Source organism: Caulobacter sp. CCNWLW153 (genome assembly GCF_036889365.1).
GTDB classification, from domain to species: domain Bacteria; phylum Pseudomonadota; class Alphaproteobacteria; order Caulobacterales; family Caulobacteraceae; genus Caulobacter; species Caulobacter radicis.
Genome location: NZ_JBAKFV010000011.1, coordinates 166,442 through 223,487 on the forward strand (window position 1 = coordinate 166,442; position 57,046 = coordinate 223,487).

The 57,046-nt window shown below is 69.1% G+C and carries 45 protein-coding genes and 1 pseudogene (1 of these 46 only partly in view); 26 read left to right on the forward strand and 20 right to left on the reverse strand.

Annotated elements, in window-relative coordinates; all coding sequences use genetic code 11:
* The 3 genes from V6S85_RS17605 to V6S85_RS17615 all read right to left on the reverse strand — a co-directional run.
* Positions 1-288, reverse strand: partial view of a PadR family transcriptional regulator gene (locus tag V6S85_RS17605; RefSeq protein ID WP_334349741.1) — the 5' portion only. The gene continues 42 nt to the left of window position 1, outside the view; 288 of the gene's 330 nt are visible here — the first part of the coding sequence; it begins with the start codon at positions 286-288; the stop codon falls past the left edge of the window.
* A gap of 177 nt (positions 289-465) precedes the next feature.
* Positions 466-1,368 carry an SDR family NAD(P)-dependent oxidoreductase gene (locus V6S85_RS17610; protein WP_334349742.1) on the reverse strand — a complete coding sequence of 301 codons (903 nt, stop codon included), beginning with the start codon at positions 1,366-1,368 and terminating at the stop codon, positions 466-468.
* A gap of 51 nt (positions 1,369-1,419) precedes the next feature.
* The gene (locus V6S85_RS17615) at positions 1,420-2,175 is read right to left on the reverse strand and encodes an SDR family oxidoreductase (protein WP_334349743.1); all 756 of its coding nucleotides are present in this window, start codon (positions 2,173-2,175) and stop codon (positions 1,420-1,422) included.
* A 116-nt stretch (positions 2,176-2,291) separates the two neighbouring features.
* Here V6S85_RS17615 and V6S85_RS17620 point away from each other — a divergent pair, with 116 nt between their 5' ends.
* Positions 2,292-3,194: a LysR family transcriptional regulator gene (locus V6S85_RS17620; RefSeq protein WP_334349744.1), complete on the forward strand. Its 903-nt coding sequence runs from the start codon at positions 2,292-2,294 to the stop codon at positions 3,192-3,194.
* Positions 3,195-3,209: 15 nt separating this feature from the next.
* Here V6S85_RS17620 and rpsM read toward each other — a convergent pair whose 3' ends face one another.
* On the reverse strand, positions 3,210-3,578 hold the full coding sequence (rpsM, locus tag V6S85_RS17625) for a 30S ribosomal protein S13 (RefSeq protein WP_334349779.1): 369 nt from the start codon (positions 3,576-3,578) through the stop codon (positions 3,210-3,212).
* A gap of 713 nt (positions 3,579-4,291) precedes the next feature.
* Entirely contained in the window at positions 4,292-5,851 is a 1,560-nt protein-coding gene (locus V6S85_RS17630) for an FAD-dependent oxidoreductase (RefSeq protein WP_334349745.1), read from the reverse strand.
* Between the two features lie 421 nt (positions 5,852-6,272).
* On the opposite strand from V6S85_RS17630, the gene V6S85_RS17635 reads away from it, so the two are divergent.
* From V6S85_RS17635 to uvrB, 4 genes are all read left to right on the forward strand, one after another.
* Positions 6,273-6,395 carry a DUF1810 family protein gene (locus V6S85_RS17635; protein WP_334349746.1) on the forward strand — a complete coding sequence of 41 codons (123 nt, stop codon included), beginning with the start codon at positions 6,273-6,275 and terminating at the stop codon, positions 6,393-6,395.
* A gap of 54 nt (positions 6,396-6,449) precedes the next feature.
* Positions 6,450-7,391: a hypothetical protein gene (locus V6S85_RS17640; protein ID WP_334349747.1), complete on the forward strand. Its 942-nt coding sequence runs from the start codon at positions 6,450-6,452 to the stop codon at positions 7,389-7,391.
* A gap of 61 nt (positions 7,392-7,452) precedes the next feature.
* Positions 7,453-8,991 (forward strand): hypothetical protein, encoded by a 1,539-nt coding sequence (locus V6S85_RS17645; protein WP_334349748.1) that lies wholly within the window; start codon positions 7,453-7,455, stop codon positions 8,989-8,991.
* 81 nt (positions 8,992-9,072) lie between these two features.
* The gene (gene uvrB, locus V6S85_RS17650; RefSeq protein ID WP_334349749.1) at positions 9,073-11,349 is read left to right on the forward strand and encodes an excinuclease ABC subunit UvrB; all 2,277 of its coding nucleotides are present in this window, start codon (positions 9,073-9,075) and stop codon (positions 11,347-11,349) included.
* Positions 11,350-11,365: 16 nt separating this feature from the next.
* Here the strand turns inward: uvrB and V6S85_RS17655 are convergent, their stop codons facing one another.
* On the reverse strand, positions 11,366-11,983 hold the full coding sequence (locus tag V6S85_RS17655) for a hypothetical protein (RefSeq protein WP_334349750.1): 618 nt from the start codon (positions 11,981-11,983) through the stop codon (positions 11,366-11,368).
* Between the two features lie 18 nt (positions 11,984-12,001).
* Positions 12,002-13,063 carry a DUF262 domain-containing protein gene (locus V6S85_RS17660; RefSeq protein WP_334349751.1) on the reverse strand — a complete coding sequence of 354 codons (1,062 nt, stop codon included), beginning with the start codon at positions 13,061-13,063 and terminating at the stop codon, positions 12,002-12,004.
* 831 nt (positions 13,064-13,894) lie between these two features.
* On the opposite strand from V6S85_RS17660, the gene V6S85_RS17665 reads away from it, so the two are divergent.
* Positions 13,895-14,191 carry a hypothetical protein gene (locus V6S85_RS17665; RefSeq protein WP_334349752.1) on the forward strand — a complete coding sequence of 99 codons (297 nt, stop codon included), beginning with the start codon at positions 13,895-13,897 and terminating at the stop codon, positions 14,189-14,191.
* A 91-nt stretch (positions 14,192-14,282) separates the two neighbouring features.
* Entirely contained in the window at positions 14,283-15,176 is an 894-nt protein-coding gene (locus tag V6S85_RS17670) for a pirin family protein (RefSeq protein WP_334349753.1), read from the forward strand.
* Between the two features lie 182 nt (positions 15,177-15,358).
* Here the strand turns inward: V6S85_RS17670 and V6S85_RS17675 are convergent, their stop codons facing one another.
* Complete coding sequence (locus V6S85_RS17675) at positions 15,359-16,582, reverse strand: serine hydrolase domain-containing protein (RefSeq protein ID WP_334349754.1); 1,224 nt, start codon at positions 16,580-16,582, stop codon at positions 15,359-15,361.
* A 129-nt stretch (positions 16,583-16,711) separates the two neighbouring features.
* On the opposite strand from V6S85_RS17675, the gene V6S85_RS17680 reads away from it, so the two are divergent.
* Both V6S85_RS17680 and V6S85_RS17685 read left to right on the forward strand, forming a co-directional pair.
* Positions 16,712-18,616, forward strand: coding sequence for an ATP-binding protein (locus V6S85_RS17680; RefSeq protein WP_116564013.1), 1,905 nt, complete (start codon positions 16,712-16,714; stop codon positions 18,614-18,616).
* A 101-nt stretch (positions 18,617-18,717) separates the two neighbouring features.
* Positions 18,718-19,947 (forward strand): TetR/AcrR family transcriptional regulator, encoded by a 1,230-nt coding sequence (locus V6S85_RS17685; RefSeq protein WP_334349755.1) that lies wholly within the window; start codon positions 18,718-18,720, stop codon positions 19,945-19,947.
* Between the two features lie 187 nt (positions 19,948-20,134).
* On the opposite strand, the gene V6S85_RS17690 is transcribed toward V6S85_RS17685, so the two are convergent.
* Positions 20,135-21,163, reverse strand: a complete 1,029-nt coding sequence (locus tag V6S85_RS17690) for an adenosine deaminase (RefSeq protein ID WP_334349756.1) — start codon at positions 21,161-21,163, stop codon at positions 20,135-20,137.
* Positions 21,164-21,641: 478 nt separating this feature from the next.
* Between V6S85_RS17690 and V6S85_RS17695 the strand changes: the two genes are divergently transcribed.
* The 4 genes and pseudogenes from V6S85_RS17695 to V6S85_RS17710 all read left to right on the forward strand — a co-directional run bounded on the left by V6S85_RS17695 (position 21,642) and on the right by V6S85_RS17710 (position 26,727).
* A complete protein-coding gene (locus tag V6S85_RS17695; protein ID WP_334349757.1) occupies positions 21,642-23,720 on the forward strand; it encodes a 3-hydroxyacyl-CoA dehydrogenase NAD-binding domain-containing protein in 2,079 nt (692 codons plus the stop codon).
* A gap of 166 nt (positions 23,721-23,886) precedes the next feature.
* Complete coding sequence (locus V6S85_RS17700; RefSeq protein WP_334349758.1) at positions 23,887-25,437, forward strand: class I adenylate-forming enzyme family protein; 1,551 nt, start codon at positions 23,887-23,889, stop codon at positions 25,435-25,437.
* Between the two features lie 5 nt (positions 25,438-25,442).
* Positions 25,443-25,586: pseudogene (locus V6S85_RS17705) on the forward strand (hypothetical protein); the annotation flags it as partial.
* Between the two features lie 160 nt (positions 25,587-25,746).
* Positions 25,747-26,727, forward strand: a complete 981-nt coding sequence (locus V6S85_RS17710) for a DegT/DnrJ/EryC1/StrS family aminotransferase (protein WP_334349759.1) — start codon at positions 25,747-25,749, stop codon at positions 26,725-26,727.
* Between the two features lie 159 nt (positions 26,728-26,886).
* Here V6S85_RS17710 and V6S85_RS17715 read toward each other — a convergent pair whose 3' ends face one another.
* Both V6S85_RS17715 and V6S85_RS26660 read right to left on the reverse strand, forming a co-directional pair.
* Positions 26,887-29,877, reverse strand: coding sequence for a TonB-dependent receptor domain-containing protein (locus V6S85_RS17715; protein ID WP_442885682.1), 2,991 nt, complete (start codon positions 29,875-29,877; stop codon positions 26,887-26,889).
* 58 nt (positions 29,878-29,935) lie between these two features.
* Entirely contained in the window at positions 29,936-30,193 is a 258-nt protein-coding gene (locus V6S85_RS26660; protein ID WP_442885683.1) for a hypothetical protein, read from the reverse strand.
* Between the two features lie 243 nt (positions 30,194-30,436).
* Here V6S85_RS26660 and V6S85_RS17720 point away from each other — a divergent pair, with 243 nt between their 5' ends.
* From V6S85_RS17720 to V6S85_RS17730, 3 genes are read left to right on the forward strand one after another with little or no spacing between them, the layout of a single operon-like run.
* Positions 30,437-31,993 carry a TolC family protein gene (locus tag V6S85_RS17720; protein WP_334349760.1) on the forward strand — a complete coding sequence of 519 codons (1,557 nt, stop codon included), beginning with the start codon at positions 30,437-30,439 and terminating at the stop codon, positions 31,991-31,993.
* A gap of 11 nt (positions 31,994-32,004) precedes the next feature.
* Positions 32,005-33,069: an efflux RND transporter periplasmic adaptor subunit gene (locus V6S85_RS17725; protein ID WP_334349761.1), complete on the forward strand. Its 1,065-nt coding sequence runs from the start codon at positions 32,005-32,007 to the stop codon at positions 33,067-33,069.
* Positions 33,069-36,188, forward strand: a complete 3,120-nt coding sequence (locus V6S85_RS17730) for an efflux RND transporter permease subunit (protein ID WP_116564031.1) — start codon at positions 33,069-33,071, stop codon at positions 36,186-36,188. The genes V6S85_RS17725 and V6S85_RS17730 overlap by 1 nt, the downstream gene beginning before the upstream one ends.
* Positions 36,189-36,317: 129 nt before the next feature.
* On the opposite strand, the gene V6S85_RS17735 is transcribed toward V6S85_RS17730, so the two are convergent.
* Positions 36,318-37,262 carry a winged helix-turn-helix transcriptional regulator gene (locus tag V6S85_RS17735; RefSeq protein ID WP_334349762.1) on the reverse strand — a complete coding sequence of 315 codons (945 nt, stop codon included), beginning with the start codon at positions 37,260-37,262 and terminating at the stop codon, positions 36,318-36,320.
* Positions 37,263-37,387: 125 nt separating this feature from the next.
* On the opposite strand from V6S85_RS17735, the gene V6S85_RS17740 reads away from it, so the two are divergent.
* Together V6S85_RS17740 and V6S85_RS17745 are read left to right on the forward strand one after the other, a co-directional pair.
* Entirely contained in the window at positions 37,388-38,608 is a 1,221-nt protein-coding gene (locus V6S85_RS17740) for an acetyl-CoA acetyltransferase (RefSeq protein ID WP_334349763.1), read from the forward strand.
* A gap of 1 nt (position 38,609) precedes the next feature.
* Complete coding sequence (locus V6S85_RS17745) at positions 38,610-39,389, forward strand: DUF1295 domain-containing protein (protein WP_334349764.1); 780 nt, start codon at positions 38,610-38,612, stop codon at positions 39,387-39,389.
* Positions 39,390-39,763: 374 nt separating this feature from the next.
* On the opposite strand, the gene V6S85_RS17750 is transcribed toward V6S85_RS17745, so the two are convergent.
* Both V6S85_RS17750 and V6S85_RS17755 read right to left on the reverse strand, forming a co-directional pair.
* Positions 39,764-41,215, reverse strand: coding sequence for a carotenoid oxygenase family protein (locus V6S85_RS17750; RefSeq protein WP_116564039.1), 1,452 nt, complete (start codon positions 41,213-41,215; stop codon positions 39,764-39,766).
* 472 nt (positions 41,216-41,687) lie between these two features.
* Positions 41,688-42,767 carry a L,D-transpeptidase family protein gene (locus V6S85_RS17755; protein WP_334349765.1) on the reverse strand — a complete coding sequence of 360 codons (1,080 nt, stop codon included), beginning with the start codon at positions 42,765-42,767 and terminating at the stop codon, positions 41,688-41,690.
* Positions 42,768-42,844: 77 nt separating this feature from the next.
* Here V6S85_RS17755 and V6S85_RS17760 point away from each other — a divergent pair, with 77 nt between their 5' ends.
* Both V6S85_RS17760 and V6S85_RS17765 read left to right on the forward strand, forming a co-directional pair.
* Positions 42,845-43,963 (forward strand): M15 family metallopeptidase, encoded by a 1,119-nt coding sequence (locus tag V6S85_RS17760; RefSeq protein WP_334349766.1) that lies wholly within the window; start codon positions 42,845-42,847, stop codon positions 43,961-43,963.
* On the forward strand, positions 43,950-44,645 hold the full coding sequence (locus tag V6S85_RS17765) for an arylesterase (RefSeq protein WP_334349767.1): 696 nt from the start codon (positions 43,950-43,952) through the stop codon (positions 44,643-44,645). The genes V6S85_RS17760 and V6S85_RS17765 overlap by 14 nt, the downstream gene beginning before the upstream one ends.
* Positions 44,646-44,766: 121 nt before the next feature.
* Here V6S85_RS17765 and V6S85_RS17770 read toward each other — a convergent pair whose 3' ends face one another.
* Positions 44,767-45,876 (reverse strand): YeiH family protein, encoded by a 1,110-nt coding sequence (locus V6S85_RS17770; protein WP_334349768.1) that lies wholly within the window; start codon positions 45,874-45,876, stop codon positions 44,767-44,769.
* 203 nt (positions 45,877-46,079) lie between these two features.
* Positions 46,080-46,685 carry a TetR/AcrR family transcriptional regulator gene (locus tag V6S85_RS17775; RefSeq protein ID WP_334349769.1) on the reverse strand — a complete coding sequence of 202 codons (606 nt, stop codon included), beginning with the start codon at positions 46,683-46,685 and terminating at the stop codon, positions 46,080-46,082.
* 130 nt (positions 46,686-46,815) lie between these two features.
* Between V6S85_RS17775 and V6S85_RS17780 the strand changes: the two genes are divergently transcribed.
* On the forward strand, positions 46,816-48,135 hold the full coding sequence (locus tag V6S85_RS17780; RefSeq protein ID WP_334349770.1) for an oxygenase MpaB family protein: 1,320 nt from the start codon (positions 46,816-46,818) through the stop codon (positions 48,133-48,135).
* 143 nt (positions 48,136-48,278) lie between these two features.
* On the opposite strand, the gene V6S85_RS17785 is transcribed toward V6S85_RS17780, so the two are convergent.
* Both V6S85_RS17785 and V6S85_RS17790 read right to left on the reverse strand, forming a co-directional pair.
* Positions 48,279-48,482 (reverse strand): hypothetical protein, encoded by a 204-nt coding sequence (locus V6S85_RS17785; protein WP_101718719.1) that lies wholly within the window; start codon positions 48,480-48,482, stop codon positions 48,279-48,281.
* A gap of 74 nt (positions 48,483-48,556) precedes the next feature.
* A complete protein-coding gene (locus V6S85_RS17790) occupies positions 48,557-49,198 on the reverse strand; it encodes a TetR/AcrR family transcriptional regulator (protein ID WP_334349771.1) in 642 nt (213 codons plus the stop codon).
* Positions 49,199-49,358: 160 nt separating this feature from the next.
* Here V6S85_RS17790 and V6S85_RS17795 point away from each other — a divergent pair, with 160 nt between their 5' ends.
* The gene (locus V6S85_RS17795) at positions 49,359-50,402 is read left to right on the forward strand and encodes an efflux RND transporter periplasmic adaptor subunit (RefSeq protein ID WP_442885685.1); all 1,044 of its coding nucleotides are present in this window, start codon (positions 49,359-49,361) and stop codon (positions 50,400-50,402) included.
* Positions 50,399-53,473: an efflux RND transporter permease subunit gene (locus V6S85_RS17800; protein WP_334349773.1), complete on the forward strand. Its 3,075-nt coding sequence runs from the start codon at positions 50,399-50,401 to the stop codon at positions 53,471-53,473. The genes V6S85_RS17795 and V6S85_RS17800 overlap by 4 nt, the downstream gene beginning before the upstream one ends.
* A gap of 210 nt (positions 53,474-53,683) precedes the next feature.
* On the opposite strand, the gene dksA is transcribed toward V6S85_RS17800, so the two are convergent.
* Together dksA and fliX are read right to left on the reverse strand one after the other, a co-directional pair.
* Positions 53,684-54,112 (reverse strand): RNA polymerase-binding protein DksA, encoded by a 429-nt coding sequence (gene dksA, locus V6S85_RS17805; RefSeq protein ID WP_058346549.1) that lies wholly within the window; start codon positions 54,110-54,112, stop codon positions 53,684-53,686.
* Between the two features lie 223 nt (positions 54,113-54,335).
* Positions 54,336-54,764: a flagellar assembly regulator FliX gene (fliX, locus tag V6S85_RS17810; protein ID WP_334349774.1), complete on the reverse strand. Its 429-nt coding sequence runs from the start codon at positions 54,762-54,764 to the stop codon at positions 54,336-54,338.
* Between the two features lie 235 nt (positions 54,765-54,999).
* Here fliX and V6S85_RS17815 point away from each other — a divergent pair, with 235 nt between their 5' ends.
* The 3 genes from V6S85_RS17815 to V6S85_RS17825 are packed head-to-tail and all read left to right on the forward strand — an operon-like array spanning position 55,000 to position 56,899.
* Positions 55,000-56,115: a flagellar basal body P-ring protein FlgI gene (locus V6S85_RS17815; protein ID WP_334349775.1), complete on the forward strand. Its 1,116-nt coding sequence runs from the start codon at positions 55,000-55,002 to the stop codon at positions 56,113-56,115.
* Positions 56,115-56,450: a rod-binding protein gene (locus V6S85_RS17820; protein ID WP_116564059.1), complete on the forward strand. Its 336-nt coding sequence runs from the start codon at positions 56,115-56,117 to the stop codon at positions 56,448-56,450. The genes V6S85_RS17815 and V6S85_RS17820 overlap by 1 nt, the downstream gene beginning before the upstream one ends.
* Entirely contained in the window at positions 56,447-56,899 is a 453-nt protein-coding gene (locus V6S85_RS17825) for a flagellar basal body protein (protein ID WP_116564061.1), read from the forward strand. Before V6S85_RS17820 ends, V6S85_RS17825 begins: the two co-directional genes overlap by 4 nt.
* The last annotated feature ends 147 nt before the right edge of the window (positions 56,900-57,046 follow it).

Genomic DNA, 57,046 nt, shown 5'->3' on the forward strand with positions numbered 1-57,046 from the left:
GGCGGCCAGGCGTTCGAGGACGGCCTCGCCCTCGGCGGAGAGGCGGTAGAAGCGCTTCTTGCGCTTCTCCTCCTCGCGCCATTCGGAAGTCAGCAGGCCTTGGCCCTCGAGCCGGCGCAGCATCGGGTAGAGCGCGCCTTCGTCGATCTCCAGACCCACCTCCGCCAGGGCCTGGCGCAGGCTGTAGCCGTAGCGCTCGACCCTCAGCTGGGCGAGCACGGCCAGGATCAGCGTCCCGCGACGCAGCTCCTGGCGGAGGGATTCGAAGATGTCCGTGTCTGTCGGCATTGGCGTGACCGGTTTGGTGTGCGGCGCATGGTGTGCAGCACATAGTGTGCGATACACACTGTGTGCTGCACAGTAGGCGCGCGAGTCAACCGCCGTTCTCTGAATTGTTCGTAATGCGCGAAGGGGACGCGGTCGCCGGCCACGCCCCTCCACGCCCGCTCCGCCCCGGTCCCAGCCTCAGTCGCGGGCGACCGGCGCCAACAGCGCCTCCAGCCCGATGCGGCGGAACATCTCGGCGCGCACCCGGTCGGCGACGCCGTTGACCACCTCGGCTCCGTCCTGCGACGGGTCGACATGCACCCGGAACGGACGCTTGCCGAACGGCGCATCGACCACCGCCACGACGGCCCGGGCCACCTCGGCGACGTCGGCGTCGGCCGGCTCCAGCGCCGCCAGCCCGCCCAGGGCCTTCTCGGCCACCCCGGCATAGGGGCCGTCCAGATAGGCGGCCGCCGTCGCCGCGTCGGCCGGCTTGCCCGAATGGACGAAATGGTTGGTGCCCCTGGTGAAGGCGCCCGGCACGATGATCGAGGTCTCGATCCCCCACAGGGCCAGCTCCGAGGCGTAGGAGACCGCCAGGCTGTCCATCGCCGCCTTGGCCGCGAAATAGGGCGCCAGGAACGGCGGCGTCCCGCCCCGGGTCGAGCTCGACGAGATCCAGACCACCAGCCCCCTGCCCCGCCCGCGCAGGATCGGCAGCGCCGCGCGGTTCACACGCTGGGCAGACAGCACGTTGACGTCGAACAGCTGGACGAACTGCTCGGGCGTGAAGGCCTCGGCCGGACCGAAGCTCATGTGGCCGGCGTTGTGCACCAGCACGTCCAATCGCCCGGCCTCGCCGGCCACCGCGGCGATCGCGGCCTCGACCGAAGCGTCGGAGACGACGTCCAGCTCGACCGTGCGCAGGTCCGCGCCATGCTTGGCGGCGAAGGCGCGGGCGGCGGCGGCCTGCGGAGCGTTGCGGCCCTCGATGTCGCGCATCGAGGCGTAGACCGTATGGCCGGCGCGGGCCAGGGCGCGGGCGGTCAGCGCGCCGAAGCCCGACGAGGCGCCGGTGACGAGGATGACTTGCTTTTCCATTTCAGGAGTTCCTTGCGTTCGGTGAGGAGAAGGTCGGTGACGGGCGCGCGCTCAGATGATCCCGCCGTTGGCGCGCAGGGTCTGGCCGTTGATCCAGGCCCCGTCGGGACCGGCCAGGAACGAGACGACGGCGGCGATGTCCTCCGGCGTTCCCAGTCGTTCCAGCGGCGCGGCCCTGGCCAGGCGCTCGACCAGCTCGGCCGGTTTGCCCTCGAGGAACAGCGGCGTGGCCGTCGGCCCCGGCGCCACGGCGTTGACGGTGACGTCGCGGCCGCGCAGCTCCTTGGCCAGCACGCTGGTCAGGGCCTCGACGCCCGCCTTGGCCGCCGCGTAGGGGCCGTAGGACGGTTGCAGCAGGCCCACCACGCTGGACGAGACGTTGACGATCCGGCCGCCCGCCGCCATCCGCCGCGCGGCCTCGCGCAGGGTGTTGAAGGTCCCCGTCAGGTTCACCGCGACCATCCGCGAGAACAGCCCGTCGTCGGCCTGGGCGATGGTCGCCAGCTCCATGACGCCGGCGTTGTTGACCAGAACGTCGACCCCGCCGAAGGCCGCCTCGGCGGCGTCGAACATCGCCGCCACGGCCGCCGGGTCGGCGATGTCGGCCTGGTGCGCCACGGCGCGACCGCCGGCCGCCTCGATCTCGGCCACCACCGCCTGCGCCGCCGCAGCCCGGCCCGCATAGTTGACGATGACGACGAAGCCGTCCGCCGCCAGCCGCCGCGCCGTCGCCGCGCCGATGCCGCCCGAAGCGCCGGTCACCAGCGCCGCCTTGCCGTTGTTCCGAGCGCCGTTGTCGTGGGTCATGTCTTGGTCCTCCAGTCGACACCGCGTCGACGGACGGACCATGCGCCTTCGCGCCGATTGAATAATTCAGGCGATCAGGTCATCACTGTTCGACTATCCGAATAATGGAGCCAACCGTGGATCGCTTCGAGGCCATGCGGCTCTTCGCCCGCGTCGTCGAGCGCCGCAGCTTCACCAAGGCGGCCGCCGACCTCGCCCTGCCCCGCTCCACCGCCACCGAGGCCGTGCAGCAGCTCGAGGCCAGGCTGGGCGTGCGCCTCCTGCAGCGCACCACCCGCAGCGTCGCCCCCACCCTCGACGGCGAGGCCTATTACCGCCGCTGCCTGAAGCTGCTCGATGAACTGGACGAGACCGAGAACGCCTTCCGCCGGGCCAGCCCGCGCGGCGAGCTGCGGGTCGACGTCCAGGGCGCCCTGGCCCGCCGCTTCCTGCTGCCCGGCCTGCCCGCGTTCCTGGCGACCTATCCCGAGCTTCGCCTGCGCATGACCGAGGGCGACCGGCTGGTCGACCTGGTGGCCGAGGGCGTCGACTGCGTGCTGCGCCTGGGAACGCCCGCCGACGGCGCGCCCTCGAGCAGCGGCATGGCCGCCCGCCGCGTCGCCCTGCTGCCCGAGGTCACCTGCGCCGCCCCCGCCTATGTCGACCGCCACGGCGCGCCCCAGAGCCCCGCCGACCTTGCCCGCCACCACATGGTCGGCTTTTCCCGCCCCGACGGCGGCTGGCACCCGCTGGAAGTCACCGAAGGCGCCGCCGTCCGCCAGGTCGCCGTCCCCGCCGCCGTCGTGGTCTCCAGCGCCGAAAGCTCCCTGGCCATGGGCCTCCTGGGCCTTGGCCTCATCCAGGTCCCCCGCTATCGCGCCGAGGAGCACCTGGCCTCCGGCGCCCTCGTCGAGGTCCTGACCGCCCACCCGCCGACCCCGACCCCGGTGAACCTCCTCTGGCCCCGCGACCGCCAGCTCTCGGCCCGCACCCGGGTGTTCATCGACTGGGCGGCGGAGCGGCTGGCGGGGGCGGGGTGAGGGATCCCAATGTCTTCACTTCCTGACTTGGATCGGCTTTGCAGGCCCCTTGCGGGTGCGGGCGTTGGTGTGAGTCCGCTGCCCTCGCACGGGTAAGCCCTTGCGATGGCGCGACCCACGATAACAGTTCAGATCCATAAGACGCTTGATGTTCATCGAGGTTTCTCGACGTAAATCGCCTTCGACCGTGTAGTTGTTTGAGATTACCTCGCGTATCTCGTAGAATTGCTCATCCGTGAGCTGGTTAACGCGCACGTGGTCGGCGACCCCGACCTTGGCGCAGATCGCCTTGGCTGACGTCGCTCCTATGCCATGAATATACTGAAGCGCAATCACCACACGCTTGTTCGCCGGAATGTTGACGCCAGCCAGGCGACCGCCCACTCTGTTGGCATTGGCCTTGAGGGTCTGGGGCGAGACCGCTGCTGGCGACTTCTTATGCTTCTCACGAATAAATAGCTCGACAGCGGCGTCCCTGACGACGGTATCGAGCGGCGCGACGACAGAGGTTTCGTCTCCAACGGCCACCACCACGCCGACCAGACGACCTGACGTGGTTACGACAGGCGCGCCGCCGTCTCCGGCCGTGGCATGAGGATGCCCCTCTTCCCGGCCGGAGATTTCAACACCGCCGCGAAAGGTGGTCATCGAGCCGTCGTCGTCCTGCAGATCGAAGGTCAGGCCAACGCTGACGATCTCGACGGGCACGGTCGCGCCGTTGGCTCGAAGCAACAGAAGCTCCTCTTCGATCGCCTGTTGGATCGGAGCTGTCGCAACTATGCTTTTGGCGAACTGCGGATTGGCGTCTTCGATCGAAAGGTTGCGGCTGATCTCGATGAACCCAAGCAGTTCGCTAACTGGCAGAGGTCCACCGAGGGCCTCGATTTCGTCGTCGAACTTGCCCGTCAGCTTGCCGACCGGCTTTTTCGCCGCTCCTCCCAGGAGCACCATTTGATCAGGGCGGACGAGTTGGCGCACGGTAACGCCATAGAAGTCGCCATCGACCGTGTCGCGCACCACAACGCCTAGGGCGCCTCGGGAGACTGTCGGCCCCGAAGCAGTTTGGAGCGGAGCGCCCGGAAAGAGATCAGCGGCCATTAGAGCGCCCTCTCGACCGCAGGCCGGAACGTCTTTGCCTTGGGGCTCGGCTTCACATCGATACCGAAAAGAGAGCTGGGCAACTTGTTCAGATCCAGCGGCCGCATGCGGTCTGGATGGGCAACAAAGCATCGCTCCCTTTTGACGTCCGCACGCAACGCGCCGCCAGCGACCTCCTCGACATACTCCCGGGCCAAGTCGAACCGCGAGTAGATAAATGCCTTATTCTTGACGTCGTGAGGCGGGTAGAGGCCCGGGTCGGTATTGTAATAGCCCATGGGCACGACGTCGCTTCTGAGCCAGTCGGCCGTCTGCTCTTGGCGTGCCTTTAGATCGAGCCGCTCTTCGTCGTCCTGGATGAACCGCTCGACCGGCAACTCCGACCCGTGACGGGCAATCGAGTATTGCGGCGCTTCTTCCAGCAAACCGGCTTGGCCCTTGATCACTAATTTGGGACCATGGGGCTCAAGCTGTCCGCGGTGATAGACTAGAACGCCCCTTTGGAAGGCGTGAGCTATCAACAGCTTGTGTATGGGCGCGGCGTTCAGCGAGTAAGGACGAGGCAAACGTCCGACCAGTTTCACTTGGCGCTTGTGTTTCTGGATAAGCGAGCTGTCTAGAAGGGCCTCGACCCCGGCCGGAAGCTCACCCGCAATGTACTGGGCGAGGCCTTCTTCAAACTTGAGCGCTGCGGCAACGGAGCCGGCCGTCTCGGCGTCTCCTACTTTGCCAGCGGCCAGCTCGGCATCCCGCGCGTCGACGAACGCCCTTTGGGCGCTACGCTCGACTGCGATCAGAGCTTTAGACGCGTCAGCCTGATTGAGGGCATGGGCGATATTCAGACAGAACTTTCCAGTGTCGAAATCGCGATGCAACAGCCGCAGGGTGTCGATTAGACCGCCATCGCCGGTGCCGCTAACCAGAAAATCGGTGAATTCGCTGTCGCGGATTTGGTCTTCGACCTGATCCACTTCCCAATAGGACACGGTGTTGGTGTTCTGGACGATCTGTTCACGTCCAAAGCCGGTTGTCACCAAAACAGACTTGAAAACCCCGCCGCGGTCCGGATGCCTTTCAGGAACGACCTTTAGTTCGGATCCGTCTCGCTCGATCGCTAGAACGGGCGTGTTCGTATGAAACTTATGCAGCGAAAGATTATCAATCAGCTTTGCGCGAAGCCCCTTCCACTCCAGGTCGATGCCCTTGACGATGTCGTCGCAGATTCCGGCCGTCCAATCGAAAAACGGAAAGCGGGTAGAAGGCTCCAAAGTCTCCTCGGGCCAGAAATTGATGCTCGGATGCACCCAGCGGTGATTGGTTAGGCTCTGTCGTCGTAGAGCGCTGGGCTTTTCCTCGTAGAGCCAGACGCGCGCCCCCCTCGCCGCCAAAGCCACTGTCGCCATGACACCGGCTAGCCCGGCCCCGATGACGGCAACGCGATCTCCGCGCGCAATGCAGCCAGCCTGCTCCATCGCCCACACCGTGTTCAACACACGCCGCTGCTGCGAGGCGAAGCTCACCCGACGTCCATACGGGCCGATGAAGAAGACGTTCGGCAAGCTCTTGGTCCGCGCTGGGTGTAGGAAGCGCTCAGGATCAAAGTCGTCTGGCATATGTTGGCTCGCCCCCCAGCGCAGCTCTCGACACTTGGGACACCATAGTTCGCCGAAATGTCGACACACAAGTAGCGCGAGCGATGCGCGACATAAATATCTTAGGTTGATACGCCTTCTGAAGGTGAAGCCATCACAACGCTCAGGTAACCAACCACCTCGACGCGAACCGTCCGGCTCGAGACCACCTTATTCTTTGGGGCGACAGACCGTCGCTAAGGATTGCCGACACGATCTCGCAGATCTTACGGTTGTGGAGATCCCTCCCCATGCCCCACGCCCTCACCCGCGCCCTCGCAGCCCAGGCGCCCCACCTACCCCGCCGCTCTCGCCGAGCTGCGCGCGGGGCCGTAAGCGGACGCACTGGATGTGGTTCATCTTCCCGCAGGTCGAGGACATGAGCCGCAGCCCGACCACCCGGTTCTACGCCTTCGCCGGGCAGGACGATCCCCCCTCTCCCGCCTGTGACATTCGGCACACCGGCGCTTAAGGGAATCCCTGAAAATGTGACCGCCGGTTGTCGCGCTTCAGGGGTTTTCGCGTCATGTCCACGTCCGTCCGCTCGCGCCTGATCGCCGCCGGCCTCGTCGCCGCCACGCTCGCCGCCCCCCTGGCGGCCGCCCTGGCGCCGCAGGCCGCCCAGGCCTTCGGCACCGTGCGCAAGCTGGGCCAGAACGCCGAGCACGAGCGGATCACCCGCCGGGCCCTGGAGCCGGCCGGTTTCGAGCGGCTGACCCTCAACCAGCTGGCCGGCACGAGCCTGATGGTCGGGGCCGGCAGCTTCGGCGCGGTCGGCGCGCCCGACCGGCCGTTCCGCGGCCTGATCAGCGTCACCGAGGCCCATTGCGACGACGGCGACTGGTTCGACGCGCGTGACTACGCCCAGGGCCGCGACAAGGCCAGCGACGCCCTGCGCGCCTGCCGCGCCCTGATGCACCGCAATCTCGACGAGGCCCTGCGCCGCGCCGGCGACCTGGTGGCCCCGGACCTGTCGCTGGGCGAGACCGCCATGGGCTCCAGCTGCGCGTTCGACGAGGACGCCAGCGACACCCCCAAGTGCCGGGTGCTGGAATATTTCGGCCTGGCCCTGCACGCCGCCCAGGACTTCTACTCGCACACCAACTGGGTCGACGCGCCGCGCGCCAGCCCGACCATCAAGAACCCGCCGGGCCTGAACCACGACGCCCCCGCCGAATGGCTGGGCCCGGCCCGGCCGGCCGAGTTTCCCGCCGGCCTGATCAGCGGCTGCTACGGCTTTCCCGAATGGGCCAGCTGCGGCGGCCGCATCAAGCACGACTACCTCAACAAGGACACCGTCCACACCGGCCGCGGCGGCTACGAGAAGGCCATGGCCGTCGCCGCCGCCGACACCCGCCAGAAGTGGGACGAGTTCTCCGACCGCGTCCGCCGCCAGTACGGCGAGGCGCGGGGGAGCAAGATCCTCTGCGTGATCAAGGCCGACGAGCCGCGCAAGGCCTGCGCTTGATCGCGGCGTTGCGGCGCGGCCGGCCGCGTGGTCTTAAGTGACGGGTGACCGGGGGCCGCGCATGATCGTGAAACTGCAACTCGCCGCCGTGGCCGCGGCGCTGTCGCTGGCGGCCGCCCCCGCCCTGGCCGCGCCGACCAGGGGCGCGCCCGACCTCGCCCGCGACGCCGACGCGGTGATCGCCCGCATGCTCGACCTGTCGAAGGCCCAGGCGTCCGAAGCGGGCCAGCCGTGCCCCGCCGACCTGGCCGACCGGGTCGACGCCCTGGTCGCCCGGCGCGGCTTCGAGGCCCTGGACGCCTTCCGCCGCGACGCGGTGCTGTACGCCGTCGTCGTCTGCCGGCCGTTCGACGACGCCCGCGCCGTGGCCGCCGCCCGCCGCCTCGACCGCGACGACACGCCCCCGCCGATCCTGGCCTCGGCCAACATGGTGCTGCTGGCCGACGCGGCCATGCGCAACGACGGCAAGGGCGAACTGGCCGCGCTGCAGCGCGCCGCCACCGCCGACGCCGCGCAGGTCACCGCCCTGCCGCCCGAGATGTACGGCCAGACGGTCGAGGACCTGAAGGGCGACCCCGTCGCCCGCGCCCGGGCGCTGGACCTGCTGCGCGGCCTCGACTGGCCCACCGAGGACGGTCACGACCAGGTCGACAACGACTGGGCCCTGGTCCGCGCCCAGCTGGCCGCCGACGACGGCGACATGACCCGCGCCGACGCCGTGCTCGATCGCGCCAGCAGCCCGCACGTGCTGCTGGCCGTCGCCCAGGACCGCCGCTTTTCGCCCCTGTGGCCGCGGATGGAGGCCGCCGGCCGCTTCGACTGGACCAAGGTGCTGGAAACCGCCCTCGCCCGCGCCGACGAGCAGTCGGCCCGCGAGCCGGCCAACCTCAAGCGCATCGCCCATCGCGTCGACCACCTGCGGGCGCTGGGCCGGCGCGAGGAGGCCATCGCCCTGGGCGCCGGCCATGTCGCGCGCCTGCAGGCCGGCGAGGCCTTCGACGACGTCGAGCTGTCGGGCCCGATGCTGGTCGCCATCCAGGCCGCCGCGCTCAGCGAGCTGGGCCGCTTCGACGAGGCCGACGCCCTGCTGGCCAGGCCCGTCGCCCAGGACAGGCTCACCCAGAACACCGCCCGCGCCGCCCTCCTCCTGGGCCTCGACCGCTCGGCCGAGGTGCTGAAGGCGGTCGACGCCGCCGACGCCTCGATCGCCTCGCCGTTCGGCCTGATGTGGCTGGAGGAGCTGCGCGCCTGCGCCCGCCACCGCCTGGGCGACGAGGCCGCCGCCCGCAAGGCGCTCGACAAGCTGCGCAAGGGCTGGCGCGACAACCCCTACGCCCTGTCCGGCGCCCTGCTGTGCCTGGGCCGCGACGACGAGGCCGCCCAGCTGATGATCCGCCGCCTGCGCGACCCGGCCCTGCGCGGCGACGCGCTGAAGGCCTTCCGCGACGGCCCGGCCCCGCCGGTGGTCACCCCGCGCGACGCCGAGCTCGACGCCCGCCGCCGCGCGATGGTCGCCCGGCCCGAGGTCGTGTCGGTGATGCAGGAATACGGCCGCGCGATCACCGTGCCGCTGTCGGGGGACTACGCCGGAGGCTACTAGCCGCCACATGCCGCCACCTGCTGACACCGGCTGTCAGCAGGCCCTCTGGCCTTCGCGCGCCCGCATGCCTAGATTTGGCCCATGCCCAGCAGCCAGAACCCCGGCGTCTCCGACGCCTCGACGCCCTTCGTCCTCGACGCCCAGCTCGACGCCGCGCTGGAGGGCCAAGGGGGGACAATGCCGATGCTGTGGACGCCCCACCGCCCGGCGCGTCCCGAGAAGTCGGAAGGCGGCAAGACCTTCAAGCTGGTGTCGTCCTACGAGCCGGCCGGCGACCAGCCGACCGCCATCAAGGAGCTGGTCGAGGGCGTCGAGAACGGCGACCAGGACCAGGTGCTGCTCGGCGTCACCGGCTCGGGCAAGACCTTCACCATGGCCAAGGTCATCGAGGCCACCCAGCGCCCGGCGCTGATCCTGGCCCCCAACAAGACCCTGGCCGCCCAGCTCTACAGCGAGATGAAGGCCTTCTTCCCCGAGAACGCGGTCGAGTACTTCGTCAGCTACTACGACTACTACCAGCCGGAAGCCTACGTCCCGCGCACCGACACCTTCATCGAGAAGGACAGCTCCATCAACGAGCAGATCGACCGCATGCGCCACTCGGCCACGCGGGCGATCCTCGAGCGCGACGACGTCATCGTCGTGGCCTCGGTGTCGTGCATCTACGGCATCGGCTCGGTCGAGACCTACACCGCCATGACCTTCACCCTGACGGTGGGCGACCGGGTCGACGAGAAGCAGCTGATGGCCGACCTGGTGGCCCAGCAGTACAAGCGCAACGACGCCGCCTTCGAGCGCGGCACGTTCCGCCGCCGCGGCGACACCATCGAGATCTTCCCCGCCCACTACGAGGACCGCGCCTGGCGCGTCTCGATGTTCGGCGACGAGGTCGAGGCGATCAGCGAATTCGACCCGCTGACCGGCAAGAAGACCGCCGACCTCGACACGGTCAAGGTCTACGCCAACAGCCACCACGTCACCCCGCGCCCCACCCTGCGCCAGGCGATCATCGAAATCCGCAAGGAGCTGAAGGACCGCCTGGAGTGGCTGAACGCCAACGGCAAGCTGCTGGAGGCCCAGCGCCTGGAGCAGCGCACCACCTTCGACCTGGAGATGATCGAGACCACCGGCTCCTGCGCCGGCATCGAGAACTACAGCCGCTACCTGTCGGGCCGCCGGACCGGCGAGCCGCCGCCGACCTTCTTCGAATACATCCCCGACAACGCCCTCCTCTTCACCGACGAGAGCCACCAGACGGTTCCGCAGATCGGCGCCATGTACAAGGGCGACCGCAACCGCAAATGGACCCTGGCCGAATACGGCTTCCGCCTGCCCTCGGCCCTCGATAACCGGCCCCTCAAGTTCGAGGAGTGGGACGCCATGCGGCCCCAGTCGGTGCACGTCTCGGCCACCCCCGCCAACTGGGAGCTGGAGCGCGCCGGCGGCGTCTTCGCCGAGCAGGTCATCCGCCCCACCGGCCTGATCGATCCCCCCGTGGAGGTGCGCCCCGTGGCCAAGGACGGCGCCTCCCAGGTCGACGACGTCGTCGACGAGATCCGCCAGACCATCAGCAAGGGCTATCGCACCCTGGTCACCGTCCTGACCAAGAAGATGGCCGAGGACCTGACCGAATATCTCAACGAACAGGGCATCCGCGTCCGCTACATGCACTCGGACGTTGATACTCTTGAGCGCATCGAGATCATCCGCGACCTGCGCCTGGGCCATTTCGACGTGCTGGTCGGCATCAACCTGCTGCGCGAGGGCCTCGACATCCCCGAGTGCGGCCTGGTCGCCATCCTCGACGCCGACAAGGAAGGCTTCCTGCGCTCGGAGACCTCGCTCGTGCAGACCATCGGCCGCGCCGCGCGCAACGTCGACGGCAAGGTCATCCTCTATGCCGACCGGATCACCGGCAGCATGGAGCGGGCCATGGCCGAGACCACCCGCCGCCGCGACAAGCAGAACGCCTACAACATCGAGCACGGCATCACGCCCGAGAGCGTCAAGCGCGACATCAAGGACATCCTGGCCAGCCCCTACGAGCGCGGCGACCGCGTCCTGGTGCCCATGGGCGTCGCCGACGCCTCCGGCGCCGAAAAGCCCTTCAGCGGCGACAACTTCAAGGCCGCCCTGCGCGACCTCGAAGCCAAGATGCGCGAAGCCGCCGCCAACCTCGAATTCGAAACCGCCGCCCGCCTCCGCGACGAGATCAAGCGCATGAAGCTGCTCGACCTGGAGTTCGCCAACGAGGCCCTGACGGGGGCTGGCGAGGCGGTGGATGCGTCGGCCCCGAAGCGGGTGCGGGCCGAGCACCGGGCGGAGAAGGCGGAGGCGTTCAGGAAGGGGAGGAGGTAGGGAGAGTCAATAACCTCTAAGGTTTTTCACAGATGGCAGCCAAAACATCAGTCATTGCCCCCATATAATGAGATTGCATTGAAATTATCGGAGATTTTTTCCTCCTGCTCCTCAGAATTTGACCCGGCGACATTTCAAATATTGGCTTTGTATGAAATATATCCACCAATACAACATCATATAAAACTTTTGATTCTACAGAGTCGTGCGATATTCTGTTTCTGATTTTCTGAAGATGTGACAAATCAGAGCTTTTTCCCATAAGGGGGTCTATAAACGGCTTTCCATCGACAAAAAATGTAGACGCCCTTTCGCGAACGATCTCCATATTAGCCCAATCGACAAAATTATTACCCTGCTTCAGTATTTTTCTAACGGTGGAAGGGTCGCAATTTATCAATCGGCAGTTAGCCATCGCACCCGATAGAGACTGACCGCCACAAGCGAAATGAACAAATATCTCCTCCAAGCACCGCTCAAAAGAGATAAATGACCTCATAAAGTACCCCTCATAAAGGGTATTTTTCTCTATATCCAAATCTGCCTTATCGACAGCAGCATATCCATGGCCATTGATGGCGAGGTTTATTTGATCAACGAGATCTATATGCCTTTGTAATATCTGATCCAGCACCCCAGAGCCCCCACTCCGTCACGCCGCGATTTGCTTGAGAACAAACCTTGCCCGCGCCAACCGCGCGTCAGTGTCAGTGGTTCGACGCCTCGAGAAATCAATAAAATCGGCAAACGCTCGCGGGATCTCTATATCCTTTTCAGTCGTATACAGATCATACTGCGCGCTGATTTCAGAAAGCGCCGATCTCCAAGCAACAATGTTTTCAGAACTTAACCTTGGAGCGCCAACAACATCGGAGACGACATCCCCATACAACCCATGACTTACACAGTTAAACAGTGTATAGAACCAATGCACACGAGACCAATTTGTCTGAGATAGACTTTTTCCGTCATAAATTGCACCAATAAAAGACATAACCTTTTCAAATCTTTCGCTGGCCCCAGACAAAGGCTCAGGTATTTCTTCAATAGGTTCGTATTTTTTGTATGTCTTTTCTATATTTTTTGACGTTTGTATACCATCTGATAACGACATTAAAAGATCTGAACTCAACTCCGCTTCAGCCATTCTACTTACGGCAGATGGAGTTATAATTTTTCCCTCCTTAAAATATTCCGCATACTTATGCCCAAGGGAGTAAGATATTATCTTAAACGGCCCAAGGTACTTAGCATTTAACTTTTCCTGCGTATTTAGGGCGACGCTATACGTATTTATTCTTGCAAAGATATCCAAAAGATCATTTAATTTTGCATTATAAAGAACATCTACACCTATTGAATAGGACAATATCTGAGATTGAGCATCCTCAGGAAGGCCCGCATACGTTTTTCTGCCATATTGATCGTTATGAGATTTCAATATCGCAAAAGATCCTTCAAAGAATTCCAATATTGCTCGCAATCGCTGCTGGCCATCAACAACCGTTCTTATAGTTTTTTGATTAGTCAGCTCTTGAGTTATTAGTATTTTTGGCATAGGCCTCCCACGAACAATCGTGTCTATAAGATACGATTTGGCAGCTCTGGTCCAAACACTACGCCTTTGAAATGAAGGCGATAGGTCCAAGAGGCCATTCTGGTGCCACTCAAGAAAATCAGAAATGCTATAAACGCGGCTTTCAAAATTCTTCATGCTCTGGGTGTCTTCGCTAATCGCGACATGAACGTCGCGCTGACCCCACGTACCTTGGCAGCGCGGGCAACGACGAACAATGTACCGCCGCCCTTGCATCGGCAAGCTGCTGCTTTGGCGCTTCTAGCTTGCACAGCCTCCTCCATCCCCCTCCCCCGCCGCACAAACCCCAACCCAATCAACGCCCTACACAAAAACACACGTTTCCCATCCGACAGCTCCAAACCGCCCGCATAATCCTCTCCATCCCGTCGCGGGGAGAGGGCGCTAGGATCCGGCCCGATGCGTGCGGCGGGGTGCGATCGAGCGGGGCCTCCTGGAGCGGCGTGAGCCGGGCCGGCGGGGCTTGAACGGAGGGCGGGGGACGTAAACCCGCCTATCGGGGGCTTGCCTGTCATGGGCTCCCGCCCGCCCGAGGGTCCGCTCCGGCGCCTTCTGTCTGCACGCGATGGCTAGCGAAGCTCACAGCCCGGTCACGGGGAAGGCGGATGCCGAAGGGGGTGAAGGGCGGAAAAGGCCCGCGCGCCCCGGCCTGAGGTCAAACGATCGCGCGGGGCGTCAAGGCTTCGTCGAAACGGTACATTCAAACACAGCTCCGGACGCGGTCCGGACGCCCCGCGCCCTCTCCATCCCCTCAGCGGTTTTCCGCGTGAGCGCGAGGCCGCGTGTCCGGCGATCAGGAAACCTCCCCCTCTGGGGGAGGCGGCCGAAGGCCGGCGGGGGGCCGTTTTCAGCGTCCACCCTGGCCGGCCGGCTTCGCCCTCGCTCCCCCCACCGATCGCTGCGCGATCGCCTCCCCCACGGGGGGAGGTTCCCAGCGGAATCCTCCCCATGCCCCATCGCCGCAACCCCTGCCCCGCCCGTCCGCACCGCACGCGGGGCCCTGCCCCTCCGCCGCCCCCGCCGACGCCGGCGGAGCGGCTGGCCGCGCGTCGCGCCGCCGAGCGCGTCGAGGCCGAGGCCCGAGCCGCCGCCAAGGCCGCCGCTCGCGCCGAAGCGCGGCGACTGGCCGCGATCGAGGCCGAGAAGAAGGCCGAGTACAAGCGCCGCCGCGGCTGTCCGCCCGAGGTCGTCGACGAATATGTCGAGATCCTGCGCCGCCAGGGCGCCTGGTGGAACGGCCGCTGAACGCGGGAACGCCTCCGCGAAAATCAACAAGACTGCGCACGTCCGCCGTGGGAGGACTGAGCCCACGCAACAAGCCTGCCGGAGCCCTCCAATGATCGACCTCGTCATCGACGCCCGCCGCCGCGACATCGGCGGTTTCGAGGTCGGGCGGGTGCTGCCCTTCGCCAGGCGGCGGATGGTCGGGCCGTTCGTGTTCCTCGACCACATGGGCCCGGCCAGCTTCGACCCGAACTTCCCCCGTAGCGTCGACGTGCGGCCCCACCCGCATATCGGCCTGTCGACCCTGAGCTACCTGTTCGAAGGGGCCATGACCCACCGCGACAGCGTCGGCTCGGAGATCGAGATCGTGCCCGGCGAGGTCAACTGGATGACCGCCGGCTCGGGCATCACCCACTCCGAACGCTTCGAGACCCTGCGCAGCCAGGGCGGGGTGATGAACGGCATGCAGGCCTGGATCGCCCTGCCCAAGGAATTCGAGGAGATGGATCCCGGCTTCAGCCACCACGCCGGCTCGGCCGACCTGCCCTATTACGAGGGCGCGGGCCTGAAAGCCCGCCTGATCGCCGGCGAGGCCTTTGGCGCCAAGGCCAGCGTGCCGGTGCACTCGCCGCTGTTCTACGTCCACTGGGAGCTGGCGGCCGGGGCCAAGGCGGCCCTGCCGGCCGAATATTCCGAGCGCGCGGCCTATGTCTCCAGCGGCCGGGTGGAAGTGGCCGGCCGCGAGCTGGGCGCGGCCCAGATGGCCGTGTTCGCCCCGGGCGAGACCGTGGTCTTCGAGGCCCTGGAGCCGTCGGTGGTCATGCTGCTGGGCGGCGAACCGATCGGCCCGCGCTTCATCGAATGGAACTTCGTCTCCAGCTCCAAGGACCGCATCGAACAGGCCAAGGCCGACTGGCGCGCCGGCCGCATGAAGCTGCCCGACCTCGACGACGGCGAGTTCATCCCCCTGCCGGAAGACTACACCCCGCCGGCGTCGCCTCTGTAGGATCCTCCCCCTGAAGGGGGAGGTGGCCCGGAGGGCCGGAGGGGGAACCTCCCCCCGTGGGGGAGGCGGCCGAAGGCCGGTGGGGGGCCGTTTTCAGCTTCCGAGACGACGGAAGGTCATCAACCACTCCCCCCACCGATCGCTTCGCGATCACCTCCCCCACAGGGGGAGGTTCCCGGAGATCAAGCCGCCTCCTCGAACGCCGCGTAGACCAGCGTCCTAAGCTCCCGCCGGATGGGATAGACGCTGGACGGCATCAGCTGGGTCATGAACACCACCGCCAGGTCCTCGACCGGGTCCACCCAGAAGGCGGTCGAGGCCATGCCGCCCCAGAAGGCCTCGCCCAGGCTGCCGATGGTGCGGGTGCGGGCCAGGTCCGTCGTGACGGCGAAGCCGAGGCCGAAGCCGACGCCGTCATAGACGCTCTCGCTGAACAGCGACTTCGACATCTCGGTGAGCTCGCGGCCGCCCGGCAGGTGATTGAGCATCATCGCCTTCAGCGTCTTGGGGCTGACGATACGGGCGCCGTCCAGCTGGCCGCCGTTCAGGATCATGCGGCAGAAGCGCATGTAATCGGCGGCGGTCGAAACCAGCCCCCCGCCGCCCGACTTGAACAGCGGGTCCTTGAGGAACGGGCTCTGGGTCGGATCGTCCTGCAGGACGACCTTGCCCTTGGGATCCAGGCTGTAGCAGGCGGCGAAGCGGGCCTGATCGGCCTCCGGCACGAAGAAGCCGGTGTCGGCCATCTTCAGCGGCTCGAAGATGCGGTCCTTGAGGAACTGGTCGAACGGCTGGCCCGAGATCGCCTGGACGAGGTAGCCCAGCACGTCGGTGCAGACCGAATAGTTCCAGGCCTCGCCGGGGCTGAACTCCAGGGGCAGCTTGGCCAGCTCGGCGATGAAGCCGTCGAGGTCGCGCGGCCCCGGCAGGTCGTCCAGGTGCAGCTTGCGATAGGCCGCGTCGACATTGCCGCGCTGCTGGAAGCCGTAGGTGAAGCCGGCCGTGTGGCGCAGCAGGTCGATCATCCTCATCGGCTCGGCCAGGGGCCTCGTCTGGAACATGCCCAGCGAGCCGGCGGCGAACACGCCGAGGTCCTTGAAGGCCGGGATGAAGCGATGGACGGGATCCTCGAGGGCGACGCGGCCCTCCTCGACCAGCATCATGAAGGCGATCGAGGTGATCGGCTTGGTCATCGAATAGATGCGGTACAGCGTGTCGGACTTCAGCGGCGCATTGCGCTCGCGGTCGGCCAGGCCCAGCACGATCTCGTGGGCCAGCTGGCCGCGCCGCCAGACCTGCAGCTGGGCGCCGGGCAGGAGGCCGGGCTCGACATACTTGGCCTGCAGGAAGGTATCGATGCGCTTCAGGCGCTGCGACGACAGGCCGACGGCTTCGGGCGTGCTCAAACGGGAATCCCCCTTTACTGGCGCGACCTTCAGTCACGGTCGCCTTATTATCGCGGATCGAATAGGCGGTACGGCTAACGCAACCTTCACCTGATCCTGCGTTGATCGATTGAAGACGAGGGGAGCGCGATGGGCAAGCGTCCCGAGGGCGAGACGGCCTCGAACATCGACCGCGCCGCGGCCGACTGGTTTTTCCAGAACAGCCTCGACATGTTCGTCGTGCTGCAGGACCGCGCCATCGTGCGGGTCAATCCGGCCTGGAGCGCGATCGCCGGCTGGAGCCCCGACGAGACCCTGGGCCGCTCGATCCGCGACTTTCTGCACCTGCACGACACCGAGGTGCTGGAACAGGCCGGCCGGGTGCTGCGGGCCGAGGGCCAGGTTCAGTCCGAACACCGGCTGGCCCGCAAGGGCGGCGGCTGGCTTTGGGTGCGCTCGCGCTCGAAGATCCTGCCCGACGGCGCGCTGCTGATCGTCTTCCAGGACTTCTCCGAGGAGCGCCTGCGCCGCCTCCAGCGCCATCAGGCCGAGCGCGCCAACGAGATGCTGCGCAACGCCGCCGGCGTCTATGTCTGGCGCTTCGAGACCCGCAAGGGGATCTACTATTTCGAGCAGGACATCACGACCCTGGCCGCGCCGCTGGGCGACGCCCGCCAGATGACGGTGGCCGAGATGCTGAGCGCCATCCACCCCGACGACCGCCAGACCATGACCCGCGCCTTCCTGCACACCCAGGAGACGGGCGAGCACGCCCAGCTGGTCTACCGTCACGCCGATCCCTCCAGCGAGGGCTGGAACTGGATGCGCACCGACTGGCGCGGCGTGCGGGCCGGGGCGGGCGAGCTGTTCGACGTCATCGGCATCAGCCAGGACGTCACCGAGCTTCTGGTCGCCCGCGACGCGGCCGTTGCGGCGACGGCGGCCAAGTCGCAGTTCCTGGCCAATATGAGCCACGAGATCCGCACGCCGATGAACGGCGTGCTGGGCGTGCTCCACCTGCTCAAGCACGAGACGCTGTCGGCCGACGGCCGCCGCCTGCTGGCCGAGGCCCTGGGCTGCGGCGCCATGCTGTCGGAGCTGCTCAACGACATCATCGACTTCTCCAAGGTCGAGGCCGGCAAGCTGGAGCTCTCCTCCGAGGCCCTGGATCCGTCCGCCCTGCTGCGCAGCGTCGCCGACCTGCTGGAGCCCCAGGCCGAGGCCAAGGGCCTGGCCATCCGCGTCGAAGCCCCGCCGGCCGGCGAGGCCTGGACGGCCGCCGATCCGGTGCGCCTGCGCCAGGCGCTGTTCAACCTGATCGGCAACGCGGTGAAGTTCACCCTGGCCGGCCAGGTGACCGCCCGCCTGTCCGTCGCGCCGGTCGAAGAGGGCCTGCGCCTGCGCTTCGAGATCGAGGACACCGGGGTCGGCATTCCGCTCGACGCCCAGGCCTCCCTGTTCGAGCGCTTCAGCCAGGCCGACGGCTCGACCACCCGGCGGTTCGGCGGGGCCGGCCTTGGCCTCTCCATCACCCGCCGCCTGGCCCAGCTGATGGGCGGCGACATCGGCTTTTCCAGCACGCCGGACCAGGGCTCGACCTTCTGGCTGGAGCTTCTCGCTCCGGTCGCCCAGGCCCCGGCGGCGGCGGACGACGACGAGGACGACGCCCTGATGCTCGATGGGCTGGAGGTGCTGCTGGTCGAGGACAACGCGGTCAACCGCCTGATCGCCACCCGCATGCTCGAAGCCCTCGGCGCCCGCGTGGCCACGGCCGAGGACGGCCAGGCCGGCATCGTCGCGGCCGCCCGCGGCTATGATTTGATCTTCATGGACATCCAGATGCCGATCATGGACGGGGTCGAGGCCACGCGGGCCATCCGCGCCCTGCCCGGCCCTGCCGGCGCCGCGCCGATCGTGGCCATGACCGCCAACGCCCTGGCCCACCAGACCGCCGCCTACGCCGAGGCCGGGATGAACGGCTCGGTGGCCAAGCCTTTGTCGCCCGCCGCCCTGGTCCGCGCCGTGGTCGCCGCCCTGCCCGACCGCGTCCACTGAGCGACAAAGACTTGGGCGGGCCTTTCTGCGGCCCCTTTCCAGGCCTAGATTGGACGCTTGAGTCCAACGCCGGAAAGTCCGGCGTTGCAGGGGGCCAGACTATGGACGACGGCCACACCGTCACCGCGGCGACCGCGCGCTACGCGCAGAAGAAGGAAGCCATCCTGGCGGCCGCCACCGCCGTGCTCAATCGCCAGGGCGTCAAGGGCATGACCCTGGCCGACGTCGCCGCCAAGGTCGGGCTGATCACCACCAGCGTCACCTACTACTACCGCAAGAAGGACGACCTGGCCGCCGCCTGCTTCATCCGGGGCCTGGAACGCCTGGACGCGATGATCGACGAGGCCGCCGCCGAGCCCGACGCCGCCGGCCGCATCCGCAAGTTCCTGACCCTCTATCTCGACCTGTCGCGCCGGGTGCGCGCAGGGCAGGACGCGCCGCTGGCCAGCTTCACCGAGATCCGCGCGCTGAAGGAGCCGATGCGCGCCTCTGTGCAGGCAGCCTTCGCCGACATCTTCCGCCGGGTGCGCGGCTTCTTCGACGGCGAGGCCTTCGCCCACCTCGACAAGGCCGAGCGCAACGCCCGCGCCCACCTGCTGCTGGAACAGGTCTTCTGGACCGGCGCCTGGCTGCGCCGTTTCGACCTCGACGACTACGAGCGGGTGCGCGAGCGGATGTACGACATTCTCGTGGGCGGCATCGCCGGCGCCGGCCGCGACTGGACGCCGCCGACCCTGCCCGACCCGACGCCCGTTTCCGACGAAGGCCAGGAGTGGCGCGAAACCTTCCTGGTGGCCGCCACCCGCCTTATCAACCAGCGCGGCTATCGCGGCGCCTCGGTCGAGGACATCTCGGCGGCGCTGAACGTCACCAAGGGCTCGTTCTACCACCACCACGAGGACAAGGACGCCCTGGTGGTCGAGTGCTTCCAGCGCACCTTCGCGGTCACCCGCCGCGCCCAGCTGTCGGCGCTGGCCCTGCCGGCTGACGGCTGGACGGCGGTGTCGGCGGCGACGGCGGCCCTGGTCGAATACCAGCTGTCGGACCACGGCCCGCTGCTGCGCGCCTCGTCGATGGGCGCCCTGCCGATCGAGATCCGCCACGAGATGAGCGACGGCTATGCCCGCGGCTCAAACCGCTTCGCCGGCATGATCGCCGATGGCGTCGCCGACGGCTCGGTGCGCGCGGTCGACCCGCTGGTGGCCGCCCACATGATCAACTCGATGCTGAACGCCGCGGCCTCGCTACAGGCCTGGGCCCCGGGCGTGACGCGCGAAGACGCCGCCAGGCTCTTCGCCCGCCCCCTGCTGATGGGCCTGATGGCGCGGTAATTCTTGAACCCTCTCTCTTCGAGAGAGGGAGGGGCCCGCCGCGCAGCGGTGGGAGGGTGAGAGGTTTCACCGCTGGCCGGCGAACCCCAAACCCTGCCCAAGCCGAAGCTCGAACCACCGCGCCTCATTCGGAGAGAGTGTAACCTCTCACCCTCCCACGCCATTGGCGTGGGCCCCTCCCTCTCTCTCAGAGAGAGGGATTTGCAGCCACGTACGCATCCACCTGCGCCAGCCGCCGCGCCTTCTCCGCTTCCTCAAGGAACGAACCCGAGAAGCTATTGCGCGCCAGCACCACCAGGTCGTCCCGCGTCAGGTCCACGGCCTTGGCGGTCTCCAGGTAATTGTCCAGCAGGTAGCCGCCGAAATAGGCCGGGTCGTCGGAGTTCACCGTCGCCTTCAGGCCCAGGTCCAGCATCCTGCGCATCGGGTGCGCGGTCAGGTCCGGCACCACGCACAGCTTCAGGTTCGACAGCGGGCACACCGTCAGGGTCACGCCATCGGCCACCAAACGGGCGGTCAGGGCATCGTCCTCCAGGGCGCGATTGCCGTGGTCGATACGGTCGACGCCGACGAGGTCGATGGCTTCCCACACATATTCCGGCGGCCCCTCCTCGCCCGCGTGGGCGACGATCTTGAGGCCCAGGTCGCGGGCGGCCTTGAACACCCGGGCGAACTTGGCCGGCGGATGGCCGACCTCCGAGGAGTCCAGGCCCACGCCGGCGATCTTCGCAAGATGCGGCCTGGCCTGCTCCAGCGTCTCGAAGGCGCTTTCTTCGGAAAGGTGGCGCAGGAAGCAGAGGATCAGCTTGGAGGTCACGCCCAGGCGGCTTTCGGCTTCCGCCATGCCGTCCAGCAGGCCGTCGATCACCGTCTCGAAGGCGACGCCGCGCTCGGTGTGGGTCTGCGGGTCGAAGAAGATCTCGGCGTGAACCCCGCCATCGGCCGCAAGGCGCTCGAAATAGGCCAGCGCCAGGTCCTTGAAGTCGGCCCGCGTGATCAGCACGCCCGCGCCCTGGTAATAGATGTCCAGGAAGTCCTGCAGGTTCGAGAAGGCGTAGGCCGCGCGGATCTCCTCCACCGACTTGTACGGCAGGGTGATCCCGTTGCGTTCGGCCAGGGCGAACATCAGTTCCGGTTCGAGGCTGCCCTCGATGTGCATGTGCAGTTCGGCCTTGGGCAGGCCGCGGGCGAAGGCTTCGAGCGTGGTGTCGGTCATGCACTGTCCATCGGTCGGGCGAGCAGAGAGGTCAAGCCAAAGGGCCGTGAGCACCCAACGGGCCGTGAGCACAAGGCGGCGCGGGAGCCTGTCGCCCCCGCGCCGAGGTGCGCTTCACCTCTAAGTTTCGACGCGTCGTATGCACCGCGTCGCGCCCGCGCCTGAATCGGTCTTGGAATATCCCGCACGCCTGCAAGCGGCGGCGGGCGGCCGGTCCTGGTGCGAACTCCCTCCCCAGTCTGGTCGATTGTTCTTGGAAGACCGTAGGCTTACGCGCCGACGCGATGTCACGTCGGCCCGCGCCGGCAGGCGCCATCTCGACCGAAACTGAACCCTTAGAATGTCCAGTACGACGCTCGCGCCGTCAACCTGCGGCGCCCGAAAAAGCGGCGCCGCCCGCGCCCTCTGGACTCTCGCGCCCCGTCGTGCTGGCTTTAGTCAAACAAGCGTTCAAACGAACCGAAAAGGGTGGAACCGCATGGCCGCGATCAACGCCGTCACCGATCTGACCGTCGAAGGCGACATCGGCGTCGTCACGCTGAACTCTCCGCCGGTCAACGCCCTGTCGGCCCAGGTCCGCGAGGGCCTGAAGAACGCCTTCGAGGCGGCGATCGCCGATCCGGCCGTGCAGGCGATCGTGCTGATCTGCGAGGGCAAGACCTTCATCGCCGGCGCCGACATCAGCGAGTTCGGCAAGGCCATGACCGGCCCGTCCCTGCAGGACGTGCAGAACACCATCGAGAATTCGCCCAAGCCGGTGGTCGCCGCGATCCACGGCACCGCCCTGGGCGGCGGGCTGGAGGTGGCCCTGGTCGCCCACTACCGCGTCGCCGTGCCCTCGGCCAAGGCCGGCCTGCCCGAGGTGAACATCGGCTTGCTGCCCGGCGCCGGCGGCACCCAGCGCCTGCCGCGCATCGTCGGCGTCGAGAAGGCGCTGGAGATGGTCACCAGCGGCCAGCACGTGCCGGCCAAGGCCGCGCTCGCCATGGGCCTGTTCGACAGCCTGATCGAGGAAGGCGCCCTGCGCGACGGGGCCATCGCCTTCGCCCGCGTGGCGCTGGCCGAGGGCCGTCCCCTGAAGAAGGTCCGTGACCTGTCGGACAAGGTCGAGGCCGCCCGGGGCAAGCCCGAGATCTTCGCCGAGTTCAGGAAGGCCAACGCCCGCAAGTTCCGCGGCTTCCTGGCGCCCGAGAACAACATCAAGTGCATCGAGGCGGCGGTGAACCTGCCCTTCGACGAGGGCCTGAAGGAGGAACGCCGCCTCTTCATGGAGCTGATGACCGGCAGCCAGTCGGCCGCCCAGCGCTACGTGTTCTTCGCCGAGCGCCAGGCCGCCAAGATCCCCGACGTACCGGACGACACCCCCGCCATCCCCGTCAAGAAGGTCGGCGTCATCGGGGCCGGCACCATGGGCGGCGGCATCTCGATGAACTTCCTCAACGCCGGCATCCCGGTGACGATCATCGAGGCCAAGCAGGAGAACCTCGACCGCGGCGTCGGGATCATCCGCAAGAACTACGAGAACACCGCCAAGAAGGGCCGCCTGACCCAGGAGGACGTCGAAAAGCGCATGGGGCTGCTGACGCCCTCCATGCACCTGGAGGACCTGGCCGACTGCGACCTGATCATCGAGGCCGTGTTCGAGCTGATGGAGATCAAGAAGGAGGTCTTCACCAAGCTCGACGCCATCGCCAAGCCGGGCGCCATCCTGGCCTCCAACACCTCGTACCTCGACATCGACGCCATCGCCGCCGTCACCAGGCGCCCGGAAAGCGTCATCGGCCTGCACTTCTTCTCGCCGGCCAACGTCATGCGCCTGCTCGAGATCGTGCGCGGCGAGAAGACCGACAAGTCGGTGATCGCCACCTCGATGCAGATCGGCAAGAAGATCGGCAAAGTCGCCGTCCTGGTCGGCAACTGCTTCGGCTTCGTCGGCAACCGCATGCTGGCCCAGCGCCAGCGCGAGGCCCAGAAGCTGATCCTCGAGGGCGCCATGCCCTGGGACGTCGACCGCGTGCTCTACGAGTTCGGCCTGCCGATGGGCCCGTTCGCCATGAGCGACCTGGCCGGCCTCGACATCGGCTGGGACCCGGCCAAGACCTCCTCGTCCACGGTGCGCGAGGTGCTGTGCGAGATGGACCGCCGCGGCCAGAAGAACGGCAAGGGCTTCTACGACTACGACGAGAACCGCGTCGCCAAGCCCTCGCCCGAGGTCGAGAAGGTGATCCTCGACTTCGCCGAGAAGCGCCAGATCCAGCGCCGGCAGATCAGCGACCAGGAAATCCTCGAGCGCTGCCTCTACCCGATGGTCAACGAGGGCGCGAAGATCCTCGAGGAAGGCAAGGCCATCCGGGCGTCGGACATCGATATCGTCTGGATCAACGGCTACGGCTGGCCGGTCTATCGCGGCGGCCCGATGTTCTGGGGCGAGCTCGTCGGCCTCGACAAGGTGCTGGCCGGCATGAAGGCCTTCCAGGAAAAGCACGGCGATGACTTCAAGCCGTCGGCCCTGCTGGAGCGGCTGGTCGCCGACGGCAAGGGCTTCAAGGACGCGTGAACCCGCTCCTCCCCCGTGAAACGGGGGAGGTGGCGCGGCGCTATCAGCGCCGTGACGGAGGGGGCGACGGCCGGCACGGCGCCCAGTCTCGCCCCCTCCACCGCTTCGCGGTCCCTCTCCCCCGTTTCACGGGGGAGGAGATGATGTGCCGAGTAAGGAACAGCCCATGCCCACCATCCCCTCCATGATCGCCGCCGACTACGGCGTGATGGGCGACATCCTGCGCGAGCGGGCGCGCGAGACGCCCGACCATCCCGCCGTGATCATGGAGACCGGCGAGGCCGTCACCTACGCGCAGCTCGACGCCCTGGCCGACCGCGTCGCCGCCGCCCTGCAGCGCGACGGCGTGTCGCCTGGCGAGGCGGTCGCCGTCTGCGCCCTGTCGTCCATTCCCTATGCGGCCGTGTTCCTGGGCGGCCTGCGCGCGGGCGTCGCCGTCGCCCCCCTGGCGCCCTCCTCCACGCCCGAAGCCATCGCCGGCATGGTCGCCGACTGCGGCGCGAAGCTGTTCTTCGTCGACGCCGGGGTGGCGCAGACGCAGTCGCCCGCCCCGATCGCGACGCGCACGATCGCCCTGGACGGTTCGGCCGCCGGCGAGGCCTTCGAAGCCTGGCTGGCTCCGGAAGGCGCCACGCCGGCGCCGGTCGAGATCGGCCCCGGGCATCCGTTCAACATCATCTATTCCAGCGGCACCACCGGCGCGCCCAAGGGCATCGTCCAGTCGCACGGCATGCGCTGGAAGCACGTCTTCCGCGGCGACGCCGTCGGCTATGGCCCTGACGCGGTCACCCTGCTGTCGACCCCGCTCTATTCCAACACCACCCTGGTCTGCTTCTTCCCCACCCTCGCGGGCGGCGGGACCGTCGTGCTGATGAGGAAGTTCGACGCCGGCCGCTTCCTGGAGCTGGCGCAGGCCCAACGCATGACCCACGCCATGCTGGTGCCGGTGCAGTACCGCCGGCTGATGGCCCATCCGGACTTCGACGCCTTCGACCTGTCGTCCACGCGGCTGAAGTTCTGCACCAGCGCGCCCTTCGCCGCCGAACTGAAGGCGGAGGTGCTGCGTCGCTGGCCGGGCGGTCTCGTCGAATACTTCGGCATGACCGAGGGCGGCGGCACCTGCATCCTCATGGCCCACGAGCATCCCGACAAGCTGCACACGGTGGGCCAGCCCGCCCCGGGCCACGACATCCGCCTGATCGACGAGGACGGCGTCCAGGTCGGCGCCGGCGTCGTGGGCGAGATCGTCGGCCGCTCGGCCGGCATGATGAACGGCTATCACGGCCAGCCCGGCAAGACCGCCGAGGCGACCTGGACCAGCCCCGAGGGCCTGTCCTTCATCCGCACCGGCGACGTCGGCCGCTTCGACGCCGAAGGGTTCCTGACGCTGATGGACCGCAAGAAGGACATGATCATCAGCGGCGGCTTCAACATCTATCCCAGCGACCTGGAGGCCGTGATCGCCGCGCATCCCGACGTGCTGGAAGCCGCGGTTGTCGGCGTGCCGTCCGACGCCTGGGGCGAGACGCCGGTGGCCTTCGTGACCCTGAAGCCCGGCGCGACCGCCGACGCGCAAACCGTCCGCGCCTTCGCCAACGAGCGCCTGGGCAAGACCCAGCGCCTGGCCGACCTGGTGCTGGTCGACGCCCTGCCCCGCAGTCACATCGGCAAGGTGCTCAAGCGCGAACTGCGGGACGGGTGGATGGCGAAGGGATAGCTCGCCACACCCCCAACGCCCGTCATTCCCGCCCTTGTGGCGGGAAACCCTCTATCAGCCGCAAGGGCGGGAGGGGCGGACCGCCAGCGGTCCGCTGGCGCTTCACTTGCGAGTGGAACCAGAGGTTCCCGCCACAAGGGCGGGAATGACGGGCGGATAGGAAAGCGGATCACCGAAAACCCGGAAAAACCGCAATCTCCGCCGCGACCGCGCGCCGCATCTGGACAGGCCGAGTCACTCGATACGTTCAGTTAACCATAAAGGCGCTGTCGGGGTTGTCGGCGCCGGTTCGTTGCGGAAGCGTCTCGCATGTCCAGCCTTTCAGCCGCCGTCCTGGCGTCGCAGCCGAAGTCCGCCCACGCCTCTCCGGCGCCGCTTGATTTCGACGCGTTTGGCAAAGCGTTCGGCGGCCCGGCCTGCGACCACCTGAACGGCCGGCTGGCCCAGCGCTTCTCCCGAACCACCGCCGTGCGCGCCTGCGCCGACCGCGCCGCCGCCACCGCCGACCTGCTGGCCGCCCAGGGCGCGCGCGCCGGCGGCGTCTGCATCGTCTCGGCCCTGGCCGGCCGCGAAACCCTCGAAGGCGTCGCCGCCGCCGGCCTGACGCCGTGGCTGGTCGACGTCGACCCGTTCACCTGGATGGTCGACACCGCCCACCTGCGCGAGCGCCTGAGCGAAGCCCCCTGCCCGCTGGAAGCCATCGTCACCACCTGCGCCTTCGGCCGCGCGCCCGACCTCCTGGCCCTGGCCGCCTTCCAGGCCGAGACCGGCCTGCCGATCGTGGTCGACGCCGCCTTCGGCTTCGACGTGATCATGGACGCGCCCGTGCCCGTCGTCGTCGGCCTGCCCGGCGGACAGGGCGTGTTCGTCGCCGCCGAGGACGCCGAACTGATCGGCCGCCTCGCCGCCCCCGTCTTCGAGGGCGACGAAGGCCTCGACGGCTGGACCCTCAAGCGCCAGCAGCTGGCCACCAACGCCCAGCGCCTGCGGATGCTGCTGCTCGGCTCGCCCGTCGCCTTCCAGCCGGGCTGGGGCCTGTCGTGGGTGTCGAGCGCCTGCGTCGTCAGCGTCGCCGAGGGCTGCGCCCCTGCCGTCGCCGCCCTGCTGGCCGTCGAGGGCCGCTTCGTCACCTGCGTCGGCGTGCGCGACCCCGAGATCCAGGCCGACCGCGTGCCGGTCGTCGACCATCTGGCCGGCAAGATGCTGGGCCTGCCCTTCGCCGCCGACCTCGACATCGCCGACCTCGACGACCTGGCCGAAGCCGTGCGGCGGGCCGTGGCGCAGGTCTGAGCCCCCCCCGTGAAACGGGGGAGGTGGCGCGCTGCGGATACGCAGCGTGACGGAGGGGGCGACAGCTTCCGCCGCGCCCAGCCTCGCCCCCCTCCACCACTTCGTGGTCCCCCTCCCCCGCAAGCGGGGGAGGAGCTGCGACAACAGAAAGGCCGAAGCCTAGAACTTCTTGCGCAGGCTGAACTTGTAGGTCCGGCCCAGCGGATCGCCGGTGAAGGGGTCGTAGCCCAGGTCGAGCCGGGCGTAGGACGGGTCCTGGTCGAAGAGGTTGGTGATCGCCACCGTCGCCGTCGTCTCGCGCGGCAGCTGCACGCGCCAGGCCAGGTCGGTCAGCACCTGGGCGTCGATGGTCTTGCCGCTGGCCACCGTCACCGCCGCGCCGGTCGTGTCCTTGTAGGCCCCGGTCGCGAACGGCGCGACGCGCTGGTCGTCGTACTTGCCGATGTAGTGCACCGTCAGGCGCAGGTTGTGGATCCCGCGGCTCCACTCGGCGAACGCTTGGCCCTTCCATTCGGGAATCGGAACGACGGTGGTCTGGTAGTTCAGGAGGCCCACCGCGTCGAAGGCCTTCTCGACCACCACGCCCTCGACGCTGGTCGCCCCCACCTCGTATTTCTGCACCCAGGTCGCCGTGCCGCCGATGGCGAGGTCGCCGCCCAGCACGCCGGCGAAGCTGTAGTCGGCCGAGAAATCGAAGCCCGAGTTCTCCACCGGCGCGCCGTTGATATAGAAGGTCTTCAGCCGGGCGATATTGGCCGGCGAGCCGCACGCCCCGTTGAAGGTGAAGCGCGCCACCAGGGCCGCATAGGCCGGATCGGCGCAGTTGTTGGCCCCCGACACCCCGTTCGGATAGATCGCGTTGGTGATCCCGGCCACCGGCTCGGCCACGATCGGGTTTTTGAAGTCGAACCGGAAGTAGTCGATGCTGGCCTTGAAGCTGCCGGCCTTGAACAGCAGGCCGACATTGTAGGTGTTGGCCTTCTCGGGCTTCAGGTTCGGATTGCTGAAGATATCGACCGCCCGGAAGACCCCGAGAATGCCCTGCAGCGAGGTCACCGAGGTCGTGGTCGTCAGCGGATCGGGCGGCCCGCGGAAGGTCGAGCCGGCCGAGGCTCGCACCGCCATCCAGGACGTGGCCTGCCAGCGGACCGAGGCCTTGGGGTTGAAGGTCGAGCCCACCGCGCCGCCATAGTCCTCGTAGCGCGCCGCCAGCTGGGCCTGCACCGTCTGCGTGATCGGCAGGCTGAGCTCGCCGAAGGCGGCCACGACGTCGCTCTGGTTGTCGGACGGCGTGCCGACGCCCAGGAACATGAACGGCCCGTTCCGCGCCGAGCCCGTACAGGTGGTCACCCCGAAGTCCGGCGTGTTGACGCACGGATTGATCAGGGCGTTGGAGATGTCGTTGTAGGTCGCCGTGAAGTAGCTGCGGCGATACTGCATCCCGGCCGCCCAGGCGATGTCGCCGCCCGGCAGGGTGATCGTCGTCTTGCCGTTCAGCACCGCCTCGGCGACGAACAGTCGCGAGGTCTGCTTGGTCGACAGCTTCTGGAAGAACCAGCTGGTCAGCTCCTTGCTGTTGGCCAGGGCCTGGACATAGCCGGGATTGGCCACGCCGGTGATGGCGTTGCTGGGCAGGGCGCTGGCGAACGGGTTGAAATACATGCAGCCGCCGACGCCGGGCGTGCCCTGGATGCCGGGTGTCGAAGGACTGCTGTCGCAGTTGGGGCCGCCCAGCCCGCGCAGCGCCAGGGCGTAGCGGTTGACCAGGGTGTCGTAGCCGGTGCGGATGCCCACCTCCTGCGAGTAGGTCACCGCCGCCTCCCAGCCGATGCCGTTGCCGAACTCGCCCTTCAGGTCGGCCGAGACGCGATAGGCGTCGAACGAGCGCGAGCCTATCGACGGGCCGTAGCCGAAGGCCGGGTTGCCGCCGATGCCGAACGGCCGGTTGGCGACGTTCAGCGCGCCGCTGGCGAAGATCGCGCCGGGGACGGTGGTCTGGGCCCCCGTGCCCAGGTTGGTCAGCATCACCGTCGGATTGGCGGCCATGAAGGCGATCAGGCCCGGATTGGTCGCCGGCACGAAATAGCGCCCGGCCAGTTGCGGGATCGGGGCCACCTCGGCCGTGGGCACGGCCAGCGCCGCGTAGGACGGCGAGGTGTTCCAGTCGGGCACGTCGGTATGGGCGTACAGCGCCTCGACGTGGAACTTCGTGGTCTCCGAAAGCCGGGCGTTGATCTCGCCGTAGACCTGAACGGCGTTGGACTTTTCCACCAGGTTGTCGAACGGCGTGTAGTGCCAGTAGCAGACCGGCGTCAGGCCGCTGAAGCCGGGATAGCCGCCCAGCCCCGCGCAGGCCGGATCGCGCAGGCCGCTGGTGGTGTTGGCCACGGGAATGAAGCTCGAAGGGCTGCCTGCCGCCGACCATCCCGCCTCGGGATTGGACAGGTAGGGCTGGTTGGCCCAGTCGCGCTCGGCGACGCTGAGCTTGGAGCGGTGCTGCCAGCCGATGCTGATCAGCATGTCGCCGTTGTCCCACGGCTTGCCGTAGGTCAGGTTCAGGCCGTAGTCGCCGTCCGAGCCGTCGATGGCCCGGTAGTCGGCCCCGACCTCCAGCCCGTCGACGTTCTTCTTGGTGATGAAGTTGACCACCCCGGCGATGGCGTCGGAGCCATAGGTCGCCGCCGCGCCGTCCTTCAGCACCTCCAGCCGGCCGATGGCGGCGGCGGGAATGATGTTGGTGTCGACGATGCCGGCCCCGGCCGAGGCCAGCGGGTTGATCGCCAGCCGCCGGCCGTTCAGCAGCACCAGGGTGCGCTGCGAGCCCAGGCCCCGCAGGTTCACCGAGCCTGAGCCCTCCGAGCCCTGGGCCCGGCTGTCGAACTGGTTGGTGTCGCCCAGCACGCCGCTCGACACCGACAGCGACTTGATCAGCTCCACCGTCGAGGGCGAGCCGCGCTTCTGCAGTTCCTCGGCCCCGATCACGTCGACCGGCAGGGCCGCGTCCTCGGGCGTGCCGCGGATGAAGGAGCCGGTGACCACCACCTCCTCGACCTGCGTGGATTCCTGGGCCCGCGCCGCCCCCGCCGTCGCGGCGAGCGCCGCCGCCAACGCGCAGGCCGAGCCCGCGCGCAGATAGGTCTTCCTGGTCATTTCCCTCTCCCGGTCTGTCTCTTCTTTTTCGGAGCGCTTGGGCGAGGACGGATCTCTCTCAGGTCTCGGCGAAATCCTCCGCGCGCGACGACGACGCACGGCCGCCCGCCGCGCCATGGTCACGCTTTTCGAAATTTGAAGATGCGAACTTGGATGCCGACAACCTTGGGATCCCCCTCTCGCCGGATACTTTGTACGCAAAGCTTTTTAACTGCTCGAAACCGCCGCGAACCGCATCGCCAGCGAGAGTCGAACGAATGTTTCGATGATTGGGTATGTTTTTTCGAAACGTCAACCGCTCGTAGTTGGGCGGCAACGAAAGCCGCCTGCCGGCCGCTTCGAAAAATCGTCGCGTTCGGCTGCCAGCCTGCTGACAGATTCGGGTGGTCGCCGTGCGAACAGAGGTGCGACCGTCCTACGTAGTGACCGCAACCATGGGAAAATCCGTCCGCGTCTTGGCGAGACGGGCTTTTTTCTTGTGAATAGTCGCCCTAACTGAGCGAACGACGGTCCAGTTCGTCCGTTTAGGGGCGGTCGTCCGGAAGTGGGGTAGTTCTTGATGAGTTTCGACGCGACCGCCGATCGCCGACGTCCGGCCGCGCGCCTGATCGCCCAGGTCGGCCTTGCGGCGGGCGTCAGCCTGGCCGCCCTGGCCCTGACCGGCTGCAACGCCACCGCGCCCCGCACGCCCGACACCCGCCTGCCCGCCGCCTTCGAGGCCCCGGCCGGAACGCCCCTGCCCGCCGCCGCCCTCGACCAGTGGTGGACGCAGTTCGACGATCCGCAGCTGAACGGCCTGATCGCCACGGCGCTGGAAAAGAGCCCCGACGCCCGCAGCGCCGCGGCCGTGCTGGAAGAAGCCCGCGCGGTGCGCAAGGGCCAGATCCGCCAGCTGTTCATCCCCTCGGGCCAGATCAAGGGCGCGGCCAGCCGCCAGCACACCGAGATCCTCGACCAGAGCGGCCAGGGCTTCACCCTCGGCGGCGACACCGACAACTACAGCGCGGGCTTCGACGTCTCGTGGGAGCTCGACTACCTGGGCCGCCGCAAGGCCGGCCTGCAGGTGGTCAACAACGACCTGGCAGCCGCCCGCTTCGCCTACGAGGGCGCCCGCGCGGCCCTGGCCGCCAACGTCGCCCAGTCCTATTTCGAGGCCAAGGGCCTGGCCGTCCAGCTGGAGGACGCCCGACAGAGCGCCCGCATCAGCCAGGGCCTGCTCGACCTCGCCGCCGAAAAGGCCCGGCGGGGTCTGTCGGCGGGCTCTGAAGCCGACAGCGCCGCGGCCACCCTGGCCCAGTCCCAGGCTCAGGCCGCCGACCTCGAGGGCCAGTTGCAGGCCGCCCGCCGCAGCCTGCTGATCCTGGTCGGGCGCGGGATCGACCCGCTGGCCAGCCTCGACGTCGACGCCGCCCTGGCCGAGCCCCCGGCGATCCCGGCCGCGGTGCCGGGCGAGCTTCTGGCCCGCCGCCCCGACGTGCGCGAGGCCCAGGCCCGCCTCGCCTCGGCCGCCGGCAATCTCAAGGTCAACCAGAAGGCCCTGTTCCCGACCTTCACCCTGGCGCCCGGCCTCGGCTGGGCCAAGAGCGTCTCGCCCGCCTTCAACTTCGGCCAGGGCGGCGCCGGCGGCGGCACGGTCTCGACCACCACCGGCACCTGGACGCTGGGCGGCAACGTCTCGGTCCCGCTGCTCAACATCCCCCAGCTGCTGGCCGAGATCGACGCTCAGGACGCCCGCACCGAACAGGCCGCCGTCGCCTACGAAAAGGCGGTGCAGACCGCCTATGGCGAGGCCGAGAACGCCATGGCCCAGTTGGCCTCGGACCAGCGCCGAGTCACCCTGCTGAAGGCCGGCGAGGCCCGCGCCGCCAACGCCTACGCCGCCAGCCGCAAGGGCTACGCCGCCGGCCTCACCGACCAGACGACCAACCTGCAGAACGAGCAGAACTGGCGCAGCGCCCGCACCGCCCTGACCGGCGCCCAGACCCAGGCCCTGCTGCGCGCGGTGCAGACCTACAAGGCGCTCGGCGGCGGCTGGTCTCCGGACACGCCCGCGCCCCTGCCTCCACGGGCCGCAAGCCAGCCCGCCGACACGTCTTCCGAACGCGCCTCGCGATGAGAACCCAGACCATGACGATGACTACCGCCCGCGCGCTCGCCCTGCTGACCGCGTCCGCCCTGGCCCTGACCGCCTGCGGCAAGAAGGACGACGACAAGGCCGCCCCGACCAGCCAGGCCCGCGCCGTCAGCGTCGGCCAGGTCGAGACCCGCCCGCTGGGCGGCGGCATCGAGGCCTCCGGCGTGCTGCTGGCCCGCGACGAGGCCGTGGTCGGCTCTGAGCTGTCCGGCTATCGCGTCGCTCGCATCTATGCCGACGAGGGCGACTATGTCCGCGCCGGCCAGCCGCTGGTGCAGCTGGACGCTACCCTGCTGCGCGCCCAGATCGACCAGCAGGCCGCCGTCGCCGCCCAGGCCCAGGCCGAGGCCGCCCGCGTCTCCGGCCTCGACGGCCAGGGCGTGCTCAGCCAGGAGCAGATCGAAAGCCGCCGCTACACCGCCAAGGCGCAGGCCGCCTCGCTGAACGAGCTGAAGACCCGCCAGAGCCGCATGACCATCGTCGCCCCCGTCGGCGGCCGGGTCATCGAGCGCGGCGTCAAGCCGGGCGAGATTTCCGGCGGCGGCACGACGCCGTGGTTCCGCATCGTCCGCGACGGCCTGGTCGAGCTGGAAGCCGACGTCAACGAGCAGGACCTGGCGGGCCTGGCGGTCGGCCAGCCGGCCACCGTCACCCTGCCCGGCGGCCAGCAGGTCGCCGGCGCCATCCGCCTGGTCAGCCCGCGCGTCAACGCCGACACCCGCCTGGGCAAGGTCCGCATCCGCCTGCCGGTGCGCGAGGACCTGCGGGCCGGGGGCTTCGGCAAGGCGACCTTCGGCGCCTCGGGCCAGGCGGTCACGGCGGTTCCCGAAACCGCCATCCGCTACGACGCCTCGGGCCTGTCGGTGGTGACCGTCGACGCCAACAACCGCGCCAAGCAGGTTGCGGTGCGCACCGGCCGCCGCGGCGGCGGCTGGGTCGAGCTGGTCCAGGGCCCCGCCGCCGGCACGCGCGTCATTATCGGCTCGGCCGCCTTCGCCGGCGACGGCGACCTGGTGAAGCCCCAGCCCGTCACGGCCGCCCAGAAGGCCGCGAACTGATGTCCGAGCTTCGCATCTCAGCCTGGTCGATCCGGAACCCGATCCCCGTCGCGGTCCTGTTCATCGCCCTGATCATCGCCGGCGTCGCGGCCTACCTGTCGTTGCCGGTCAAGCAGTTCCCGAACGTCACCTTCCCGGCCGTGACCGTCTCGGTCACCCAGAGCGGCGCGGCCCCCGGCGAGCTGGAGACCCAGGTCACCCGCCCGATCGAGGACGCCGTCTCGGGCATCTCCAACATCAAGACCATCCGCTCGTCGGTGACGCAGGGCGCCTCGACCACCACCATCGAGTTCGAGCTCGGCGAGGACCTGCAGAAGGTCACCGACGAGGTCCGCTCAAAGGTCGACCAGGCCCGCGCCAGCCTGCCCAAGGAGATCGACGAGCCGATCGTCCAGCGCCTGGAAATCGACAGCGCCCCGATCATCACCTACGCCGTCTCGGCCCCGGCGATGAGCACGGCGGAGCTGTCGTGGTTCGTCGACGACACCGTCACCCGCGCCCTGCAGGGCGAGAAGGGCGTGGCCCAGGTGGCGCGCGTCGGCGGCGCCGAGCGCGAGATCAACGTCATCATCGACCCGGCCCGCATGGCCGCCTTCGGCGTCACCGCGCCGCAGCTGAACCAGGCCCTGGCCAATTTCAGCCTCGACGCCCCCGGCGGCCGGGCCACGGTCGGCGGCCGCGAACAGACCCTGCGGGTGCTGGGCGCGGCCAACACGCTCGACCAGCTCAAGCAGATCACCATCCCGGTCGGCTCGCGCTACGTGAAGCTCACCGACGTGGCCGACGTCGGCCAGGGCGCCGGCGAGGAGCGCGGCTTCGCCCGTCTCGACGGCAAGCCCGTGGTGGCCTTCCAGGTCATGAAGACCCGCGAGTCCAGCGACGTGCAGGTCGAGGATCGCGTGAAGGCGGCCGTGCTCGCCCTCGAGGCCAGGAGCAAGGGCGTCAGCTTCACCAAGATCTACTCCACCGTCGACGAGACCCGCGCCAGCTTCAAGGCCACCGAGCACACCCTGCTGGAAGGCATGCTGCTGGCCTCGCTGGTGGTGTTCCTGTTCCTGCGCGAGTGGCGCGCCACCCTGATCACCGCCATCGCCATGCCGGTGTCGCTGATCCCGACCTTCGCCTTCATGGCCATGGTCGGCTTCTCGCTGAACGTCGTCACCCTGCTGGCCCTGACCCTGGTCATCGGCATCCTGGTCGACGACGCCATCGTCGAGATCGAGAACATCGAGAAACGGGTCTCCAAGGGCGAGCGGCCCTACCAGGCGGCGATGGAGGGGGCCGACGCCATCGGCCTGGCGGTCGTGGCCACCACCTTCACCATCGTCGCGGTGTTCGTGCCGGTGTCCTACATGCCCGGCATCCCCGGCCAGTTCTTCAAGGAGTTCGGCCTGACCGTCGCGGTCTCGGTGCTGTTCTCGCTGGTCGTGGCCCGCCTGCTGACCCCGCTGCTGGCCGCCTACTTCCTCAAGCCGTCGAAGGACCCGCATCCGCGCAAGCCGTTCGAGGGCCTCTACCGCAAGAGCCTCGACTGGGCGCTGGACCACCGGATCATCAGCTTCATCCTCGGCGGCGTGCTGACCGTCGGCTCGCTGGTCGGCGCCGGCTTCCTGGCGTCGATCGGCGTGCTGCCCGTCGGCTTCCAGCCGGCCGGCAACGCCAACTACTACTACATCAAGCTGCAAGGCCCGCCCGGCGCGACCGTCACCGACATGGACCGCACCGTCCAGGCCGTGACCAGGATGTTCAAGGCCCGCCCCGAGACCGAGCACGTCTTCGTCCAGGTCGGCTCCAACATCGCCAGCGGCTTCGGCGGCCAGAGCGGCGCCGACGTCCGCGACGGCACCGTCACGGTCGTGCTCAAGGGCGACCGCAAGCTGACCGTCACGCAGATCAAGCAGGAGATCCGCGCCGGCCTGCGCGACATTCCCGACGCCCGCGTCAACCTGCAGAGCGACTGGGGCGCGGCCGACATCCAGAACATCATCACCTCCGACGACGGCGCCGCCCTCGACAAGGCCGCCCTCGACATCGAGCGTGAGATGCGGTCGCTGAAGACCGTCGCCGACCCGCGCCCGTCCTCGCCGCCCAGCGGTCCGGAGATCGTCATCCGGCCGCGCGCCGACGAAGCCGCGCGCCTGGGCGTCTCGGTGGCCGACATCGCCGCCATCGCCCGCGTGGCCACGGTCGGCGACATCGACGCCAACGTCGCCAAGATGACCCAGGGCGAACGCCGCATCCCGATCCGCATCCGCCTGCCCGACGGCGCGCGCTCGGACCTGGCGGCGATCGGCGCCCTGCAGGTGCCCACCGCCAGCGGCGGCGCCACCCGTCTCGACAGCGTCGCCGACATCGACTTCCAGGCGGGTCCCGCCAAGATCGACCGCTTCGGCCGCAAGCGGCAGCTGACCATCGAGGCCGACCTCAACGGCGAGGCCCAGCTGGGCCAGGCCCTGGAGGAGATCGGCAAGCTGGAGACGATGAAGAACCTGCCCGCGGGCGTCACCCCGGCCTCGGCCGGCGACCAGGAGGCCTTCACCGAGCTGTTCAGCGGCTTCGCGGTCGCCATCCTCTCGGCCATCGGCCTGGTGTTCGGCGTGCTCGTCCTGCTGTTCCGCAGCTTCTTCAAGCCGATCACCATCATCTCGGCCCTGCCCCTGGCGATCAGCGGCGCGCTGGTGGCGCTGGTGGTCTGCCGCCAGCCGCTGTCGATGCCGTCACTGATCGGCTTCCTGATGCTGATGGGCCTGGCGGCCAAGAACTCGATCCTGCTGGTCGAGTACGCCATCGAGCAGGAGCGCGCCGGCATGACCCAGCGCGAGGCCCTGATCGACGCCTGCCACGAACGGGCCCGCCCGATCGTCATGACCACCCTGGCGATGATGGCCGGCATGCTGCCCACCGCCCTGGGTCTTGGCCAGGGCTCGGAGTTCCGCCAGCCCATGGCCGTGGCCGTGATCGGCGGCCTGATCACCTCGACCCTGCTGTCGCTGGTGCTGGTGCCGGTGGTCTACGAGGTCATCGACGACTTCGAGCGCTGGATCACGCCGAAGCTCTCGCGCCTGACCACGCCGCGGGAAGCCCCGGGTGCGACGACCTCGCCGGTGGACCGGCTGTAGAGGCAAGCTCCTCCCCCGCTCGCGGGGGAGGGGGACCGCGAAGCGGCGGAGGGGGCGAGACTGGGCTCGGCGCTTCGTCCCTCGCCCCCTCCGTCACGGCGCTGATAGCGCCGCGCCACCTCCCCCGTTTCACAGGGGAGGAGCAGACTCCAGCACCGTCGTCTCCGGCCCGACCACCCCGCCGCAGGCCGCGCACGTCACCACCGCCTCAAGCCGTTGCCCGCACGGCCCATGGGTCAGGACCTCCGGCGGCCCTTCCGGCCCCGCCAGCCAGCGGTCGCCCCACGCCATCAGCGTCACCAGCAGCGGAAACAGCTCGCGCCCCTCGTCGGTCAGCCGGTATTCCCAGCGCTCGGGCCGCTCCTGGTAGCGCACGCGGTCCAGCACCCCCAGGGCCGTCAGCCGCGCCAGGCGGTCGGACAGGATGTTGCTCGCCGCGCCCAGCTCGGCCTGCAGGTCGGCGAACCGGCGCAGGCCGTAGAACGCCGCCGCCACCAGGTGCGAGGTCCAGCGGTCGCCCAGCACGGCGATGGCCCGCTCGGCCACCGGCGGGACGCCGCCCTCCCCTTCCACGATCGAGCGCCGCTGGGCGCGCGGGCCCGGCGCGGGGTCGAGACCCGCCCCCGGCCCCGGGGCCACGGTCGTGTTGCGCGCGGTCACCGCCTCGCCGCAGGCCTTGCAGGTCAGCTCCGCCACCAGTTCGCAGCCGCAGGTGCGGTGCATGACGCGATGGGCCGGGTCACTGGGCGCCTCACCGCGCTTCTGGTCCCAGCGCAGGATCATCAGGGCGGCGGCGAACAGGTCCAGCCCCTTGGCGGTCAGGTGATAGCCGCGCCGGACGGGCCGCTCCTGATAGGGCCGCCGCTCCAGGATCCCCGCGCCCTCCAGCCGGCCCAGCCGGTCGGTCAGCAACGAGCGCGCCATGCCGGTATGGGCCACGAACCCGTCGAACCGGCTGACGCCCCGGAACGCCGCGTACAGCGCCAGCAGCGTCCAGCGGTCGCCGATGACGTTCAGCGCCCGCGCCGCCGAGCTGGCGCGCACCGAGCGGAAACTGTGGTTTTCGGGCGACATCTTCCCCTTGGTGCGAGCGTTCGCGGCCGCCTGTCAATCTTGGCCGATTGCCTCGCCGACAAGTAGCTTTTATAACGAGACTAACAAAAGCGGGGACGGGTAATCTCGCCGGCGCGGAGGCAGCCATGGTCTACATCCTGGGGGGATGGCAGAGCGACTTCTCCGCGAACTGGTCGCGCCAGGGCTGGGGCCTGGCCGACGCGTTCGGCGAGGCGGTGGCGCAGGGACTTGCGGCCACCGACCTCGCCCCTTCCGACATCGAGACCGGCCATGTCGGCAATTTCGCCGGCGAACTGTTCGCGGGCCAGGGCCTGCTGGGCGGCTTCTTCGGCCTCGTCCACCCCGACCTCGACGGCCTGCCGACCATGCGCCACGAGGCCGCCTGCGCTTCGGGCAGCTGCGCCGTCCTGGCCGCCGCCGCCGAGATCGAGGCCGGCCGCTACGGCCTTTCCTGCGTCGTCGGCATCGAGCAGATGCGCAACGTCCCCGGCCAGCAGGCCGCCGCCAACCTGGGCGCGGCCGCCTGGACCGGCCACGAGTTCCAGGACGCCCGCTTCCTGTGGCCCGCCGCCTTCTCGGATCTGGCCGAGGTGTACGACCAGCGTTTCGGCCTGCGTTACGAGCACCTGATGGCGATCTCGGCGCAGAACTTCGCCAACGGCCGCCGCAACCCCAACGCCCAGACCCGCGACTGGCGCTTTCCGCCAGAGGCCTTCACCGCCGACGACGTCGCCAACCCGGTGGTCGAGGGCCGCACCCGCAAGCAGGACTGCGGCCAGGTCACGGATGGAACCGCGGTGCTCTTCCTGGCCTCGCCCGAGCGCGCCCGATCCTACGCCGACGCCCGCGGGATTCCGCTGGACAGCCTGCCCCGCATCAAGGGCTGGGGCCACCGTTCGGCCCCGATCCCGCTCGACCGCAAGCTGGCCGCCAGCCGTGAAGGCGGTCACGTCTTCCCGCAGGTGCGCCGCGCCGTCGAGGACGCCCGCGCCCGGGCCGGGATCGCCCACCTGTCGGACATCCACGCCGTCGAGACCCACGACTGCTTCGCCATCACCCAGTACATGGCCATCGACCATCTGGGCCTGACCGCGCCGGGCGAGGCCTGGAAGGCGATCGAGGCCGGGGACACCGCCATCGACGGCAGGCTGCCGATCAATCCCTCCGGCGGCCTGATCGGCGCGGGCCACCCGGTCGGCGCCACGGGCGTGCGCATGGCGCTCGACGCCTTCAAGCAGACGACCGGAACGGCCGGCGACTACCAGGTCGATGGCGCCCGCACCGTCCAGACCCTCAATATCGGCGGCTCGACCACCACCACGGTCAGCCTGGTGATCGGAACCTGACATGCTGCAACTCCTGCTGGTCGACGCCGCCGTCTCGGCCGCCGCCTTCCTGGCGCTGTGGCTGATCTCGCTGAAGATCCGCGACGTCAGCTTCATCGACGCCTGGTGGGGGCTGGGCATGGCGCTGATCGCCTGGACCGCCTTCCTGCAAGGCCCGCCAACGCCGCGCGGCATGCTGCTGACGGCGATCTGCACCGTCTGGGCCGCGCGCCTGGGCGGCTACCTCTTGTGGCGCTGGCGCAAGCACGGCGCCGACCGCCGCTACGTCGCCATGCTGGCCCACGCCGAGAAGGAGCGCGGCTGGAGCTTCGCCAAGACCTCGCTGCTGCTGGTCTTTTCCCTGCAATACGTCATGCAGTTCGTCGTCGCCCTGCCGGTGCAGCTGGGCCAGGCGCCCGGCCCGCTCGGGCCGCTGGCCTTCGCCGGCGCGACCCTCGCCGTGGTCGGCATCGCGTTCGAGACCGTCGGCGACGCCCAGCTCGTCGCCTTCAAGGCCGATCCCGCCAACGCCGGCAAGGTGATGGACAGAGGCCTGTGGCGCTATACCCGCCACCCCAACTATTTCGGCGACGCCTGCACCTGGTGGGGCCTCTTCCTGATCGCCGCCGAGGCCCTGCCCTGGGGCCCGGCCTCTATCCCCGGCCCGATCCTGCTGACCTTCACCCTGATCCGCTGGAGCGGCGTGCCCACCACCGAAGGCCGCCTGAAGAAGACCCGGCCCGACTACGCGGCCTATGTGGCGCGGACGTCAGGGTTCGTGCCTTGGTTTCCGCGAGCGTGAACCTTCTCCCATAGGGAGAAGGAGGGCCCACGCCGCAGGCGTGGGAGGATGAGGGGTTACACCGCCAGCCGGCCTATCAAATCAGCCCGTCATTCCCGCCCCTTGTGGCGGGAAACCCTGGTTCCGCTCGCACGTGAGACGCAAGCGGACTGCCCGGCAGTCCGCCCCACTGCCCTTGCGGCTGACAGAGGGGTTCCCGCCAGCCGCCCTATCAAATCAGCCTGTCATTCCCGCCCTTGTGGCGGGAAACCCTGGTTCCGCTCGCACGTGAGACGCAAGCGGACTGCCCGGCAGTCCGCCCCACTTCCCTGCGGCTGACAGAGGGGTTCCCGCCACAAGGGCGGGAATGACGGGAGGTTGGGGTTTGCGAGCGCCTAGCCTCGAAGCTCCCCCCGCCCCGCCCAGACGCTGTGCGTCCCGCTGCTGATCTTGTGCGGCAGGGCCACGCGGCACGCCGCCTCCATCGTCCGCGCATCGACGATCAGGCACTCCGAGGTTCCGGTGTTCTCGTCGATGATGAAGCTGACCAGCCAGCCGTCGTCCTCGTCGATCGCCCCCGGACGCGCCGCGAACGGGGCCTCGCTGGCGTAGCGGCCCTCGGGCAGCTTCAGGCTCCGGCTCTCGCCGGTGACGAGGTCGTGCTTGACGAAGCCGTCGAACAGGAACCAGCCGGGCCTCGCCGTCGTCGACCAGGCATAGCGATAGGGCTTGCCCGCCCAGGCCTGGTTGAACATGCCGAACTCCAGCACCCGGTCGTCCAGCCGTTGCTCGACCGTCTCGCCCGTCGCCAGGTTGAACCGCCAGCGATGGAGCTTGGGCCGGAAGCTGTGCTCGTCCAGATAGGCCATCAGGTGGGCGTACTGCTCCGGCGCATCAGCCAGGGGCCGGGGTGTCGGGTTCTCCTGGAAGTAGCCGTCGACCACCACCTCGTCGCCCTCCTCATAGGCGTTGAGGAAGTGCAGCACGTAGGTCGGCGCGGCCTCGAACCACCGCGGCTGCCCGCCCTTGCGCGGCACCAGGGCAAAGCGCGACGGCAGGCCCTTGTGCAGGCGCACCGCGTGGATGTCGCGCTCCAGCAGCCCTGCGTCCCAGAACACCGGCAGGTCGTTGAGGATCGCCCAGTTCTGGCTGAACGCCATGTCGTGCGGCAGGCGCGGCCCCGGCAGCGGCACGGGCTGATAGAGGATCCGCCGGCCCGAGGCGTCGACGACGCCGAAATGCATGTAGGGCGCGTGCTTGGAATAGTTGAAGAACAGGAGCTCGCCGGTCGCCGGATCGACCTTGGCGTGGGCCGAGACCCCGTCGAGCGGCGCCCATGGGGCCGGCCCCAGCGTCTCCAGCGTCAGCGGATCCAGCCGATAGGCCTCGCCGCACTGGTAGAAGGTGGCGACCGCCTCGCCGGCATGGACGACGATGTCGGTGCTGGCGGTGTCCTTCAGGGCCCCGTGCGCGCCGAAGCCCGGCCGCAGCGACACGCCCGGCCCGTCGGCCAGCCCGCCCCACAGGCTCTGCCCCGCCTCCTGCTCGGCCTCGAAGCCGCGGGTGCGGATGAACCTGTTGCGATACCGCGCCGTCCCGCCCTGGAACTCGATCTGGTGGACCATGCCGTCGCCGTCGAACGGATGGTAGCGCCCCAGGGGCTCATGCGCCGGGTTCTCGGTGTTGCGCAGATAGACCCCGTCCAGCTCGGGCGGGATGGCGCCTTCCAGCACCACCAGGTCCTCGGCGTCGAGCTCCTCGTGCTGCGGCGTCCAGGCGCCGGTCATGTAGGGATGGTCGGTGACCCCAAGCGAGGTCCTCACCGACGGTTGGCGCGCGATCTTCATGCCGTCCTCCCCAGGCTGGCGGGGGAAGCCTAGACCATCAGTCTCGTTATGCAAGCATCTTCGACGAACGTCGATTGCTGCATCGCACCCAAAAGAAAGGCCCGCGAGCCGGAGCGCGCGGGCCATTTCCTCGAAAGTCCCGAAACCGGGACGACCGCAGCCGAATTACAGGGCGGCGCGGTTCTTGTAGGCCGAAACGGCCAGAGCGATCAGGCTCAGCATGGAAGATCCAGTCATCTTGCGTCGCCGGGACCAGATTGCCCCGACGCCGGGGATATAAGATGACAACGTTGTCAGATCAAGGCCGATTGCTGCGACGCAACAACGCATGACAGGCAAAGAACCTCCCCCTGCGGGGGAGGCGGCCGAAGGCCGGTGGGGGGCCGTTTTCAGCTTTCGATGGGCCGGCCAGTTTTCCACTTACTCCCCCCACCGATCGCTTCGCGATCACCTCCCCCACAGGGGGAGGTTCCTAGGAACTCCTCGCCTCCTCGCCCATGAACACCACCTTGGCCCCCTTCTCGACCGCCTTGCCCAGCTGGGCGGCGTCCCAGTTGGTCAGGCGCACGCAGCCGTGCGAGGCGCGCTTGTTGACCAGCTTGGGGTCGGGCGTGCCGTGGATGCCGTAGGTGTCCTTGGTCAGGTCGATCCAGGTGCCGCCGACCGGATTGTTGGGACCCGCCTTGATGGTCAGCTTGCCCTTGGGCTTGCCAAAGGTCAGGCGCGAGGGATCGTAGGTATAGGTCGGGCGCGGCGCGACCGTGTTGACCGCCAGCTCGCCGCTCGGGGCCGGGCGCTCGGTGCTGCCCACCGTGGCCGGATACACCGCCTGCAGCACATCCTGGTCGTCGAAGGCCCGCACCTGGCCGATGGTCTTGTCGATCTCGATCCGCGTCACCCGCGCCGGCAGTTCGGCCGGGCCCAGGGCCGCGACGGCGATCCGGGTTCCGGCCTTGGTGAAGTCGGCTCCGGGGTTCAGCGCCTGCAGCAGCGCCTCGTCCATGTGGAAGCGCTCGGCCAGGGCCTCCAGCGGGCTCGTGTAGGACAGCGCCGGCAGCTTCGCCATCGCCTCGTAGTCGTCCTTGGGGATCGCCTTGACGAACGGACCCTTCACGTCTTCGGCCGTGATCACGTAGTCGGTCAGCACCGGCCCGCCGTCGGCCTCGATCAGCGCCTTCCACAGGTCCGCCGTCACCTGGCCGTCGACGGTCAGGCCCCGCGCCTGCTGGAAGGCCTCGATGGCCAGCCTAAGGTTCGTGCCCGTCACGCCGTCGATCGATCCCGGCGAGAACCGGGCCCGGTCGAGCAGCACCTGCACCCGAACCAGCGACGGCGCGATCATCGACGGATCGGCCGGCGGGGCGTCCTGCGGACCGGCCGCCTCGACCGCCTGGGCCAGGGGCGAGCGGCCATTGGCGGCCGGAGCGGCCTTCTGCTGCGGCGCGGCGGCGGCCGGCGGCGGCGCCTCGGCCTTGTCCTCGCCCTTCGAGCAGGCGGCCGCGGCCAGGGCGCATCCGGCCATCAGGGCCGCGAGACGGAAGGTCGAAGGCATCGCATACTCCACGCACGAGGAACGTCTTGCCGTTCTCAAGCCTTGAGCCATGGCGAAGTTCCGAAAGGCGGGTGCGCTTGGCTTCACGATGGCGGAAGGGAACGAAGGCGCGGCGGCGCGGACGGCGGCTGGGCCTTGGGCTGCTGGTCCTGCTGCTGGCCGGCTGCGCGGGCGTCGGCGCTTGGCTGGCCTGGCCGACCTCCGGTCCGCCGCCCGTCGACCCGCCCACCGGCGACGAAACCCCGGTCGAACCAGCCACGCAGTACGTGCCTTCCAACGACCCGCCGTCGGCCCCGCTGTCGCCCCTGCCGGTCGACGAGACCTGCGAGGCCGCCGCCCCCGCCGGCGCGGCCGAGACCAACGCCGCCGGCCTCAACACCCTGGCCTGGGCCCCGTTCGGGCGGGCCGAGACCGGCTGGGTCATCTACGCCCCGCGCATCGGCGCCGAACTGGCCACCGCCTGCGGCCCGGGAACGACTCGCTTCGCCGCCGCCCTCGCCCGCTGGCAGGCGGGCCACGGCCTGCCGCAGAGCGGCGTGCTGGACCAGCCGACCTTCGACGCCATGAAGACCCGCTGGACCCTGGCCCGCCCCTTCGCCGCCATCAACGCCCGGGGCGAGTGCCCCAACGCCCCCGCGCTCGCGAGCCTGTCGACGGCCAAGGCCGACGAGGCCTATGGCGGCAAGACGATCCAGCTGCGCCCCGGCGCGCTGGAGGCCTATCGCCGGATGGTCGAGGCCGCGCGCCAGGACGGCGTCGTCACGAGCCGCGACCCGCGCGTCCTGACCATCTTCTCGGCCTTCCGCGACCCGGCCGCCGACGCCGCCCGCTGCGCCCGCGACAACAACTGCCAGGGCGTCACCCGCACCATCTGCTCGGCCCACCGCACGGGCCTGGCCATGGACGTGTTCATCGCCGCCGCCCCTGGCTACGGCCCCGACTCCAGCGCCGACGACAACCGCCGGGCTATGGCCCGCTCGGACGTCTATCGCTGGATGGTGCGCAACGCCGGCCGCTTCGGCTTCGTCAACTACGTGTTCGAGCCCTGGCACTGGGAATGGACCGGCGAGCCGCCGCTGCCCGGCGTGCCGATCTCAAGCCTTCCTCAAGATGGATCACAACAGCTCGATCAGGGGGCGCCGACGCCTCAACCCGGCCTGAAAGGCCTACTACCTAGGAGGAATGAAGTTCGCTGACGTCCATACCCTGAAGGACCCCAATTGGGGCCGGCGCGAGATCCTGGCCGGCCTTCTCGCCCTCCCCGCCGGGCCTGTCCTGGCCGCCCCGCGCGTCGCCGCCCCGCCGCGCCCGCCGGTCGTCACCGTGCTGGGCGACTCGATCACCGCCGGTCTGGGCGTGCGCCAGGGCGAGGCGATGCCGGCCCGCCTGCAGGCGGTTCTCGCCGCGCGCGGCCTTTCCGTCCAGGTGCGAGCCGCCGGCCGCAACGGCGACACCAGCGCAGGCGGCCTGGCCCGCCTCGAAGCCGCGCTGGGCGGCGACACCGCCGTCTGCGTCGTGGCCCTGGGCGGCAACGACCTGCTGCAAGGCCTGCGGCCCGAGGCGACCCGGGCCAATCTGCGCGCCATCCTGACCCGCCTGCGCGAGCGCCAGATCCCCGCCGCCATCGCCGGCGTCAACGCCCCGGCCCTGCTGGGCGCCGACTACGCCCGTCGCTTCAACGCCGTCTTCACCGACCTGGCCCGCGATTTCGCCGCCCCCCTGCTGCCCAACCTGCTGGCCGGCATCGGCGGCTCGCGCCGCTACATGCAGAGCGACGGCATCCACCCCAACGCCGAAGGCGCGCGCGTGATCGCCGCCAACCTGGCGCCGGTGGTGGTCCAGGCCCTGGCGCGCAGCGCCCAGGTGGCGGCGCGATAGGAAGATGCTCCCCCTGAAGGGGGAGCTGTCGCGGAGCGACTGAGGGGGAAGTTGCAGCGGCATATCAGCGGCCGCTTCCCCCGCCGGCCCTTCGGGCCACCTCTCCCTTCGGGGGGAGGATCTAGAGAAACCACTCCACCGCCACCAGCACCACGCCGGCGATCCAGGCGGTCTCGACCACCATCAGCGCCACGGGCCGCCAGCCGGCGGTCATCACGTCCTTGAACGAGGTCTTCATGCCCAGGCCCGCGATCGCCGTGACCAGGCACCAGCGGCTGACCTCGGTCGCCGCGTCGGCGCCGGCCTTGGGCAGCCATCCCAGGCTGTTGACCGCCACCAGGGCGGCGAAGGCCACCAGGAACAGCGGCAGCTGGGGCCTGGCCCCGCCGCTGCCGCCCGGCGCCATCCGCGCCGCCAGGAAGGCGATCGTGAACACCACCGGCAGCAGCATCGACACCCGCAGCAGCTTCACATAGGTCGCCACGTCGCCGGTGTGCGGCGAGATCATGTAGCCGGCCCCCACCACCTGGGCGACGTCGTGGATCGTGCCGCCCAGGAACACCCCGGCCTTGGTCTGGTCGAGATGCAGGGCCGCCGTCAGCAGCGGATAGGTGATCATGGCGATGGTCGACAGGGCCGTGACCACCACCACCGTCAGGATCGTGTCGCGCTCGCCGTCCTTGTCACGCGGCAGCACCGAGGCGATCGCCAGGGCCGCCGAGGCGCCGCAGATGCCCACCGCCCCGCCCGACAGCACGCCGAAGCCCTGGCGCAGGCCCAGGCGCTTGGACAGGAACGCGCCCAGCAGGATCGTCGAGACCACCGCGATCACCACCGTGACGATCGGCGTGATCCCAAGGCTCAGGATCTGGCCGGCGGTGATCCGCGCGCCCAGCAGGGCGACGCCAAACCGCAGTATGGCCTTGGACGAGAACTCGATGCCCGGGATGCAGCGGCCTTCCTGGTGCAGGAAGTGGAAGGTCATGCCCAGCAGCAGCGCGAACAGCATGACCGGCGCGCCGTAGTGCTGCGACAGCCAGGTCGAGGCGAGAGCGATGGTCCCCGCCACCAGCACGCCGGGATAGAGCTTGATCAGCGCCGCCTGGCCGGGGAACCGCTCCTTGGCCTTCTGCGCCGGGGCCGGCTCGGGACGGCTCAGCCCCTCCATGCCTTCCAGGGATTGGAACAGCGCCCGCGCGGCGGCCGCGTCGGTGTCGAGATCGGAATGCATCGCCAGGCCCTTTGACGAGTCGCCGTGCCGACGACGCCTTCCGTCTGGACCCGGAGCGCAAGCGTGGCAAGTCGAGCCGAGACCCTCCCCCTGAAGGGGGAGGTGTCGGCAAAGCCGACGGAGGGGGATGTGACTTGTGAGCCAGCAACCGCCTCTTCCTCGGCAGGACCTTCCCCCTCCGGCCCTTCGGGCCACCTCCCCCTTCAGGGGGAGGATCTTTTCACCGCCGCCAGCGCCGAGATGTAGGCCTCCATCAGCCGCACCAGTTCGTCCTCCAGCGCCTGCGGGTCCAGCGTCAGCCCCGGCTCGGCGGCGGCCGCCCGCAGCAGGCCCACGGCGGCGTGGGTCAGGACGAAGGCCGACTCCGGCGTCAGCTCGATCTGTAGCCGCGCCTTGCCGGCGATCGAGGCCAGGAACGCCTGGTGGTGCGCCTCCAGCACCGCGTCGCCACGATGGAACATGGCCCCCAGCAGGGCCTGGCGCGTGGCGGGCGAGCCCTCGAAGCCGTTCATCAGCGCCCGCACGATCGGCCGCACGCTGCCCAGGTCCGGCCGTTCGATCAGGGTCTGGGCGATCGTGTCGCGCACCGCGCTGGTCCGCCGCTGGGCCAGCGCCGCCAGGATGTCCTGCTTGTCGGCGAAGTACTGGTAGACCGTGCCGACGCTCACCCCCGCCCGCTCGGCCACGTGATTGGTGGTCAGGCGCTCGGGTCCGCCGCTCTCCAGAAGCTGAAAGGCCGCGTCGAGAATGGCGTCGACGGTGGCCTGCGCCCGCCCCTGGCTCGGCGATCGCCTTTTCTTTTCAGTCACTTGCCATCGACCTCCACGCACCCGCCGGGCCGAACGGCAAGGCGAGTAGGAACATGAGTAATGCTTACATACGCTTGAGGCCGAGAACAGAGGTCCCTCCTCCCCGGGGAGCGGACCGGAAGGAGCCCAGATGATCCGTCCCATCGACGAAGTCCGCGCCCGCGTCGCCTCGCAGAAGACCCTGCTGCCGGGCTTCTACGGCAAGATCGATTTCGACCGCACGCCCGAGCGCTTCACCGAGGACCCTGGCCTCGCCGTCGCCCGCGACCGCAACCCGCTGGGCGTGTCGGTCAGCCAGGACGACCTGGACCGCGTGCGGGCCTACACCATGCTGGGCGACATCGTCGCCGACGCCTACGCCGCCCTGATCCCGCAGTTCGGCTTCCGCCGGCTGATCGACATGCTGGTCGCCGCCTGTGAGCGCGGGATCACCGCCGTGCCCGACGCCCCGCCCGAACTCGCCGCCTTCATCGCCGAGATGGAAGCAGCGCCCGACTGGATCGACATGGACCTGGTCCGCGAGGGCCAGCGGCTCGACCGCAACGCCGCCGCCCACCTTGGCCCATTCGCCATCCGCGGCGCGTTCGTGGCCACCTTCCTCAACAAGTATTCGGCCCTGCCCATGGCCCTGACCGGAACCCTGGGGGCCGAGACCGCCGCCAAGCGGGTCAACGAGACCGCCGCCTTCTTCACCACCACCCTGCTGCCCGGCTCGCTGGAGCGCCACGGCGAGGGCTTCAAGGCCGCCGCCATGGTGCGGCTGATGCACTCGATGGTGCGCTTCAACGCCCTGCGCTCGGGCCGCTGGAACGCCGAGGTCTACGGCGTGCCGATCCCGCAGGTCGACCAGATGCCGGCCGGGCTGATCCCGATCTTCCTGATGTCGTTCCAGATGCTGCGCAAGGGCCGCCGCTGGTTCACCCCCGCCGAACGGGCCAAGGTCGAGCTGGCCCGCTATCGCTGCTTCCTGCTGGGCTTGCCGCAGGACCTGCTGGCCGACACGCCGGAGGGGATCGTGCGGATGATGACGGCCCGCGACAGCACCCTGCGCCGCGGTTTCGACGACGAGACCTGCGGCGCGCTGATCCGCGCCACGCTCGACGCCTACCTGCCGCCGGACGAAAGCCCCGCCAACCGCCTGCACGACCGCGTCGAGCGCCGCTTCGCCAAGGCCTTCTTCCTGCGCCACTTCATGCGCGGCGACCGCAAGCGCGCGGCGAGCATGGGCATCGAGGTGACCCCGGCCGACGAGGCGACGTTCATCGTCGTGGCCCTGCTGGTCACCTTGCAGATGAAGGCCTTCGACCTGGCCGACCGCCTGCCGGTGCTGCGCCACGTCGCCGAGGCGGCCATGGTCCACCGGATCCGGGCCCTGCTGAAGCGCTACGGCCACGCCGAGTTCACGACCGACGCGGCCAGCTACCGCCCCACCAACGCGAAGGCGGCATAAAGATCCTCCCCCTCTGGGGGAGGTGGCCCGAAGGGCCGGAGGGGGGAAGTTCTCAGCTGACGAGGCCTTGGCCGGCTTCCCAACCACTCCCCCCACCGATCGCTACGCGATCGCCTCCCCCACAGGGGGAGGTTCCTTGGACCTCAATCCGCGTCGTCGAACGCGTCTTCACCCGCCGTCTCTTCCTCGCCGGTCAGCGCCGTGTCGAGGCTGTCGATGATCTCGTCCATCTGCTCGGACGTGATCGAGACGTAGATGTTGTCGCCGCCGACGGCCGAGACCAGCAGGCGGTAGCCGTCTTCGGTCTCTTGCAGGGAGAAGGTTTCCAGGGGCTGCAGCTTGGCCATGGGCGGCGTCTTTCGTCTGGGGAATGCGAGGCGCGGATGTAGGCTCCCCGGGCGCTCAGTTCAACGGACGTCCTTCACCCCACGCCCTTCAGGGCGCCCCGCCGCAGCAGCGAGATATGGCAGGCGATCAACACCTCGCGCTCCACCCACGGGAAGTCGGCGCGGGCGATCAGCAGCGACACCAGGCCGTGCAGGCCCGCCCACAGGGTCTGGGTGATGCGCTGGACGTCGTCGTCGTGGGTCAGTCCCGCGTCGCGCACCTCGGCCACGATCTCGGCGAAGCGCTGGAAGGCGCCGATGCCGGCCATCATCGGCCGGTCGCCGACCCGCTCCTTGTAGGTCCCGTCCAGCCCCTTCTCGACCATGAAGGCCACGCGATAGGCGTCGGGGTTCTGCAGGCCGAAGTCGACATAGACCCGCAGGGCCTTCTCGAAGCATTCGGCCGTCGGCGTGAAGTCCGCCCGCGCGGCCTCCATGCGCTCGACCAGTATGGCGAAGGCGCGGATGCACAGCTCGGCGGTGATGTCGTCCTTGGTGGCGAAATAGGCGTAGAGCGCCGGCTGCGAGATGCCCACCGCCTCGGCGATCTGGCGGGTCGAGACGGTGTGCAGGCCCCTGGCGCTGAACAGCTTCAGCGCCGCGTCCAGGATCTCCTCACGGCGCTCGGCGCCCTGGCCCTTGGGCTTGCGGGGGGAACGGACTTTCGGCGCGGTCATCGTCCCTCCTTTCCGTGTTCGGTCCGTCTTGACAACCCACAATAATCGATCAGTGATAACTTATCACCGATCGATGATGAGGGCGAGGGCGATGGACGGGGCGCGTGCTGGTTATGGAGGCGTCGTGCTGCTGACGGCGCTGGCGGTAGCGGCGGGCCTGATGCTGGTCGCCTGCGGCGGCAAGGCCGACACGCCCCAGGCCGCCCCGCCCCCGGCCGTCGAGGCCGTCACCGTCGGCGCGCCCGGCCAGGCCTCGGAACTGACCGCCTCGGGCGCCCTGCAACGCCGCCGCGAGATGGCGCTGTCATTCCGCATCCCCGGCGTGCTGACCCGCATGAGCGTCGAGGCCGGCGACGCGGTGCGCGCCGGACAGGCCCTGGCGGCCATCGATCCGGCCGGCGTCGACGCCCGCCAGACCCAGGCCGCCGCCGACCTGGAGCGCGCCCGCCGCGACGCCGACCGGGCCCGCAAGCTCTATTCGACCGGCTTCGTGGCCAAGGCCCGGCTGGACGACGCCGAAAGCGCGCTGAAGGCGGCCCAGGCCGCCCACGCCGGCGCGGCCTTCGACCGGCGCTGGGCCGCCCTCGCCTCGCCCGTCTCGGGCGTGGTGCTGGCCCGCACGGCCCAGGCCGGCGAGGTGGTGGCGGCCGGCCAGACCGTGCTCACGGTCGCCGATCTTTCCAGTCCGCTGGTGCTGCGCCTGCCGCTGCCCGCCCGCGACGCGGCGCGGGTGAAGGTGGGCTCCAGCGCCGCCGTCACCGCCGACGCCCTGCCCGGCCAGACCCTGACCGGCGTCGTCACGCGCCTGGGCCAGGCCGCCGACGCCCGCACCGGGGCGGTCAGCGTCGAGATCGAGGTCCAGGCCCCGCCCGAGCTGAAGAGCGGCCAGATCGCCGCCGCCCGCCTGCAGGCCCCGGCCTCGGCCCAGGCCGCCGCCCGCGCCGAGTTCGTCCGCATTCCGGCCGAGGCCCTGCTTGAGGCCTCGGGCGACAAGGCCGCCGTGCTGCGCCTGGACGGCGTCGTGGCCCGCCGCGTCAATGTCCGCTTCGGCGGCTTCGACGGCGACGACGCCCTGGTGGCTGGCCTCGCCGCCGGAACCCGGGTGATCACCGCCGGCGCCGGCTTCGTCTCCGACGGCGAGAAGGTCGCCGTGATCGATCCGCGCGCCCTGGCCGCCCCCGCCCGCAAGGTCGCCGGCCAATGAACCTCAACCTCGCCGCCTTCGCCGTAAAGCGCTGGCAGTTCACCATCGTCGCCTTCGGCCTGCTGGTGATGCTGGGGGTCAACGCCCTGCTGACCGTGCCGCGGTCGGAGGATCCGCACTTCCCGATCCCCATCGTCATCGTCCGCGCCGTGCTGCCCGGGGCCGAGCCGGCCGAGATGGAGCAGTTGGTCGCCGACCCGATCGAGACGGCGGTCTACGGCCTCGACAACATCGACAAGGTCGAGAGCAACAGCCTCGACGGCGCGGCGATCGTGCGGGTGTTCTTCACCTGGGACGTCGATCCCGAGCGCAAGTTCGACCAGGTGGTGCGCGAGGTGAACGCCATCCGCGGCAGCCTGCCCGCCGGCCTGCAACGGCTCGACATCGAGCGCGTGCGCACCACCGAGGTGGCCATCGTCCAGGTCGCCCTGGTCAGCGACAGCCTGCCGATGCGCCGCCTGGAGAAGGCCGCCGACCGGCTGTCCGAGCGCCTCGACCGCGTGCCCGGCGTGCGCCAGACCCGCTATTACGGCGCCCCGGCCTCGGAAGTGCGGGTGTCGCTGGACCTGGCCCGGCTGGCCGCCTTGCAGCTGCCGGCCTCCAGCGTCGCCGACGCCCTGCGCGCGGCCGGAGCCGAGGCCCCGATCGGCGCGGTCCAGGCCGGCGCCCGACGCTTCAACGTCAAGTCCGGCGGGGCCTTCCGCTCGCTGGACGCCGTCAAGGACACCCCCGTCCGCTCGGCCGGCGGCCAGGTGGTGCGGGTGCGCGACGTCGCCGACGTCGCCTGGGCCCAGGAGGAGCCGACCCACGTCACCCGCTTCGACGGCAAGCGCGCGGTGTTCATCGCCGTCACCCAGAAGGACGGCCAGGACGTCGGCAAGATCACCAAGAGCGTCGAGGCGGTGCTCGACGACTACGAGAAGGCGCTGCCGGCCGGCGTGAAGCTTGAGCGCGGCTTCGTCCAGGCCCGCAATGTCGAGCATCGGCTGAACAACCTGCTGCGCGACTTCGGCCTGGCCCTGGTGCTGGTGCTGATCACCCTGCTGCCGCTGGGCCCGCGCGCGGGGCTGGTGGTGATGGTGTCGATCCCGCTTAGCCTGCTGATCGGCCTGTCGCTGATCCAGGCCTTCGGCTTCACCCTGAACCAGCTGTCGATCGCCGGCTTCGTGCTGGCGCTGGGCCTGCTCGTCGACGACAGCATCGTCATCACCGAGAACATCGCCCGCCGGATCCGCGAGGGCGAGGAGCGCACGGCCGCGGCCATCAACGGCTCGGGCCAGATCGCCCTGGCGGTGATCGGCTGCACGGCGACCCTGATGCTGGCCTTCCTGCCGCTGATGGCCCTGCCGGCCGGCTCGGGCGCCTACATCCGCTCGCTGCCGGTGACGGTGCTGTGCACGGTGGGCGCCTCGCTCTTCGTGTCGCTGACCATCATCCCGTTCCTGGCCAGCCGGGTGCTGGACAAGCATTCCGATCCCGAGGGCAACCGCCTGCTGCAGGCGGTCAACCGCGTGATCCACACCGTCTATCGCCCCGTGCTGCACCACGCCCTGGCCCGGCCCTGGCTGGCGCTGGCCCTGATGCTGGCCCTGTGCGCCACCGCCGTGCCGATGCTTCAGGCGGCCGGCTCCAGCCTGTTCCCGGCCGCCGAGACGCCGCAGTTCCTGGTCCGCGTCACCATGCCAGACGGCTCGTCCCTGGCCCGCACCGACGCGGCCCTGCGCTATGTCGACCAGCGCCTGGCCCGCGAGCCCGACGTCGTCTGGCGCGCCGCCAACCTGGGCCGCGGCAATCCGCAGGTGTTCTACAACCAGTCCCAGCGCGAGAGCGCGGTGACCTATGGCGAGATGTTCGTCAGCCTCAAGCGCTGGGAGCCGGGCAAGAGCGAGCATCTGCTCGACCGCCTGCGCGCCGACTTCGCCCGCTATCCCGGCGCGCGGATCAGCGTCGAGGTGTTCGAGAACGGCCCGCCGATCGAAGCCCCCGTCGCCGTGCGCATCACCGGTCGCAATCTCGAGGTGCTCAAGGCCCTGGCCGTGCGCGCCGAAGCGGTCCTGAAGAGCACGCCGGGAACCCGCGACGTCGGCAACCCGGTGCGCCTGGACCGCACCGACCTCGACCTCGGCGTCGACGAGGCCAAGGCCGCGGCCCTGGGCGTGCCGGCCGGCGCGGCCCGCCGCGCGGCCCGCCTGGCGCTGTCGGGCGAGGAGACCGGCCGCTTCCGCGACCCCGACGGCGACGACTACGCCGTCAAGGTGCGCCTGCCGATGAGCCAGGTCGACGGCGCCGACCGCAACGCCCTGTCGGCCCTGTCTGGCGTCTACGTGCCCACCGCCGACGGCGAGGCCGCGCCGCTGTCGGCCATCGCCACCCCCAGCCTGAAGTCCAGCCCCGCCCGCATCGACCGCTTCGACCGCGAGCGGACGGTGACGGTCACCGCCTTCGTGCGCACCGGCTACCTGACCGACAACGTCACCAAGGAGGTGCTGGCCCGCCTGCAGAGGGCGCTGCCCATGCCGCCCGGCTACGCCCTGACCCTGGGCGGCCAGGCCGAGGCCCAGTCGGAAAGCTTCGCGGGCCTGGGGGCTGCGGTGATGGTGGCGGTGTTCGGGATCCTGGCGGTGCTGGTCCTGGAGTTCCGCAAGTTCAAGACCGCCCTGGTGGTCGCCGGCATCATCCCGTTCGGGATCTTCGGCGCGGCCGCGGCCCTGTGGCTGACCGGCAATTCGCTGTCGTTCACGGCCACCATCGGCCTGATCGCCCTGATCGGCATCGAGATCAAGAACTCGATCCTGCTGGTCGACTTCACCGAACAGCTGCGCCGCGAGGGAATGAACCTGCACGACGCCATCGAGAAGGCCGGCGAGGTGCGCTTCCTGCCGGTGCTGCTGACCTCGGCCACGGCGATCGGCGGCCTCCTGCCGCTGGCCCTCGAACGCTCGGGCCTCTACTCGCCCCTGGCCATCGCCATCATCGGCGGCCTCGTGACCTCCACCGTGCTGTCGCGGGTGGCCACGCCGGTGATGTACTGGCTGACGGCGCGGGGCGAGGAGAAGCGGGCGACCGCCTAAAGGGACCTCCCCCTCTGGGGGAGGCGGCCGAAGGCCGGTGGGGGGACGTTTTCAGCTTCCGGTGAGTTGGCCGAGTTCCAAGTCACTCCCCCTCCGATCGCTGCGCGATCGCCTCCCCCACAGGGGGAGGTTCAAACAAAAACGGCCCCGCCCTTTCGGGCGAGGCCGCTTGAAACACATCAGTCGGGTCCGAGGGCCCCAAAGGGGGCCTCAGTCGTCGCGGTGGACGCGTTCGCGGCGCTCGTGACGTTCCTGGGCCTCGAGGCTCAGGGTGGCGGTCGGGCGGGCGTCGAGACGGGCCAGGCCGATAGGCTCGCCGGTCTCTTCGCAGTAGCCGTAGCTGCCGTCTTCGACGCGGCGCAACGCCTGGTCGATCTTGGAGATCAGTTTCCGTTGCCGATCGCGGGTCCGCAATTCCAGCGCTCGGTCGGTTTCCGACGACGCCCGGTCGGCGAGGTCGGCATGGTTTTCAGTTTCAGTCTGAAGATGGGACACCGTCTCGCGAGATTCGCGGAGGATCTCTTCCTTCCAGCCGAGCAGCTTCTGCTTGAAATATTCAAGCTGACGCTCGTTCATGAAAGGCTCGTCGTCCGAAGGACGATAGGTGTCCGGTTCTTTAAGAACAGTGGCCGTCTGCATCAACGCCTCACGCCCCGATGAACTCCGCCCTCAGCGGGCGGTGTGCTTATACCAAAACGATAGCCCCGTTCAATGAACGTCGCGTGAGCGGCGCGTTCAGGCGCGCGAGCGCCCTTGAACGGCCCATGCGGGCGACGGCGACTCACGCTTACGGCGAGCTTCGCCGCGCCGACCGGGGCTGTAAAATCGCGGGAAAGGGCCAGAGGTTCCATCCCGCCGTTCCTCACGCGCCGCGCATGACGGCCAGCTTGGCCTCTTCGACGGCGGCGCGGGTCTCGATCTCGTTGAGCAGGCTCTGCAATTTCGGATCGTCGACGGATTCGCGATGCTCGCGAACGGCCCGCTTGAGCTTGTCGATGGTGCTGGGCGAGACCTCCCCGTCCAGCACGGCGATCTTCAGGCCGTCGAGGATGTCGAGGATGTCGTCGGCCCGGCGGATCGCCCGGCGCTTGCGCTCGGCCGGATCCATGTTGGCCTGCAAGGCGAGCAGGGCGTCCAGCGAGCCCATGCCCGCCAGGCCGCCGGCCGCCGCGGTTCCGGCGACGCCGCCGGCCGCGCCGACGCTGGGCAGCGCGAAGCTCGACCCGCCGCCCGTCGGCCGCGCGCGTGATGCGCCAGCCGCGCCCACGCCTCCCGTGCTCGAAACCTTCATGACGACCGTCGCTCCACCGCTGGTCTCGTACGCCTACATATAGGGAGTCGCGCTCCCCGATGAGAACTCATATTCGAGAAGCGCGCTTGCGGTATGGTTAATGCCGGGCAGAATCTGCCGGACAGGATTGTCGCAGGCGTTTCTGTCCGCCCTGATCATTGATTTTCCTCACCTTTTTCGTTGGCCCGGTTCTGGCATGGGCCGCGACGGAATTGCGTCCTCGGTGTGGAAGTCCATGCGTCCTTCACTTTTCAGCTCCGTTCTCGCCGGCCTGGCTCTCGCGGCCGTCGTCGTCGTCGCCGGTCCGGCCGCCGCCAAGTCGCGGATCAAGGACATCGTCGCCGTCGAAGGCGTGCGCGATAACCACCTGATCGGCTACGGCATCGTCGTGGGCCTCAACGGCACGGGCGACAGCCTGCGCAACGCGCCGATGACCAAGCAGAGCATGGAGTCGCTGCTGGAACGCCAGGGCGTCAACATCCGCGACGCCAACCTCAACGCCAAGAACGCCGCGGCCGTGATGGTCACCGCCAAGCTGCCCGCCTTCGCCGGCGCCGGTGCGAAGATCGACGTCTCGGTCTCGGCCATGGGCGACGCCAAGAGCCTGCAGGGCGGCACCCTGATGGTCACCGCGCTGCAAGGCGCCGATGGCCAGACCTACGCCGTCGCGCAAGGCCAGGTGCAGACCGGCGCCGTCTCGGCCGGCGGCGCCTCGGGCAGCTCGATCAGCCGCGGCGTGCCCACCGCCGGCCGCATCGCCGCCGGCGCCGACGTCGAGCGCGAGACCGGCTTCCAGATGGTGGCCATGAGCGAACTGCGCCTGTCGCTGCGCAACCCCGACTTCACGACCTCGCGCCGCATCGCCGACGCCATCAATTCCAAGTACCCCGGCTGCGCCCAGGCCCAGAACCCGACCATCGTCGCCATCCGCTCGCCGGCCGGCATGGACATGATCAGCTTCGTGACCGCCATCGAGAACCTGGAAGTCGAGCCCGACGGCCCGGCCAAGGTGATCATCGACGAGGTCAACGGCGTGGTGGTGATGGGCGACGACGTCCGCATCAGCCAGGTGGCCATCGCTCAGGGCAACCTGACCATCTCGGTCCAGGAGACCCCGGCCGTCAGCCAGCCCGCCCCGTTCAGCCAGGGCCGCACCACGGTCGTCCCGCAGTCGGCGATCAGCATCGACGAGGAAAAGGGCAAGAAGCTGATCACGCTCGGCGGCGGCGCGTCGCTCAAGAGCCTGGTCGGCGGCCTCAACGCCCTGGGCGTCACCCCGCGCGACATGATCACCATCCTGCAGGCGGTGAAGGCCGCCGGCGCCCTGCAAGCCGACATCGAGGTGATGTGATGAGCGCCTTCTCCATCACCTCGCCGCCGATCACCGGCCTGACCGCCAGCACGGGCCCCACCGCCAGCTCGGCCGCCGAACTGCTCAAGCGCGGCAAGATCAAGGAGACGGCCGACAAGTTCGAGTCCTCGTTCCTGTCGGTGATGATGCAGTCGATGTTCGAGGGCGTGAAGACGCCCGAGCCCTTCGGCGGCGGCCAGGGCGAGGAGATGTTCAAGTCGCTGCTGACCGACGCCATGGCCAAGGAAGTGACCAAGGCCGGCGGCGTCGGCGTCTCGGCCACCGTCCAGCGCGAGATGCTGAAGATGCAGGGCCTGCAGGAGGTCGCCCAATGACGAGCCCCGCCCTCCTCTCTGCCTCGGACGAGCGCGTCGAACAGCTGATCATCCTGACCGAGCGCCTGACCGACCTGATCGCCAGGCAAGCCACCGCCTTCGAGGCCCGCCGCCCGCACGAGGCCGCCCGCCACGTCGAGGAGACGGCCAAGCTGGCCAATGTCTATCGCCACGAGTCGGCCAGGGTGCGCGGCAACGTCGCCCTGGTGCAGGCCGCCACGCCCGACCGCCGCCGCCGCCTGGTGCGCGCCACCGAGGCCTTCGACGCCGTGCTGGCCCGCCAGTCGCGCGCCATCGCCGCGGCCAAGACCGTCACCGAGGGCCTCGTCCGCGCCGTCGCCAACGAGATCGCCGCCCAACGCCCGCAAGCCGCCGGCTACGGCCCCAGCGCCCACGGCGCCGGCTACGCCAACAACGCCACCGCGATCACGCTGAACCGCAAGGCCTGATCGGCAGATCCTCCCCCTGCGGGGGAGGTGGCCCGGAGGGCCTGAGGGGGGCCGTTCTCAGCTTCCGCCAGGCCGGCCATCTTTCCCCGTAAAATCCCCGCGAAAGCGGGGACCCAGGCTTTTTCTGAAACCCACGGCGCTCGACGA

Bases quoted from the DNA above. Each gene is read 5' to 3' on its own strand.
- V6S85_RS17610 (WP_334349742.1), bottom strand. From the start codon at position 1,368: ATGGAAAAGCAAGTCATCCTCGTCACCGGCGCCTCGTCGGGCTTCGGC.
- V6S85_RS17615 (WP_334349743.1), bottom strand. From the start codon at position 2,175: ATGACCCACGACAACGGCGCTCGGAACAACGGCAAGGCGGCGCTGGTG.
- V6S85_RS17635 (WP_334349746.1), top strand. From the start codon at position 6,273: ATGTGGTTCATCTTCCCGCAGGTCGAGGACATGAGCCGCAGCCCGACC.
- V6S85_RS17640 (WP_334349747.1), top strand. From the start codon at position 6,450: ATGTCCACGTCCGTCCGCTCGCGCCTGATCGCCGCCGGCCTCGTCGCC.
- V6S85_RS17645 (WP_334349748.1), top strand. From the start codon at position 7,453: ATGATCGTGAAACTGCAACTCGCCGCCGTGGCCGCGGCGCTGTCGCTG.
- uvrB (WP_334349749.1), top strand. From the start codon at position 9,073: ATGCCCAGCAGCCAGAACCCCGGCGTCTCCGACGCCTCGACGCCCTTC.
- V6S85_RS17660 (WP_334349751.1), bottom strand. From the start codon at position 13,063: ATGAAGAATTTTGAAAGCCGCGTTTATAGCATTTCTGATTTTCTTGAG.
- V6S85_RS17665 (WP_334349752.1), top strand. From the start codon at position 13,895: ATGCCCCATCGCCGCAACCCCTGCCCCGCCCGTCCGCACCGCACGCGG.
- V6S85_RS17670 (WP_334349753.1), top strand. From the start codon at position 14,283: ATGATCGACCTCGTCATCGACGCCCGCCGCCGCGACATCGGCGGTTTC.
- V6S85_RS17680 (WP_116564013.1), top strand. From the start codon at position 16,712: ATGGGCAAGCGTCCCGAGGGCGAGACGGCCTCGAACATCGACCGCGCC.
- V6S85_RS17685 (WP_334349755.1), top strand. From the start codon at position 18,718: ATGGACGACGGCCACACCGTCACCGCGGCGACCGCGCGCTACGCGCAG.
- V6S85_RS17690 (WP_334349756.1), bottom strand. From the start codon at position 21,163: ATGACCGACACCACGCTCGAAGCCTTCGCCCGCGGCCTGCCCAAGGCC.
- V6S85_RS17695 (WP_334349757.1), top strand. From the start codon at position 21,642: ATGGCCGCGATCAACGCCGTCACCGATCTGACCGTCGAAGGCGACATC.
- V6S85_RS17700 (WP_334349758.1), top strand. From the start codon at position 23,887: ATGCCCACCATCCCCTCCATGATCGCCGCCGACTACGGCGTGATGGGC.
- V6S85_RS17710 (WP_334349759.1), top strand. From the start codon at position 25,747: ATGTCCAGCCTTTCAGCCGCCGTCCTGGCGTCGCAGCCGAAGTCCGCC.
- V6S85_RS17715 (WP_442885682.1), bottom strand. From the start codon at position 29,877: ATGACCAGGAAGACCTATCTGCGCGCGGGCTCGGCCTGCGCGTTGGCG.
- V6S85_RS17720 (WP_334349760.1), top strand. From the start codon at position 30,437: ATGAGTTTCGACGCGACCGCCGATCGCCGACGTCCGGCCGCGCGCCTG.
- V6S85_RS17725 (WP_334349761.1), top strand. From the start codon at position 32,005: ATGACGATGACTACCGCCCGCGCGCTCGCCCTGCTGACCGCGTCCGCC.
- V6S85_RS17730 (WP_116564031.1), top strand. From the start codon at position 33,069: ATGTCCGAGCTTCGCATCTCAGCCTGGTCGATCCGGAACCCGATCCCC.
- V6S85_RS17735 (WP_334349762.1), bottom strand. From the start codon at position 37,262: ATGTCGCCCGAAAACCACAGTTTCCGCTCGGTGCGCGCCAGCTCGGCG.
- V6S85_RS17740 (WP_334349763.1), top strand. From the start codon at position 37,388: ATGGTCTACATCCTGGGGGGATGGCAGAGCGACTTCTCCGCGAACTGG.
- V6S85_RS17745 (WP_334349764.1), top strand. From the start codon at position 38,610: ATGCTGCAACTCCTGCTGGTCGACGCCGCCGTCTCGGCCGCCGCCTTC.
- V6S85_RS17750 (WP_116564039.1), bottom strand. From the start codon at position 41,215: ATGAAGATCGCGCGCCAACCGTCGGTGAGGACCTCGCTTGGGGTCACC.
- V6S85_RS17755 (WP_334349765.1), bottom strand. From the start codon at position 42,767: ATGCCTTCGACCTTCCGTCTCGCGGCCCTGATGGCCGGATGCGCCCTG.
- V6S85_RS17765 (WP_334349767.1), top strand. From the start codon at position 43,950: ATGAAGTTCGCTGACGTCCATACCCTGAAGGACCCCAATTGGGGCCGG.
- V6S85_RS17770 (WP_334349768.1), bottom strand. From the start codon at position 45,876: ATGCATTCCGATCTCGACACCGACGCGGCCGCCGCGCGGGCGCTGTTC.
- V6S85_RS17780 (WP_334349770.1), top strand. From the start codon at position 46,816: ATGATCCGTCCCATCGACGAAGTCCGCGCCCGCGTCGCCTCGCAGAAG.
- V6S85_RS17785 (WP_101718719.1), bottom strand. From the start codon at position 48,482: ATGGCCAAGCTGCAGCCCCTGGAAACCTTCTCCCTGCAAGAGACCGAA.
- V6S85_RS17790 (WP_334349771.1), bottom strand. From the start codon at position 49,198: ATGACCGCGCCGAAAGTCCGTTCCCCCCGCAAGCCCAAGGGCCAGGGC.
- V6S85_RS17795 (WP_442885685.1), top strand. From the start codon at position 49,359: ATGCTGGTCGCCTGCGGCGGCAAGGCCGACACGCCCCAGGCCGCCCCG.
- V6S85_RS17800 (WP_334349773.1), top strand. From the start codon at position 50,399: ATGAACCTCAACCTCGCCGCCTTCGCCGTAAAGCGCTGGCAGTTCACC.
- dksA (WP_058346549.1), bottom strand. From the start codon at position 54,112: ATGCAGACGGCCACTGTTCTTAAAGAACCGGACACCTATCGTCCTTCG.
- fliX (WP_334349774.1), bottom strand. From the start codon at position 54,764: ATGAAGGTTTCGAGCACGGGAGGCGTGGGCGCGGCTGGCGCATCACGC.
- V6S85_RS17815 (WP_334349775.1), top strand. From the start codon at position 55,000: ATGCGTCCTTCACTTTTCAGCTCCGTTCTCGCCGGCCTGGCTCTCGCG.
- V6S85_RS17820 (WP_116564059.1), top strand. From the start codon at position 56,115: ATGAGCGCCTTCTCCATCACCTCGCCGCCGATCACCGGCCTGACCGCC.
- V6S85_RS17825 (WP_116564061.1), top strand. From the start codon at position 56,447: ATGACGAGCCCCGCCCTCCTCTCTGCCTCGGACGAGCGCGTCGAACAG.